Origin of the sequence: Bacillus sp. ISL-47, assembly GCF_018613175.1 — a bacterium.
GTDB lineage: Bacteria > Bacillota > Bacilli > Bacillales > Cytobacillaceae > Cytobacillus.
Window position 1 is genome coordinate 1 of sequence record NZ_JAGGQS010000042.1, and the last position, 48,811, is coordinate 48,811.

Genomic DNA, 48,811 nt, shown 5'->3' on the forward strand with positions numbered 1-48,811 from the left:
CATTTATCTAGGTTAGTCTATGCTGCAGCAGGCTTCTTTTTTAGTATAAAGCTCAGAGCGAGTATTCTCAGTGGTCTTCAAAATATAATGAAGTATCAGAAAATCAGAAAATATTTAATTTAACATGAAAACGATACCATTGCAAGGTATTTCTTGAAATGTGCTGCTGAGAGTGTTTAAATGGGGAATTGAGAGATATTAATGATGTCCGTTGTACACAATAAAGTTGTACCAGTTTGACATCTCACAGATGTTTTTTATATAAAAGTATGAGTTCAAAGAGGAAGACAAAAGAGCCGAGAAAATCAAGGAAGTGAAGCTTTGATCAGCTGAAAAGCAAACTGACGCAGATTTTCGACCGCTATTTTTCCCGGACTATTTGAACATCATCTAAAGGAGCGGTTGCTTTATGGCAAAAATTATAGCAATTAACGCCGGCAGTTCCTCGTTGAAATTTCAGCTTTTTGAAATGCCGAGCGAAGAAGTTATTACAAAAGGTTTAATTGAGCGTATTGGATTGGATAATGCGGTTTTCAATATTTCCGTTAATGGCGAAAAAGTTAAGGAAGTAACAGATATTCCTGATCATGAAGTAGCTGTTAAAATTCTGCTTGATAAATTAACGAGTCTTGGAATCATTCAATCACTGGATGAAATAGAAGGAATTGGCCACCGTGTCGTTCATGGCGGAGAAGCATTTAATGATTCTGCTGTCATTTCAGATGAAGTACTTGCGAAAATTGATGAGCTATCCGAGCTTGCACCTCTTCACAATCCAGCAAACATTACTGGAATTAAAGCATTCCAGCAGGTGCTTCCAAATGTGCCGGCTGTTGCTGTGTTTGATACTGCATTCCACCAGACAATGCCAGAAAGTTCATTTTTATACAGTCTGCCATATGAGTATTATGAAAAATATGGCATACGTAAATATGGCTTCCACGGCACATCACATAAATATGTATCAGAACGTGCGGCAGAAATGCTTGGCCGTCCGCTTGACCAGCTTCGCCTTATCTCCTGCCACCTGGGAAATGGCGCAAGTATTACGGCTATTGAGGGCGGAAAATCTATTGATACCTCAATGGGATTCACTCCGCTTGCAGGTGTAACAATGGGAACCCGCTCAGGTAATATTGACCCTGCCCTCATTCCATTCATTATGGAAAAAACGGGCAAGGATGCAGATGAAGTTCTGGATATACTTAATAAAAAGAGCGGTATGCTTGGAGTCTCAGGCTTTTCTAGTGATCTTCGAGATATTGAAATCCAAGCTGTGGAAGGGAATGAAAGAGCAGAATTGGCTCTTGAAGTATTCGCCAACAGAATCCACAAATATATCGGTTCTTATGCATCCCGTATGTATGGCGTAGATGCGATCATCTTCACAGCTGGAATCGGCGAAAATAGTGATGTTATCCGTGAGCGTGTCCTTCAGGGACTTGAGTTCATGGGCGTATACTGGGACCCGGCGCTGAACAAGGTACGCGGTGAGGAAGCATTCATCAACTATCCTCACTCACCAGTAAAAGTTATGATCATCCCAACAAATGAGGAAGTCATGATTGCCCGCGATGTTATGAGATTGGCAAAGTAAAAAACTAAGGCAAGAGCATTGCGCTCTTGTCTTTTTATATTTTATAGGAGAGAGGACTGTAGGAGAATTTACCATCTTACTTATGCTATACTGAGACCAATAAGACGTTTTGGGAGGTATACTGATGCCATTGAGCGAACGGGAAAATAGTGTATTGGCTGGGATTCGTGATTGGGAAAGCAAATTGTATAGCTATGAGCCCAACGATTTGGAGATGGTATATGACAAATCGCTGGAAAAATCATTTGCATTGCTGCCTGAAGAGGCACAGCAGCAATTTTTTTCTGCCCTTGATAGCTGGCTGTTCCATCTCCATGCACTCATTCAGGGATCACAGCTGCAGATGGATGCCAAAGAACGCATATTAACTGCAGGCAGGGTCTTTCATTCTGATATTGAGACAATTGAAGATCTTAAAGCTTTAACTATCGATCAGCTTCAATACATAGCGCAGCAGCAGATTGCCCGCCATCGGCTGTACTCTTTTGCACAGGGAGGAATTGCAGGTACAGGCAGCTCATTGATGATTGGTACAGATATTCCGGCAATGGCAGTTATTAATCTTCGGGCTGTACAGCTAATAGCCATGACCTACGGCTTTGAAGTTAATACACCATACGAAATGATGAGTTCTCTTAAAGTTTTCCATGCCGCCACCCTTCCGCCGCGCCTGCAGGGCAGTGCCTGGGAAGAACTAATGTATGAGCTTCAAAACCAGGAAGAGTTCTATTTCTATGAGGGGAAGGAAGATCTGACGAATATAACGTGGATTGAGCAGCCAATAAAGCAGCTCTTCAAAGCAATCGCTATTTACTTTTTTCGGAAAAAATCGGTTCAGGGGATTCCCTTCATCAGTATGGCAATTGGAGCAGGAGTCAATTATCAGCTGACACGAAATGTAACAGATTTCGCCTATAAGTATTATCAAATGAGGTATTTTCACGAAAAGAAGAAACGCAGCTAAGAACTATTAGATCTGCGAGGAGGCAAGCTGCCTCATTTATGACTATATAAAGGTGATGTTAAATGAGTACATTCGAGCATAAAAAAGAAGCGCCAAAAGAGGTAAGATGCAAAATTGTAACAGTCAGTGATACAAGGGACAAAGATACAGATAAGAGCGGCAAGCTGATGATTCAGTTGTTGGAAGAGGCAGGACATCTCATTGCTGATTATGTGATTGTGAAAGATGAATCAGGTCCGATACGCGAGGCAGTTTTAAAAGGGTGCGAAGACCCCAATATAGATGTTGTACTTACTAATGGAGGGACAGGAATCGCTTTGCGTGATGTTACAATCGAAACAGTAAGAGACTTGTTTGATAAAGAAATAGACGGGTTCGGCGAACTCTTCCGTATGTTAAGCTACACGGAGGATATCGGATCGGCTGCCATTCTTTCAAGAGCGGCTGCCGGCTCAGTTAATAATAGAGCAGTGTTCTCAACCCCTGGGTCTTCCGGTGCAGTTCGGCTTGCCATGAATAAGCTGATACTACCCGAACTTGGACACGTTGTCAGGGAATTGAAGAAAGACTTATCTTAAAAAAATCCTTTCCGGCTGGAAAGGATTTTTTTTGATTCGCTTTTCTATGAATGCATTTTTTCAGTAATATCCTGATTGGTTCTATACCAAAGCCATAAATCATTTATAACGGATGCAAGCTCGGAAATTTCGCTGTTAAGCGCACACGATCTTTCGAAGTTGCCTTCATCCGACAACTCAGCCTGTTTCCTGTTTATATCTGCTTCAAGCTCAGCAATCCGATCCGGAATCCTGCCCCTTATCTTTTCCCAATGGAACAAAATCACCTGCTGTGTTTTCTGTGAATATTCATCCCACTCGCGGTTAAAATTCGGAATAGGGATGCCAAGCCGGTTATCATGTGAAAAATGCTCCTCCATTATAAAGCCTCCAAACAATGATCTTGCTTTCATTTTACTATAAAGGCAGTCAAGCTTCCATGAGTTATTATGCTTAAAGCTAAAAAGCTCGCCATTCAAAGGGTGTTATAGAGGGATTTGAACGTTTTCTTGTCAATTTTTATACATTTTTAAGAATAAGTATTGATTTTTAAAACAAAGGTTGTTAAAGTAAGAGAATAATAAATGAATAAAAACATAATTTAATTGTATATTTATACGAGTATTCATGAGGAGGAAATATAAATGTCAAATAATAAAGTAGTTCTAGCTTACTCAGGCGGTTTAGATACATCAGTTGCTATTAAATGGCTTCAGGATCAAGGTTATTCAGTCGTTGCCTGCTGCCTGGATGTGGGCGAAGGCAAAGACCTGAACTTTATTCAAAAAAAAGCGTTGTCTGTTGGAGCGGTCCAGTCATATGTAATTGATGCGAAAGAAGAGTTTGCTAATGAATATGCACTTATTGCTCTTCAGTCACATGCACTTTATGAAAATAAATATCCATTGATTTCTGCGCTTTCACGTCCGTTAATTGCCAAAAAGCTAGTTGAAGTGGCAGAAAAAGAAGGCGCTGTTGCAGTTGCACATGGATGTACAGGAAAAGGGAACGACCAGGTTCGTTTTGAAGTAGCCATTCAGGCTTTAAACCCTGATCTTCAGGTATTGGCTCCGGTTCGTGAGTGGAGCTGGTCACGTGAAGAAGAAATTGAATATGCAAAACAAAATGATATTCCAATTCCAATCAACCTTGATTCTCCATATAGTATTGACCAAAATTTATGGGGAAGAAGCAATGAATGCGGAGTGCTTGAAGATCCATGGGCAGCTCCACCGGAAGATGCATACGATTTAACAGTTTCTTTGGAAAAAGCTCCAGATACACCTGATACGGTTGAAATCGGCTTTGAAAAAGGAGTTCCAGTCAGCTTAAATGGTAAAGCAATGCAGCTTTCCGAACTAATTGCTGAACTGAATGAACTAGGTGGCAAGCACGGCGTTGGACGTATTGACCATGTGGAAAACCGCCTTGTCGGCATTAAATCCCGTGAGGTTTACGAATGCCCGGGTGCAATGACATTACTTAAAGCTCATAAAGAGCTGGAAGACTTAACGTTAGTAAAAGAAGTGGCTCACTTTAAACCGGTTATAGAGAAAAAAATTGCAGAGCTTATTTATGAAGGCCTATGGTTTTCACAGCTGAATAATGCATTAGCCGCATTCCTTAAGGAAACACAGAGCTTTGTTACAGGTACAGTAAGGGTGAAATTGTTTAAAGGGCACGCGATTGTAGAAGGCAGAAAATCTCCTTATTCTCTATACGATGAAAAACTGGCTACTTATACATCTGAGGATGAGTTCGACCATAACGCAGCGGTTGGCTTTATCAAGCTATGGGGCTTGCCGACTAAAGTTCAAAGCATCGTACAAAACAAGAAGGTGACAGTGTGAAAAAATTATGGGGCGGCAGATTCACGAAATCTGCTGAAGAATGGGTAGATGAATTTGGAGCCTCGATTTCATTTGACCAGGAATTAGTAATGGAAGATATAGAGGGAAGCATGGCCCATGTTGCCATGCTTTCTAAAACCGGGATCATTACAGAGGACGAGGCCGACCAAATAAAAAATGGCCTTCAGCAGCTGAAGGAAAAAGCGTCAAATGAGGAGCTGTCTTACTCAGTAAAACTTGAAGACATCCATTTAAATCTTGAAAGCAGCCTAACTGAATTGACAGGGCCTGTCGGCGGAAAGCTCCATACAGCAAGAAGCCGGAATGACCAGGTAGCAACAGATATGCATCTTTACTTGCGTAAACAGGTTAAGCTGATTGTTGAATTGATTAATGAAATGCAGGAAGAGCTGATTGAGCAGGCTGAAAAGAATGTAGAAACCATTATGCCAGGTTATACACATCTTCAAAGAGCCCAGCCGATTTCCTTTGCACATCATTTAATGGCGTATTTCTGGATGCTGGAGCGTGATAAAGCACGCTTTGCGGAAAGCTTGAAGCGAATCAATCTATCTCCGCTTGGTGCTGGAGCGCTTGCCGGAACGACTTTTCCTATTGACCGTGAGTATTCTGCGAACCTTCTCGGCTTTGAAGGCATCTACGAAAACAGCCTTGATGCTGTAAGTGATCGAGATTTTATCCTTGAATTTTTATCCTCAAGCTCGATCCTTATGATGCACCTCTCTCGCCTAAGCGAAGAATTCATCCTTTGGTCAAGCCAGGAATTTCAATTCATTGAATTAGATGACAGCTTTGCGACAGGCAGCAGCATTATGCCTCAGAAGAAAAATCCTGACATGGCAGAGCTTATAAGAGGAAAAACCGGACGCGTATATGGAAACCTTATGGGATTGCTTACGGTTCTAAAGGGTCTGCCGCTTGCCTATAACAAGGATATGCAGGAAGACAAGGAAGGCATGTTCGACACGGTTAAAACCGTTACTGGATCACTAAAAATCTTTGCCGGAATGATCCGCACGATGAAGGTGAAAAATGATCAGATGGAAAAAGCGACCAAGACCGATTTTTCTAATGCCACTGAATTGGCTGATTACCTGTCAGATAAAGGAATTCCATTCAGGGAAGCTCATGAGATTGTAGGGAAGCTTGTCCTTACATGTGTGGAAAAAGGCTGTTTCCTTGGTGACCTGCCGCTCGATGAATTTAAGAAGGCCAATACGTTGTTTGATGAAGATATTTATGCAGTCCTGGATCCTTATACAGCTGTCAAAAGAAGAAATAGCGCTGGGGGAACAGGCTTTAAGCAAGTGAATATAGCCATTGAAAAGGCTAAGAAATTCGTTGCGAAAAAAGAATAGACTGTGAATATGAAATACTATATAAAAAGAGGCTGACTCAAAAGGTCGTTAAGTGACGACCTTTTTGAGTCAGCTTTTTATTTTGAGGACAGTTTCTTCTTTTTTTACCTTAGTGTATATGCTGATATTGATTCTAGCACCCTGTTGATTGGAGCGGAGGGGCTAATCCCGCGAAAATGCATCCGCATTTCCTTCGTGCGGTGTAAAATCAAGGATGCTGATTCAGAGTCCTGCGGGAGAAGCGAGTCAACGGGAGACCCCGCAGGTGCGAATGCACCGAGGAGGCTCCCGGACCGCCCGCGTTCGCTGAGTCCCTGGAGCGGAAATCAACAGGCCAATTTTATAGAGCTATTTTCTTTGAAAGAGGGTGCCCAAAAAGCTATACTCTTGAGACAACCTCCTTTCTTTAAAAAGGCTATTCATCTTCTTTATCTGTTCTAACAACGAGGACATCGCATCGGGCATAACGGGTGATATGTTCAGAAACACTGCCGATCAGGAATCGTTCAACTGCATTCATGCCGGTTGCACCGCAAATAATTAAGTCCACGTCATGCTTTCTGGCAATATCTTTTGGAATTTTCACTTTCGGAGAACCATAATCGATTTCGAAGCTAACATTCTCAATGCCAGCGTCCAGTGCAGTCCGTTTATATTTTTCCATTAATTCAGTTGCAAAACGGTCTGCTCTTTCAGCGATCGTACGATCATAAGCTTCTACAGTAGCAAAAGTACGTGTATCAATAATGTGTGCCAGCACCATAGAGGCATCATTCCGTTTTGCGATTTCAATTGCTTTTTTAAACGCCCATTCCGCTTCAGTTGAACCATCTACTGCGACTAATATATTCTTATACTTCATGCCCATTTTAATCTCCTCCTTTACCTATATTATACAGCTGCAAAATGTGAATATCTGTAACAAAAAATCGAACAATAGTAGAGCCGATCAACAATTTTTAAAAAGGAGCAGATGTCGATGGAAAAGCGGGAACCGAAAGCACAGTCACCATTTTTTTATGATGAGCAGGGTACAAATGAGGTAAGTGCACAAATTATGAATGCCTATAACAGCGGTGTTATTGATCAGTCGAATGCTCATTTTGACATGGAAGAAAACGAACGAAATGAAGGGAAATTACAATAAAGAAAATCAAAAAGCTGTCATTACGATGACAGCTTTTGTTGTCTTTTTAATTGGCGGTTTCCGTTTAACCTTACATATTTGTGAAAAATAATATATCCGATACCAGTTAAGAAAAACGAGATAAATCCGGGTGAGATAAGATCGGGAAGGGCAAGATAGATCAGTGCGCCGAAAATGATCGCTATAAGCCCTTCACGGTTTTGATCAGATTGGCTGATAAATAGCTTTGTTAGATGCGCTTCTGAAAGAGTGCCTTTTTTTACGAATAGAAAGTCTGCAATGATTACAGCTGAAATCGGAATAATAAAAATACCGAGTATGGATATATATGCCTGTGCTTTATTCACAACTGCAGGAAAACAGCTTAGAACAACGGCAGCAGTTCCAAATATTAATGTGCTTTTTACTCTGCCCAGGTTTTGAAAGATATTAAGTAGGCTAAATCCACCAGTATAAGCGTTGTTCATATTAATGGAAATCATGGATGTCATAGCACAAATAAAAATGAGAAACAATACCCAACTGGAGGCTGCAAGGCTGCTGGCAGAAACAAACGGATTCCATTCACCGAATAGAGATGCGGATAAAGCACCCAATATAGCAGTAATGGTGAAGCCGAATGTGTTGCCGGCAAACAATCCCCAAAAGGCTCCTTTTGCTGATGAAGCATAACGGGCCATATCGGATGATGCGCTCACCCCGGAGACATATTGAATAAAAGCAAGAGATGAATAAAGAAAGAATGATCCAAAGCTCCAATGAGAATGCGTTAAGGATCCAAAAGATTGGGTGCTGGAAAGTTCTTTTATAAAAAGTACAAAAAGGACAACCTGCCCAATGATTAAAAATGGCATAAAATACTTTATAGCCTTTTTGACAGTATTAAAGCCACTCAAAGCAAGCAAGCTCATCAATCCTGCTAGAAATACCGATACAAACACTAACGGCAGCTTTATTCCAAACACCTTTTCCAGCAAACTGATCAGGACTGCTGATCCCCCGATTGCCTGGACGGAGAACCAATACAGCGACGTTAACGACCGGATAGGGGAAGAGATATACCTTGCCGCAACAGTGCCAAGTATGGTTCTAATGGCAAACTGGGCAGGTATTCCATGCCTGGAGCCAGGCAGTGATAACAATGACACAAAGAGAAAAGCAGCGGCAGCCCCCATAACGGTTGATGCTACAGCCGCCAAAAAGGAGAGTCCGCCCGTCAAAACAGCGAGTGCGGGAACAAGGAAGTTTCCGGAATTAACGGAAAAAGCGGACTGCAAATAAAAATAATCAAACCACTTGGTTGTTTTTAATTCGGCAGGAACCGCCTCCAGACCGAATTTTTCTATGGATGGAAATGAGGTTGAATGCTTTTTATCGGAAGATGGCATAGAAAAATTCCTTTCTTAAAATACATTAATTTCATTCTACCTGAGGACAATCCTGAAAGGGCAAGAATTTTGCCCCACTCGTATATTTTCCGTCAGAAAAGCCGAATAAGTGGATAAAGAACTTTATTTTATAGGAGGTATGCAGCATGCGTATCGGAGTACCGAAAGAAGTAAAAAACAATGAGAACAGGGTAGCCATGACCCCGGCTGGTGTGGTAAACCTAATTCAATTTGGACACGAGGTTTACATTGAAACTGGTGCAGGTACAGGTTCTGGTTTTCTGGATGAAGACTACGTAAGTGCAGGGGCAAAAATTGTTCAAACTGCAGAAGAAGCGTGGTCGGTGGAGATGGTTATGAAGGTAAAAGAGCCGCTTTCAAGTGAATATGCCTATTTCCGTGAAGGGTTAATTCTGTTTACATATTTACATTTGGCTGCAGAACCTGAACTGACAAGGGCTTTGATCGAGAAGAAAGTGGCGGGCATTGCTTATGAAACGGTCCAGCTTCCAAATCGGACACTGCCCCTGCTGACTCCCATGAGTGAAGTGGCTGGCAGGATGGCCGCACAGGTAGGTGCGCAATTTTTAGAAAAGGTCTACGGAGGAAAAGGAATTCTATTATCGGGGGTACCGGGTGTCCAGCGAGGGAAAGTCACGATTATCGGTGGCGGTGTAGCGGGAACCAATGCGGCTAAAATGGCTATTGGCCTGGGGGCAAAGGTTACGATTATCGATCTAAACCCTGAACGCCTTCGCCAGCTGGATGATATCTTCGGAAAAGAAGTGACAACACTCATTTCAAACCCTTACAACATTGCTGAAGCGGTTATGGAGTCCGACCTGGTTATCGGGGCTGTTCTAATTCCGGGGGCAAAAGCGCCAAAGCTTGTAACAGAGGAAATGATCAAGACGATGAGTCCCGGCTCTGTTGTTGTGGATATTGCCATTGACCAGGGAGGGATTTTTGAAACAACTGACAAAATTACAACCCATGATAATCCAACATACGAAAAGCATGATGTAGTCCATTACGCTGTTGCAAACATGCCTGGTGCAGTTCCCCGCACCTCGACACTTGCATTGACCAATGTAACGGTCCCATATGCAGTTCAAATTGCCAATAAAGGCTATAAGAAGGCCTGCTTGGAGAATGAGGCCCTAATGAAAGGCATTAACACATTGAATGGTTATGTGACATACAAAGCAGTAGCCGAGGCGCATAATCTTGACTATTCAGATACCAGGACACAGCTGGTGCAGCAGTAAGGCATATTGGTTATAACATGAGAGGTATTCATTATTCTAAGATAGAATGTTGACAGGAAGCGAAGTGACCGATTTATCGAGAATCTGACCGATAAATGCAGCGAAGTGACTGATAAAATTAAAATTTGACCGATATCAAAGCCCATAAAAAATCCGGAGTCCTAAAACTCCGGATTTTTTATAGGTTTCTCTGGACGATTTACACAATAATCACAATCCGGATCACTGCATGCACTTTCTTTCCATTTATTGCAGGAAGGGCAGAAAGCTGCATCATATTGATCTGAATAAACCAGCGGACCTTTACATTTACGGCATCCCGCTGGATCGGTTATATTTCCTTCGTATTCTTTGCCATCCACAAAAAGAATCCCTTTTTTAAGATCGAATTTGATTTTCATATCCTACTTGATGATTTGAAGTTCTTTCGGGAACTTGGTCAGAATTTCGACTCCATCTGCTGTTACAGCAAGATCGTCTTCAATCCGGACGCCGGCAACGCCTGGAACATAGATACCCGGTTCAATTGTGAAAACCATGCCTTCCTCAAGCAAAAGTGTATTGGTTTCGGTTAAGGAAGGGTATTCATGAACGCTTACACCAAGTCCATGGCCCAATCGATGTGGAAAATAATCACCATAGCCGGCTTCTGAAATCAGATTCCTTGCCGTTAAGTCTATTTCAGCGCAAGGCACTCCCGGCTTACTTGCTTCTACAGCTGCAAGCTGTGCCTTTAAAACGGTATCATAAATCTCCTTTTGTTTATCGTTAATATCACCGTATGCAACAGTTCTTGTGATATCTGAACAATATCCATTCCAGACAACACCCAGGTCAAACAGCACTAAATCCCCTTTTTGGATTTTTGTCATTCCAGGTGTTCCATGCGGGGAAGCTCCATTCGCACCTGTAAGCACCATTGTGGAAAAGGACATTTCATTTACGCCCTTTTTCTTTAATGCGTATTCAACAGCTGCTAAAACCTCAAGCTCTGTTTTTCCTTCCTGGATTTCAGCACAGCCTGTTTCAATGGCAAAGTCAGCCAATGCACAGGCTTCGCGGATGATTTCCAGTTCCTTTTCGTCTTTGACCATTCGAAGCTTCCGGAGTTTTTCTTCTGCTGAAACAAATGCTGCTCCGCTGAACAGATTTGAAATTGCTTCATATCGTTCCACATTCATATGTTCTTTTTCGATGGCTGCTTTTTCCACTTTGCCTATTCTGCTATGTATGGATTTCTGAATGAATTCCCATGGGTTTTGGATATCGCTGTAACCAATGATTTCGTGGCTCCATCCGGCGTTTTTGGCATCCTCTTTTTCCATGGCCGGGCATACAAGGAAAGGCTCCTCATCTTGAAAAACGGCCAGGCCTAGCAAGCGTTCGTGCGGATCGCTTAAAAAGCCGCTCAAATAAAAGACATTATCAGGTGAAGTCACAAAGCTCATTTGTATATCATTATCCTTCATCCACTGTGATAGTTTTTGTAATCTGCTGTTCATAATGAACCTCCTTATGTACTGATACCTTGAGAGTAGCAACTAAATAAGAAAAAGTAAACTTTTTAAAGTCTATTATTTAGGGTATATATTTAAATTGAGGCAGGATTAACCCGTTTTTCGTTGAAGTAAATTGACATAACATGATTTCTGAGAGGAGCATTAACATGAAAGTTTCGTATCACGGACATTCAGTTGTTAAAATTGAATCACAGGGAAAAACAATTTTAATTGACCCATTTATAACAGGCAATGGGCTGACAGATTTAAAAGCAGAGGAGCAGAAACCAGATGTTATCATTGTTACGCATGGGCATGGGGACCATTTAGGTGACACGATTGAATTGGCAAAACGCAATGATTCTCTTGTTATTGCAAACTTTGAGCTTGCCACTTACTTAGGCTGGCAGGGAGTTAACACACATGGAATGTCTATCGGCGGAGGATATGATTTCGATTTTGGAAGAGTAAAGCTCACGCCAGCTTTCCATGGAACAGGTCTTGAGACTGAAAATAATGAGATTATTTATCTGGGAATGCCTGCAGGTGTCCTTATTATTTTAGAAGGAAAAACGATTTACCATGCAGGGGATACTGGGTTATTCTCCGACATGAAATTAATTGGAGACCGCCATCCGATTGACCTGGCATTCCTGCCGATCGGCGACAATTTTACAATGGGTCCTGACGATGCAGCATATGCTGCGCAGCTTTTGGGTGCCAAAAAGGTAGTACCTATTCACTTCAATACTTTTCCGCCAATAAAACAGGATCCGCATAAATTCACAAGTATGCTGGAGAATAGGGTAGGCCAGGTGCTAGAAGCAGGAGAAATAATCGAATTATGATAATAAAACCGCAGCTTCAGCTATGGAGGCTGCGGTTTTCTATGAGACTTAGCATTGAAATGAAGTTATATCAACGAAAAAATCAATATATCAACGAAACTCCCAGATATATCAACAAAAACAAAATTCACCGTAATCCACTCCTGGAAGCCAGCGTACATTTAAAACCAATCATTTTCCCGGCCTGTCCGCATACATTTTAAAGAGAATGTTATAAAGGAGGAAGCTTAAGATGAACAAAAACCGATATTTATTATGTTTGCTGCTGTGCGGATTGATGCTTTATTATGCTGCGCCAAGACTTGGTGTTTTTAATGGCGGAACAGAAGGGATTTTTTCCATTAGCTGGCTGGCATTGGCCCTATTTGTTATTGCAGGAAATTTGACTGCTTTGCTGTATGCTCCGAAAAAAACGAAAACTACCCAAAAACACACAAGGAAAATAATGGCAAAAAAAAGAGTCCGTTCATTCAGCAGATAGGCCAATATTGCTGAAGTCAATTGTATCAAGGCCTTTTTACCCTTATAATGAAATATAGGAATAATTTGTAGAGGGTGAAAGTCTTGGCTACTAAGCATGAGCAAATTTTACAATACATTGATGAACTGCCCGTAGGGGAAAAGATATCAGTCAGACAGATCGCCAAGGCACTTGCAGTCAGTGAAGGGACTGCATACAGAGCGATTAAGGACGCTGAAAATAAAGGGTATGTGAGCACAATTGAACGTGTGGGCACAATACGGATAGAACGCAAAAAGAAAGAGAATATCGAGAAGCTGACTTTTGCTGAAGTTGTTAATATCGTTGATGGCCAGGTGCTGGGCGGAAGAGCCGGTCTTCACAAAACGCTGAACAAGTTTGTTATTGGGGCTATGAAGCTTGAAGCGATGATGCGGTATACAGATGCTGGAAACCTATTGATTGTCGGAAACCGGACACAGGCCCATGAACTGGCATTGAAGGCAGGGGCTGCGGTTTTAATAACGGGAGGCTTCGATACTGAAGATCATGTTAAGAAGCTGGCTGATGAGCTCCAGCTGCCGGTCATCTCGAGCAGCTATGACACATTCACCGTCGCGACAATGATTAACCGGGCAATTTATGACCAGTTGATCAAAAAAGAAATTGTCCTTGTGGAGGATATCCTGACCCCTCTTCAAGAAGCGATTGTCTTGAAAACGACGGATTCTATTGCTGATTGGCTGAAATACAACCGCGAAACCAATCATAGCCGTTTTCCGGTGGTCGACCATAATCTGAAGGTTCAGGGAGTGGTGACATCCAAAGATATTATGGGCCATGATCCGGAGACGGCTATCGAAAAAGTAATGACCAAAAACCCAATGACTGTCGGCGGCAAAACAAGCGTAGCATCTTCTTCCCATATGATGGTGTGGGAAGGCATTGAACTGCTGCCAGTTGTAGATGAATCGAACAAGCTGGAAGGCATTGTAAGCAGACAGGATGTTCTAAAAGCACTGCAAATGATTCAGCGCCAGCCGCAAGTGGGTGAGACCCTTGATGATATTGTTACAAATCAGCTTGTCCTGACAAGAGGAAAAACAAAGGGCGAGGATGTTTATGGATGTGAAGTTACTCCGCAGATGACCAACCACCTTGGAACGATTTCTTATGGAGTATTTACGACAATCGTCTCTGAAGCAGCAAACAGAGTTTTAAGAAGCTATAAAAAAGGGGATCTGGTCGTAGAAAATATGACGATCTATTTCATTAAGCCTGTACAGATCGACAGCACGCTTGAGATCTATCCGAAAGTACTGGAAGTAGGGCGGAAATTTGGGAAAGTGGATGTGGAAGTATTTAATGAAGGTGTCCTCGTAGGCAAGGCCATGATGATGTGCCAGCTGATTGATCGGCACTAATTTAAAAATGGAGCCCATTTGAGATTTGGGTATAAGAAAAGCCGCTCCAATAGGAAACGGCTTTTTTAAATCTTAATTTTATGCTCTTTTCTCATGGCTCTTTTCGTATAGATTNNAATAAGCTTCCTCGAATAAGCCATCGCACGAAGAAAATGCGAATGCATTTTCGAGGATCAAATGCCTTCCGCTCCAATCAACTCAGCCTATTAAACTTTACGAAAACAGCTTAATTTTAACAATAGGCCTGCGAGCACACTTCTTAATTCTTCCTTGCTTCCTCAGCTTCCTTTGCTGCGTATGGCTGGTAAAATTTATAAGCTTTTATGCCGCCCCAAATACTTAATCCTCCAACAAGGATAAAAATAATACCGACAATAAGCGCTGTGGTTGTATCATATAAAAACAGCTGATTTAACCCAAAGAAAGCAACAAACGCACCAAGAGCCATTTTAGACTTCGCCGATATCCATTGTCTTTCAGACGGCTGCTTGCTTCTGAAGAATTTGATTTTGTAAAAAATATAGAAAGAAAAAGAGAGAATGATCAGAATAACAAAGATAGGCATATCGTAACCTCCAAGTTTCGACAATCTCTTTTCATTCTACCTGCATAATTGAAAAAATGCCATAAGTGTGCTGAGTTTTCTTTTTCTTTTCACCATGATGTGGTAAAAATAAAGTATTCCGAATAAAAGGAGCGCGCCATGAAACAAAAGATACTCGATGAAATTAAAAAACATGAAACGGTCATTATTCATAGGCATGTCCGTCCCGATCCGGATGCGTATGGGTCACAGGGAGGGCTTGCTGAAATCCTGAAGGCTTCGTTTCCTGAAAAAAATATTTTCACTGTAGGCAAGGAAGAAGAAACTCTGCACTTTATGAGAAGGCTCGATGAAATACCTGATGATACATATAATGGGGCACTTGTAATTGTCTGTGATACAGCAAATGCTGAGCGTATATGTGATGGCAGATACGACCAGGGCGACGTGCTAATTAAAATTGACCACCATCCGAATATGGATCCATATGGAGACAAAATGTGGGTCGATACAGATGCAAGCTCCACGAGTGAAATGATTTATGAATTTTATCTCTTTGGGAAAGACCAGGGCCTCAAGATGCCGGATGATGCTGCAAGACTATTATTTGCTGGGATAGTAGGGGATACTGGCCGTTTTCTCTATCCAAGCACAACTGAAAAGACATTTGCATATGCAGGAGAGCTGATACACTATAATTTTTCGCGGCCCGAGCTGTTCAATAAAATGTATGAGCTAAAAGCAAATATCGTTAAATTAAAGGGCTATGTACTGCAAAACTTTGAAATGAAAAAATATGGGGCGGCTATAATGGTTCTAAAAAAGGAACTGTTAGAAGAGTTTCAGGCAGTGCCATCTGAAGCTTCTCTTCTTGTAAGTGCTCTTGGTGATATTCAGGGAATAAAAGCGTGGGTTTTCTTTATTGAAGAAAGTGATCAAATCCGTGTCCGCTTCCGGTCGAAAGGTCCAATTATCAATGAGATTGCGAGAAAGTATAAAGGAGGGGGCCATCCGCTTGCTGCCGGAGCATCGATTTATTCATGGGATGAACTGGATTCGGTAGTAAGGGATTTGGAGGAAGCCTGCAGAGAGAACTAATCTGGATTGCCCGGCTTTTAGCCGGGCCTCAATCCAGCATAATAATCAATTCTATTGAAACAGTTGTATAAATCACCATTTCTTTTACTTCAACCCGATATCTTTTTTCATTCACTCTATGTGTTCTATTTTCTATTATTTTTTTAATCAGTTCACTGCTTTTATAAACTGTATCAATATCCTTGGCAATCATCATGCTAATGTCCTCTTTAATATCATCTTCCAGCTGAAAGACACTGAAAGAATCCAGCTTATATTTCTCGCCGTTTACAATTTTAATAGTAATGTCCTGGACAGTAAGGTTTTTTTGATTTTCCTTATTAAGCTTCTTAAATTCCTCCTGCCAGATTTCTTTATCTTTAACCAATTCATCTATGGTGTCCTTTTGCAGCTTGATTTCCTTGCTGTACCTTTCCTGCCACTCACCAAAAATATACAAAAATATAAACCAGCTAATAATGCCCCCTATGGCCATGCCCGCAAAAAAGCGCTGCCAGGAGGGAAGACGATAGTATGGCGGGATTCTCATGAAATATGCTCCTGAGTCAGCCAGTTAATAAGCATGGCACCGGTTTGGGCCCCGCCAAGAGCAGAAAGAATCAGCATGAATTGCTTAAAAATATCTTTCGTCTGACCATCCAATACACCCTTTTCAAAACTGTAAACTGTATCGAAGGTGCCGCCGATTGCAGCAATGATTGCCCAAATGCGAATCATATTGGAAATTTGGAATATTTCATTCAAAGGAGGCTTGCCTGTTAGAAAAGCAGCCAATCCGCCGATGATCGAACCGCCTACTAAAACACCAAGAGCAATGAAGTAACTCTCAATTAATGTAGAAAAAAAAGGCTGAGTATTCATATCATTCATCCTAACTGCAGGAGAAATCCTGCCTGATTTATCTTGATACTTCATCATATGGACAAACTTTTAAAAATATGTTTTTGGCTGCCCGGATATAAAAAGAGAACATATTTTCTTTTTGGAAACGGGCGTTCTATAATAAAAGCAGCAGAGAAATTAAGGGTGTGAGAAACGTGTCATTTATTCACCTTCATGTATATAGTGCTTATAGCCTGCTGTCCAGCACAGCAAGAATAGAGCAACTGGTTTCAAGTGCCAGGGAAAAGGGATTTTCCGCCTTGGCTTTAACTGACAAAAATGTCATGTACGGTGCCGTCGCCTTTTATAAAGAATGCTTGAAGCAATCCATTAAGCCGATCATGGGCTTAACTGTGGATGTAATGAGTGAGGCAGATGAAGGAGGGGCTTATCCAATTGTCCTTCTTGCCAAAAACCAGCAAGGATTTCAAAATCTATTAAAAATCACAAGTACAGTCCAGACAAAATCACTGCAAGGAATCCCGGTAAAGTGGCTAAAGCATTATGCTGGCGGTCTATTCGCCTTAACCCCGGGACTGGAGGGAGAGATTGAAAGCCATTTGGCGACTGGAGAATTCGATAAAGCCAAAAGGGCTGCAGAACTTTTTAGTGTGCTTTTTGAAAGAAATTCGTTTTTTCTTTCCCTGCAAGAGCATGGATTGCCTGAAGAGAAAGGAGTTCAGGACGGCCTGGCCCGCCTTTCTTCAGAAACGGGCATTGAGCTGGCGGCAGCCAATAGTGTTCACTATCTGAACAAGGAAGATGCTTTTTCCCATGAATGCCTGCTGGCTATAAAAAATGGGGAAAGGCTGCAGGATGAAGGCAGAGAGCGTCTGGCAAGTGATGAATATTACTTAAAAACTTCTCAGGAAATGGTAGAATTATTGTCCGGATACCCAGGTGCTTTGGAAAATACCATTAAGATTGCTGACCAATGCAACGTTATGCTCGAGCTGAACAAACAGAACCTTCCAAAGTATCCCGCTGATAGAGGCCTAAGCGTCGATGAGCTATTAGAGGAAATTTGCTGGCAAGGCTTTGCTGAAAGATATCCTGTTGCAGAGGCTGAACATAGCGAACGCCTAAAATACGAATTAAAAATAATTAAAGAAATGAAATTCAGCGATTATTTCTTAATTGTCTGGGATTTTATGAGATTTGCCAGGGACAATGGCATTTTAACAGGCCCAGGACGGGGATCTGCAGCTGGTTCAATGGTTGCTTATGTACTGTACATAACAGATGTGGATCCGATCGAGCATAAGCTGCTGTTTGAACGATTCCTTAATCCGGAAAGAATCTCCATGCCTGATATTGATATCGATTTTCCGGATCACAGAAGGGATGAAGTGATTCAGTATGTATCCAAAAAATATGGAGAGCTTCATGTTGCCCAGATCCTTACGTTCGGAACACTGGCGGCAAAAGCAGCATTACGGGATGTCGGCAGGGCATTTGGATTAAATCCAAAAGAGTTAGACATTCTATCGAGAAAAATTCCTTCCAAACTGGGGATCAATTTGAAAGAGGCTTACAAAGAGTCTGAACCGCTAAGAAGATTCACTCAAGAATCTGATTTAAACCGCAGGCTATTCGAAACCGCCCTTAAACTGGAAGGTCTGCCGAGACATACCTCTACGCATGCTGCTGGAGTTGTCATCAGTGAGCATCCTCTGGTAGAAGCAATTCCCATCCAAAAAGGCCATGAAAATGTCTATTTGACTCAATATTCTATGGAACATCTGGAGGATGTCGGCTTACTGAAAATGGACTTTCTTGGGCTCAGGAACCTGTCATTGATTGAAAATATTTTAAGCTCGATCCAGAGAAAAACAGGTAAGCGAATTGATATCAAAAGAATCCCGCTGAATGATTCAGCGGTGTATAGCCTCCTTGGAAAAGGTGATACAACGGGTATTTTCCAGCTTGAATCAGAAGGAATGAGAAGTGTCCTGACCAGACTGCAGCCAACCCGTTTTGAAGATATTGTAGCTGTCAATGCTCTTTATCGTCCTGGACCAATGGAAAATATCCCGCTTTTTATCGACAGAAAGCATGGGCGGCAAGAAGTATCTTACCCCCACCCGGATCTAAAAGATATTCTTGAAAATACTTATGGAGTTATTGTTTATCAGGAACAAATTATGCAAATTGCCGCAAAAATGGCAGGCTTCTCCCTGGGAGAGGCAGATTTGCTAAGGCGTGCAGTAAGCAAAAAGCAAAAAGCAGTACTTGATCGGGAGCGCAGCCATTTTGTGGGCGGGGCATTAAAGAAAGGGTACTGTGAACAAACTGCCAATAATATTTATGACTTGATTGTGCGTTTTGCGAACTACGGCTTTAATCGAAGCCATGCTGTTGCTTACAGTTTTATAGCTTACCAGCTTGCCTATTTGAAATCCCATTATCCGCTGCACTTTATGGCTTCCTTGCTGACATCAGTTATCGGGAACGAAGGTAAGATCGCTCAATATATCAGAGAGCTGAAACAAATGGGCTTATCCATCCTTTCTCCTTCTATTAATCAAAGCGGCTATTCCTTTTTAGTTGAAAAAGACTCGATTAGGTATAGTCTTGCAGCTATTAAAGGGGTAGGGGCAGCGGCATTAAAAGATATTTTTCAGGCCAGAAAAAATAAGCGGTTTGAGGATTTATTCGATTTTTGCATAAGAGTATCGACAAAAGCTGTTAATCGTAAAGTTTTGGAAGCCCTGGTCCATTCAGGCAGCTTTGACGAAATTGGAGAAGACAGAGCCGTCCTGCTTGCGAGCCTCGATGTGGCAGCGGAACACGCACAGCTGGTTAAACCGGAAGACGACCAGTTTGATTTCTTTGAAGACGATGAATTTTTCCCAAAGCCAAAATATACTCAAATGGATCCTATACGGCCAGAGGATAAGCTGAAATTCGAAAAAGAAGTACTTGGCCTGTATTTATCGGACCACCCCGTTTCAGTATACGAACCCCATTTTACTCTCCTTGGGGCCGTTCCGCTTTTGGAGCTTGAACCTGAAGACAAAAGAGCCAGAACAGTTGTATATGTGTCGGATGTGAAGAAAATCCGTACGAAAAAAGGGGAGCCAATGGCCTTTCTTTCTTTAAGCGACCAGTCGGGAGATATGGAGGCAGTCGTATTTCCAAAGGTTTTTAACCGTTATGCAGCTCTATGTGCTCAAGGAAACATTATTTTTGCGGAAGGGAAGATGGAAGAGCGGGGAGGAAAAAAGCAGCTGATCCTGCAGCAGCTAGAGGATGCAAAGGAAGCTATTGAAAGAATGGGAAACAAGGATCCTGTCTTGTATCTGCGGATTTCAAAGGAGAAGGAAACAGCAGAAAATCTCCGTTTCCTTAAGGAAATATTTAAGAAAAATGAAGGACCTGTACAGGTTGTTCTATATTACGAAAGCACCAAAAAAAGCATTCGCCTTGGAGAAGAGGACATGATTCAGCCATCGGATGAATTCATAATTCAGCTAACTAATTCACTGGGAGAGAATAACGTGATTTTAAAGTAGTTTCCCTTTACAACAATAACAATTATGGTATATTTGTAAGAAGAAAAAAAACTGGTCTGACCACTATGGTGAATTAGAATAAACTAACCTAAAGAAAATAGTGGACTGTTAACTTACAGCATTCATCCATTTATGTGCGGATTAGTTATCGTGCCGGATATCCGGCCATATAAAGAAGTTTGTTCATTATGTTTTGTTATATATAATAATTCCAGTCCGGCTGCCGGATAATTGAGGAGTGAATATTTTGACCTTACGTGAAGAAGCACTGCATATGCATAGAGTTAATAAGGGGAAACTGGAATCAAAATCAAAGGTCCAGGTACGCAATGCGAGAGATTTAAGCCTTGCCTACTCACCGGGTGTGGCTGAGCCCTGCAAGGAGATCTACGACAAGCCTGAGACTGTATATGAGTATACAATGAAAGGAAATATGGTTGCGGTGGTTTCAGATGGCACAGCTGTGCTTGGGCTGGGGAACATTGGGCCGGAAGCTGCTCTGCCAGTTATGGAAGGAAAGGCAGTTTTATTCAAGAGTTTCGCAGGAGTAGATGCTTTTCCAATCTGTCTGAACACTACGGACGTTGATAAAATTGTTGAAACGGTCAAGCTTCTTGAGCCGACTTTTGGAGGCGTGAATCTTGAAGATATTGCTGCTCCACATTGCTTTTATGTAGAGGAGCGTTTAAAGAAGGAAACAAACATCCCTGTTTTCCATGATGACCAGCATGGCACTGCGATTGTAACGGTTGCTGGCCTGGTGAATGCATTAAAGCTTTCCGGCAAAAAAATGAATGAAATCAAGGTTGTAGCGAACGGAGCGGGAGCTGCAGGCATTGCGATTATTAAGCTTCTTTACAGTTACGGTGTCCGCGATTTAATTATGTGCGATACAAAGGGCGCTATTTTTGAAGGCCGTCCTCAAGGCATGAATGAAATAAAAAATGAAGTTGCGAAATACACAAATCGAGATAATGTAAAAGGCAGTCTTGCTGATGTCATAAAAGGGGCAGATGTTTTCATTGGCGTATCGGTAGCAGGAGCATTAACTGCGGAAATGATCAGCACAATGAACCAGGACCCAATTATTTTTGCAATGGCAAATCCTACTCCTGAGATTATGCCTGATGAAGCAAAAGCAGCAGGAGCAATGGTTGTCGGGACCGGGAGATCGGATTTTCCGAACCAGGTGAATAATGTATTGGCATTTCCAGGGATTTTCCGTGGTGCTTTGGATGTCAGGGCTACTCATATCAATGAGAAAATGAAGGTAGCGGCTGTAGAAGCAATTGCAGGCTTGATTAAAGAGGACGAGCTTAATGCTGATTATGTCATTCCAGGGCCATTTGATCCGCGTGTGGCACCAGAAGTTGCGGCTGCGGTAGCTAAAGCTGCAATGGAAACGGGAGTTGCGCGTATTAAGGTTGATCCTAATGAAGTAAAAGAAAAAACAAGAAGCCTTGCGGTCATCGGAAAAGGTGAGTGATACCATACGTGAATTCACCACAAAATAATACGAAGGTCTATATCGAAATAGTAAAACAGCTCAGGTCCATGATCGAGCATGATGGACTTAAGCCTGGAGATAGATTGCCTTCCGAACGAGAGCTTTCAGAGCGCCTGGGTGTCGGGCGCTCTTCCGTTCGGGAAGCTTTAAGGGCTCTTGAACTTCTTGGTTTGATTGAAACAAGGAGAGGTGAAGGGACCTTTATCCGGGATTTTAGAGGTAACCAGCTTGTACAGCTGCTAAGCACATTTATTCTTCAGGACCAAAAAGCAATACGGGATGTAAAAGAGACAAAGTTTCTGATTGAACTGGATTGCTTATGGCTAATCATCCAGAAGGCTGAAAAAGATCAGCTTCTAAAGTTCAGAGATTGGGCTCTGAAGTCAGAGTATACAGATGATGAGTTTTTCCTGGAGGTTGTCACCCTTGCGGATAATCATCTTTTTTTACGGATATGGATGATATTGAAAGATTATTATAATTCCTTAGCTTTAAAGAAAATGATCGTGGCCAAAACAGAATACGCGGAGCTAATTGATACATTAATTTCTAAGAATGAGTCTGAAGTTATTCGTGTATATAAAAACCTAAGAAAATTGTCGAAAGGTTAACGACAAATTTTTGCAGATTTCACAGTTGCGATAATCTATATTATAAGAATCAGACAAGCAGTATATGGGAGGCCTAGGATATAGGCATTCATTTTTAAATTAGTGGTCTGACCACTAATGAAAATTATGGAAAATGATTCTTTAGTTTTTTACGCAATAAACAGGGAGGTTTCATCTTGCTTAAAGATATTTTTACAAAGACGAAGAAAAAGAAATATGCAACCATTCCATCGGAAACGGCAAAGCAGGATGTGCCGGAAGGAATCATGACCAAGTGTCCAAATTGCAAAAAAATCATGTATACTAAGGAGCTTGTTAAGAACCTAAAGGTTTGTTTCCATTGCCATTATCATCACTCCATGAACTCAAAAGAGCGTTTGGCAAGCTTTTTGGATCCTAATAGCTTTGAAGAAATTAATGCTAATATGATTTCGGAAAACCCTTTGAATTTTCCGGATTACATTGAGAAGCTTGAGAAAGATCGCGAAAAAACAAAAATAAATGAAGCGGTTGTCACGGGGACAGGCACTGTAAATGGCCTAACAATAGCAGTGGCAGTCATGGATTCTACATTCAGGATGGGAAGCATGGGTTCTGTAGTCGGAGAAAAAATCACCCGTGCCATCGAAAAAGCTGATGAATTAGCTGTACCTTTTATTATTTTTACTGCTTCAGGCGGTGCGAGGATGCAGGAAGGGGTCCTTAGCCTAATGCAAATGGCCAAAACAAGTGTAGCCCTAAAAAGGTTCAGTGATAATGGAGGACTGATTATTTCCATTATGACTCATCCGACAACAGGCGGTGTTTCAGCTAGCTTTGCCTCCCTGGGAGATTATAATTTGGCTGAGCCAGGGGCTTTGATTGGCTTTGCCGGCCGTCGAATCATTGAGCAAACAATCAGGGAAGAATTGCCTGAGGATTTCCAAACAGCCGAGTTCTTATTGAAACATGGCCAGTTGGATGCAGTTATATCAAGAACAGAATTGAAAGACAAGATATCAACTATTCTATCCATACATCAACCAGGAGGTGACTTCCAATGGCAGGAGAGTTAGAATTTGAACGTCCGGTAACGGAGCTGAAAAAAAAGATTGCAGAATTAAAAGAGTTTACGAAGACGGCCGATGTCGATCTATCTTCAGAAATAGAGAAACTGGAAGCACGCTTGGAAAAATTAGAAGCAGATATATATGAAAATATGAAACCTTGGGATCGCGTGCAAATTGCACGGCACCCTGCAAGGCCAACTACGCTGGACTATATTTCTTATCTTTTTGAAGACTTTTTCGAATGCCATGGTGATCGTGCCTTTGGAGATGATGAAGCGATTGTCGGCGGTATAGCGAAATTTAGGGGCCATCCGGTAACAGTGATCGGGCATCAGCGCGGAAAAGATACGAAAGAGAATATTCGCAGAAACTTTGGAATGCCTCATCCGGAGGGATACCGTAAAGCGCTAAGGCTTATGAAGCAGGCGGATAAGTTCCGCAGGCCGATTATTTGTTTTATTGATACGAAAGGCGCTTACCCGGGCAAAGCGGCCGAGGAACGTGGCCAAAGTGAAGCCATTGCCAAAAATCTATTTGAAATGGCCAGTTTAAAGGTCCCAGTCATTTGCATCGTCATTGGTGAAGGGGGAAGCGGAGGTGCGCTTGCACTGGGTGTGGGAAACCATATTCATATGCTTGAAAACTCCACTTATTCCGTAATCTCGCCTGAAGGAGCTGCTGCGATTCTTTGGAAAGATGCTTCCCAGGCAAAAAAAGCAGCAGAATCAATGAGAATCACCGCGCCGGATTTAAAAGAGCTTGGCGTTGTGGATGAGATTATTGACGAGGTAAAAGGCGGCGCCCACAAAGATGTTAAAACCCAGGCAGCTGAAATTGAATCTGTTCTTAATAACTCTCTAAGGGATTTAATGAGTTTGTCTGAAGAACAGCTGGTCGACCACCGATACAACAAGTTCAAATCTATTGGTGAATATTCGTTTTTAAAGGAATTTATTGGGGTAAAATAAAAACGTGCTTTCGGGCACGTTTTTATTTTTTGATGGACTTGATCCCTGTTGATGTGACGTAAATCACTGCTTCTCCCATATAAAACGCTTTCAGTTCACCGATAATTCTGTCTTTGTTTTAAATCGTCTGATTAAGTTGAGATGCGTCCTTCTTCATGGTATTTTAGAAATATTCACAAGCGTTTTGTTCATAATAAGATAAGCAGCCTTGCGGCTTTACATAATGAGCCTGTCATTACATACAAATTTCGTTTCGGTCATGATTTTAAAAAAATACTTAGGCCGGTGAAATCAGCGCAATAAACAACACGCTTTTTCAGCTTTATATAAAAACTAATCTGGGGTGGTTATTGTGAAGAAAATAGGAGTATTAACAAGCGGCGGCGATTCGCCGGGCATGAACGCTGCTGTTCGTGCGGTTGTCCGTAAAGCTATTTATCATAATATTGAAGTATATGGCGTTTATGGCGGATACTCAGGTTTGATGACCGGGAATATTAAAAAGCTTGACTTGGGTTCTGTTGGTGACATTATCCATCGCGGGGGAACCGTATTGCATTCTGCAAGAAGCGAAGAGTTTAAAACGAAGGAAGGCCAGCAGAAGGGCATTGAACAAATGAAAAAGCACGGCATCGATGGCCTGGTGGTCATTGGAGGGGATGGTTCATACCGCGGAGCAAGAGCTTTAACTGAACAAGGCTTCCCATGTGTTGGCGTCCCTGGCACCATTGATAATGACATTCCGGGAACTCAATACACAATTGGTTTTGACACCGCATTAAATACGGTTATTGATGCGATTGACAAAATCCGTGATACAGCTACTTCGCATGAAAGAACGTTTATCATTGAAGTAATGGGAAGAGATGCAGGAGATATTGCTCTTTGGGCAGGTTTAGCCGGCGGAGCCGAAACCATCCTTATTCCTGAAGAAGGCTATCATATGGATGAAATTGCTGAACGCCTCAAAAAAGGGCATGAACGAGGCAAAAAGCACAGTATCATTGTAGTTGCAGAAGGTGTATGCAGTGGAGTAGAGTTTGCCAAGCAGATTAAGGAAACAACAGACTTTGATACCCGAGTATCTGTACTAGGGCATATGCAGCGAGGTGGATCTCCAACAGCCTTTGACCGTGTACTCGCAAGCCGTCTTGGAGCGCGTGCAGTAGAGCTGCTGCTTGAAGGACATGGAGGACGTGCAGTTGGAATTGAAAATAATAAGCTTGTTGACCATAATATAATTGAAATCTTAGATAGAGAGCACACACTTGATTTAGATCTTTATAAATTGTCAAAAGAACTTTCCATTTAGTTTTTTGTTAAGGTAGTTATAAAGCCAAAGAAGCAGACATGCCCCTACAAGCTGCCTGCTTAACTGAGCTTCATTCATTTCAGGAGGTAAAATTATATGCGTAAAACGAAAATCGTTTGTACAATAGGCCCGGCAAGTGAAAGTGTAGAAAAGTTGACACAGCTTATACAGGCAGGCATGAATGTAGCCCGTTTGAACTTTTCCCATGGTGATTTTCAGGAACATGGCCAGCGGATTCAAAATATTCGTGAAGCATCAAAAAGCACTGGTAAGACGGTAGCGATCCTTTTGGATACAAAGGGTCCGGAGATCCGTACGAACAATATGCGCGAGGGTGCGGTTGAGTTAAAAGCAGGGGACGATATTATCATATCCATGAATGAGGTTGAGGGAACATCAGAGAAGTTCTCTGTTACATATGCCGGCCTTATTGAAGATGTGCACACTGGAAGTAAAATTTTGCTTGATGACGGACTAATCGGCCTGGAAGTTACGAAGATAGATAAAGCAAATAGTGAAATCCATACAAAAATATTAAACAGCGGAACACTGAAGAATAAAAAAGGTGTGAATGTTCCTGGAGTATCTGTGAATCTGCCTGGAATTACAGAAAAAGATGCGCAGGATATTCTATTTGGAATAGAACAGGGAGTAGACTTTATTGCTGCATCATTTGTCCGCAGGGCATCAGATGTATTGGAAATCAGACAGCTTCTTGAAGAGCATAATGCTGCCCATATTAACATCATTCCTAAGATTGAAAACCAGGAAGGCGTTGATAATATCGATGAAATCCTTGAGATTTCAGACGGACTGATGGTGGCGCGAGGCGATCTTGGTGTTGAAATCCCAGCAGAAGAAGTTCCTCTTGTACAAAAGAAATTAATTAAGAAGTGTAATGCACAGGGAAAACCTGTCATCACTGCTACACAAATGCTTGATTCCATGCAGCGGAATCCACGCCCTACACGTGCGGAAGCCAGTGACGTAGCAAATGCCATTTTTGATGGAACGGATGCCATCATGCTATCAGGCGAGACAGCTGCGGGGTCATACCCTGTTGAAGCGGTGCAAACGATGCACAACATTGCATCAAGAGCTGAGTCTGCGCTGGATCACAAAGAAATTTTATCCAACCGCAGCAAGGATAATGAGCATAATATTACAGATGCGATTGGACAATCGGTTGCGCATACGGCATTAAACTTGGATGTAAATGCAATCATTACACCAACTGAGAGTGGCCATACTGCTAGAATGATATCGAAATACCGTCCAAAAGCTCCAATTGTAGCTGTAACATCCAATGACCATGTGTCACGCCGCCTTGCTCTAACATGGGGTGTATATCCTCAAATCGGCCAAAGAGCGACTACAACAGATGATATGCTTGATATTGCAGTTGAAGAAAGCTTAAACAGCGGAATTGTTGCTTCTGGAGACCTGGTGGTCATCACTGCAGGAGTTCCTGTTGGTGAAGCAGGTACGACTAACCTGATGAAAATTCATGTTGTCGGCGATGTCCTGGCAAAAGCACAAGGCATTGGGCGCAAATCTGCTTTCGGTAAAGTTGTAATTGCCAGAAATGCAGAAGAAGCACTAGCGAAGGTTACGGAAGGGTCTATCCTTGTAACCATTGGCTCAGACCGTGAAATGGTTCCGGCAATTGAAAAGTGCAGCGCTCTTATTACTGAAGAAGGCGGCCTCACAAGTCATGCGGCAGTGGTTGGGCTTAATATTGGTATTCCAGTTATTGTAGGAGTAGAAAGAGCGACAACCCTGTTAAAAGATGGACAGGAAGTGACAGTTGACTCTCAGCGCGGTGTTATCTATAACGGGCACGCGAGCGTACTATAAAGTTTTACGTTAAAAAGGAAGGGCAGCCCCTTCCTTTTTTTGAATGTTTCTTCTGAATAGCGAATACAATGAAAAAGAGGATGGACAAATTGTTATAAGTGCGTTCATTTATTTGATATAATTAACTTAAGTCTTAAACTAAAAGAGGTGGCTATATGCGCTACATTCTCTTGTTGCTGATTATCGTACCAGCGGCTGAAATAGGAATTTTGTTATTATCAGGAAATACAATCGGTCTATGGCCTACCCTGGCGATCATCATATTCACAGGCATTCTCGGAGCTTATCTGGCTAAAAAGCAAGGCCTGGAAACAATCAGAAAATTGCAGGACCAGCTCCAATATGGACAAATGCCCGGAGATACCATCCTTGATGGAGTATGCATTCTTGTAGGGGGCACTTTGCTTCTTACCCCCGGCTTCATAACAGATGCAGCTGGTTTTACTCTTCTGGCTCCTCCGACAAGAAGGCTGTATAAGAAAATTCTGCTTATCGGAATACGAAAGTGGATGAACAAGGGCACGATTACAATCATTAGATGAAAAATTTGTATATATACAGAAAGCCGCTCCTTTTATCAGGAGCGGCTTTTCTATGTAACTTTTTCATCCCCTTTTATAAACATCCATATATCCCTGAAGACACCTGCTTTATGCAGAGTAGTGATTAATACAAGTGTAACCGGACCTACAATTAATCCAAGGAAGCCGATTAATTTAAAGCCGACAAACAAGGCAATAAGGGTGGCTAATGGGTCGAGGCCAATGCTCGATGAGAGAATCTTCGGCTCCATAATCTGGCGCTGCACTAAGACGATTACATAAAGGATTCCTAATCCAATTGCTTTGCTCATTTCTCCTCCGATGGCCTCATAGATGATCCAGGGGACAAAAATCAACCCTGTACCAAGATAAGGAATGATGTCCACCAGGCCTGTAACGAGTGCTATTGTGATCGCATAATCAACTCGGAGAATCAGGAGTCCCGCCAATATAATAACAGTTGTGATGGATACTAAAGTTGCCTGCGCTTTTATAAAACCAAAAAGGGCTTTTTGCAGGTCTGTGAAAACGGTTCTTCCGCTTGTTTTGGCCCTGCTGGGAATCATTCGGCTAAATAATCCTGATAGCCTGTGCCAATCCTTGCTTATAAAAAAAGTGGCAAGCAGCGAAAAGATTAAAACAGTTGCCGCATTTGGGAACCAGGACAGGATATTTGGGATCTTTTCAAAAAATGCCTGGATAAAGTCTCCGAGAGTAGAGCCAATTTGCTTTCCTACATTTTCAATATTCGTTAAAATAGTATCTTGCTGGCCGGTACCGAGATTATTAAATAGACTAGTAAGCTGGTTGTAGAGGGGAATGATTTGTCCGGCAAAAAACTGTTCAATGAAGCCGATTAATGTTTCAAGATGTGTAGGCACGACTCTTGCCAAATAATCCGCTCCCGAAACAATTTCGGCTATAAGCAGTGTGATTAATCCTGCAAAAATGGCAAAGATAAGAATCAATGCAATTAGTACAGCAATGGCCCTCGGCATTTTCCATTTTGCTTCTAATAAATTAACAAACGGGTTAATAAGAAAAGCAATGGCCAATCCAATCAAAAAAGGATAGGTAACTTTGGATAAATAGAAAAAAGCATATAAACTTAAAATCACAAATCCAATGACAAAGAAAAATCTTACTGTTCGATATATGTATGCCGGATTCAAAAAACTGCCTCCTTTTCAATTAGGATTAGCCTTAAATAGTTCCATTTTTATGCAAATTATTAATTAATATCATCATACACCATTTTTCTTTTTGCTTAAAATGAAAAAATATTTACCTCTTCTTAAGCAGAAAGATACTATTAAGCCTATTATAATAAGTATTCTAATTTTTATGAAATAGGCAAAAAAACATAGAAATTATTAAAAATGAAGAAATTATGTTACGATAATATAGAGAGCTGGCAGGTGAATAAGTTAATGTTTTCACAATCACTCATATTTTTACTTCTTTTACTGGCTATAGGTGTTGTGGCCAAAAATCAATCATTGATGGTTGCGGTTTTCGTATTGATTGTCCTAAAAGCTGCTGGCCTTGATTCAAAGTCATTCACTTTTTTGCAATCCAAAGGAATCAATTGGGGTGTGACCATCATCACAATTGCTGTCCTGGCGCCAATTGCTAGTGGAGAGATCGGGTTCCGTGATTTGACCGGCGCCTTTAAATCACCTTTTGCATGGATTGCCCTGATTTCAGGTATGGCTGTGGCGCTCCTGGCGAAAGGCGGTATTAGCTTGCTCGCAGAGGATCCCCATATTACAACCGCTCTTGTGCTTGGTACCATTCTTGCTGTATCGCTGTTTAAAGGGGTTGCCGTTGGTCCTCTGATTGGTGCAGGGATTGCTTACATGGCGATGAAAATCTTTGAATTTTTTAAATAACTTTTTTCGAAAAATAATATTTTTTAACAATTTGAGTGCTTTCCGTTCACAAAAGTCAGATAATTGTTTATAATAGGACTTGTAAGCGCAACCTAATTCGCGGTACCTTTTATATTCAGTTAAGCTCTATTAAAATATTATTAATATACTTTAAATTTTTCGAGTACAGAAAAAATGTAAGCATTTTCTTTTTTTTTGCAGCATAACCGAGCAACCGCTCGATGGAAAATATGCCAAAAGAAAGTTTACTTCTTCCGTATATCGGGGAGTGGCCTCTCACTAAATGGAAGTTTCACCTTTCATGATTTTGGTCTGTGGATCGGCTAACCCAAGCCGACTTGCAAAGGCTGTTAAGCAGCCTGTATAAAAGCATGTTCAAATGGACGGCGAAATCCGGACAGCTTGAACCTGCTCAAGGAAGCTTTTCTGAAAAGTTGAAAAACAGGTTCGGCTTACTTACGACATGTACAGACAAAAATGGGTATGGGGAAATTTTATTATGTAAAGGAGAGATTCGGTATGACAGTAACACGCGGTCTTGAAGGGGTAGTTGCTACTACTTCGTCTATTAGTTCCATCATAGACGACACTTTAACTTATGCAGGCTACAATATTGATGATCTGGCTGAAAATGCAAGTTTTGAAGAGGTAATTTACCTTTTATGGCACAGGAAACTTCCAACTCAATCACAATTGGAGGAATTGAAAAATCAGCTTGCTGAAAACTATTCTCTTCCTGAGGAAGTATTGAACCATTTTAAAACATATCCGATTGACAAAGTGCATCCAATGGCTGCCCTTCGTTCGGCTGTGTCTCTTTTAGGACTTTATGATAATGAAGCAGACCAGATGGATGAAGAAGCTAACTATAAAAAAGCAATTCGTCTCCAAGCTAAAATGCCTGCTATTGTAACGGCATTTGCACGGGTGAGAAAAGGGCTTGAGCCGGTTGCTCCAAGAACAGATCTTGGGTTTGCGGCAAACTTCCTGTACATGCTTACTGGCAATGAGCCTGAAGATATTGCTGTAGAAGCATTTAATAAAGCGTTAGTCCTTCATGCCGACCATGAACTAAACGCTTCAACATTTACTGCACGTGTTTGTGTGGCAACATTATCAGATATCTATTCTGGTGTAACTGCTGCTATCGGCGCTTTAAAAGGCCCACTGCACGGCGGTGCTAATGAAGCAGTAATGAAAATGCTTACTGAAATCGGCACATTAGAAAATGTGGAACCATATATTCGTGAAAAGCTTAACAACAAAGAAAAAATCATGGGCTTTGGACACCGCGTTTATCGCCAGGGCGACCCGCGTGCCAAGCATTTAAGAGAAATGTCCAAGAAGCTTACCGAGCTTACTGGAGAACCTCACTGGTATAAGATGTCAACTCAGATCGAAGGAATCGTTACAGGAGAGAAGAACCTTCCTCCAAATGTTGACTTCTACTCTGCGTCTGTTTACCACAGCCTGGGCATCGACCATGATCTGTTCACGCCGATTTTTGCAGTTAGCCGTGTTTCCGGATGGCTTGCACATATTCTTGAACAGTACGAAAACAATCGACTAATCCGTCCTCGTGCTGATTACACAGGCCCAGGGATGCAAAAATATGTGCCTGTTGACCAAAGAGGCTAATAATCTGCTGTCTGCAGCGCAAATCAACACCTGAATTTAACAGAGGAAATAAAAAAATACTCAGCATTTTACTTTTTATCAAAAAATTGCTGTAATAGAGAGAGCAGGGAAAAGGTTAGAGGCATATGCCTTCTAACCTTTGATTCTGATATACTGATGCAGCATCGCCGCATCAAGATACATATAAAGGCTGATGCTCGCACTTTTCAAAATGGAGGGTATAAACAATGCAAGGTGAAAAAATTACAGTTACTAATGGTGTACTAAATGTACCAAACAACCCAATCGTTCCATTTATCGAGGGCGACGGAACAGGCCCGGATATTTGGACTGCTGCTTCCAGAGTTTTAGATGCCGCTGTTGAAAAGGCATATAAAGGGGAGCGCAAACTTGTTTGGAAAGAAGTTTTAGCGGGAGAAAAAGCTTTTAACCAGACTGGCGAGTGGCTTCCATCTGAAACACTTGATGTAATTAATGAATATTTAATCGCTATTAAAGGGCCTTTAACAACTCCTATCGGCGGTGGAATCCGTTCTCTAAACGTTGCGCTTCGCCAAGAGCTTGACCTATTTGTATGCTTGCGTCCAGTTCGCTGGTTTGAAGGTGTTCCTTCTCCGGTTAAACGTCCGCAGGATACTGACATGGTTATTTTCCGTGAAAATACAGAGGATATTTATGCAGGTATCGAGTATGCAAAGGGTTCAGATGAAGTTAAAAAGTTAGTTTCATTCCTTCAGGATGAAATGGGCGTTAACAAAATCCGCTTCCCGGAAACTTCCGGAATCGGCATCAAGCCTGTTTCAGAGGAAGGTACAAGCCGTTTAGTTCGTGCTGCTATTGAGTATGCAATTAAAGAAGGCCGCAAATCATTAACACTTGTACATAAAGGCAATATCATGAAGTTTACTGAAGGAGCCTTTAAAAACTGGGGATATGAGCTTGCTGAAAGAGAATACGGCGATAAAGTATTTACATGGGCTCAATATGACCGCATTAAAGATGAGCAAGGTGTTGAAGCAGCTAACAGTGCTCAAGCAGACGCTGAAGCAGCAGGCAAAATCATCGTAAAAGATGCAATCGCTGATATCTTCCTTCAGCAAATCCTAACTCGTCCTAAAGAATTCGATGTGGTTGCTACAATGAACCTCAATGGAGACTATATCTCTGATGCACTTGCAGCACAGGTTGGAGGTATCGGAATTGCTCCTGGCGCTAACATCAACTATGAAACGGGACATGCGATCTTTGAAGCAACACATGGTACAGCTCCAAAATATGCTGGCCAAGATAAGGTCAACCCTTCTTCTGTCATTCTTTCCGGTGTGCTAATGCTTGAACACTTAGGCTGGAATGAAGCTGCCAACATGATTGTTAAGTCCATGGAAAAATCCATTGCTTCTAAAGTTGTAACATATGACTTTGCACGCCTAATGGATGGAGCAACTGAAGTGAAGTGCTCTGAATTCGGTGACGAATTAATCAAGAACATGGAATAATATCAAAAGTTCAACAAACCTAAAAGCCCGCATATCCGGACATATTTGTCCAACGGGCAGTGTTTTTTCTCCTAAGAAGGCTGTTCTTTCAGAACGGCCTCTTATATAATTCAGGCTAAATCCTGATACTTTAAATACCAAAAGGGGGAACTATTCATGTCATTGAAACGCAAAAAGATTTCTGTAATTGGCGGGGGATTTACTGGTGCAACAACTGCATTCCTGCTTGCCCAGAAAGAACTTGGAGATGTTGTTTTAGTTGATATTCCACAAATGGAAAACCCTACAAAAGGGAAAGCGCTTGATATGCTTGAAGCAAGCCCTGTACAAGGCTTTGATGCTAACATTACAGGTACTTCAAGCTATGAAGACACAAAGGACTCTGACATCGTTGTGATCACTGCAGGTATTGCCCGAAAGCCAGGCATGAGCCGTGATGACCTTGTTCAAACAAACCAAAAAATCATGAAAAGTGTAGCCCAGGAGATTGCTAAATATTCTCCAAACAGCTTTATCGTCGTGCTAACTAACCCAGTTGATGCTATGACTTATACAGTATTTAAAGAATCGGGATTCCCTAAAAACCGTGTAATTGGCCAATCCGGAGTCCTTGATACAGCCCGTTTCCGTACATTTGTTGCACAGGAACTAAACCTGTCAGTTAAGGATATTACCGGATTTGTACTTGGAGGACATGGAGATGATATGGTTCCTCTAGTGCGTTATTCCTATGCAGGGGGCATTCCTTTAGAAACTTTAATTCCAAAGGATCGTCTTGATGCTATTGTGGAACGTACACGCAAAGGCGGCGGAGAAATCGTTAACCTATTAGGAAATGGCAGTGCATATTATGCGCCAGCTGCTTCCCTGGTTGAGATGTGTGAAGCTATCCTTAAAGATCAGCGCCGTGTTCTTCCTTCTATCGCTTACCTTGAAGGTGAGTATGGTTACCAAGGAATCTACCTTGGTGTACCAACTATCCTTGGAGCAAATGGAATTGAAAAGGTTATTGAGCTTGAATTAACAAATGATGAAAAAGCTGAATTAGATAAGTCAGCTGAAGCAGTTCGCAATGTAATGGCAGTATTGGCATAAGCAAAAAAATTCGGGGAGACTTCCCCGAATTTTTTTACTAGAGGCTCTTTTTGGGCATGGTATAAAATGATATGATAAGATAAATAGACTGAATAATAGAAATTATTTTACAGTCTATTTTTTATTCGGCAACCTTGTAAACGTTTACATTACTCGGAGGTGCAGAGAGATGCTGCTTGGAAAAAAAAGAAAATTGGGAAGAAAAATTGAAGAAATATCTGTAGGTGAAAAATTGACGCTTACAGAAAAGATAGAAGATAAAGATTTACTATTATATTTGGGCCTGACTAACGATGCAAACCCGCTTTATATTCAGCATGACTATGCTTCGCAGACGCCTTATAAAAAACCGATCGTTCCAAGCGTGATGCTAAATGGAGTCATAAATTCAGCTGTTTCAAAATATTTGCCCGGTCCGGGAAGCCATGTGTTAAAACAGGATATTGAATATATAAAGCCGGTCTATCATTATGGGACAGTTCAATTCTTATTTGAGGTAACAGAAGTCAACACGAGCAGCCATACTGTTCAAATTAAAGTCCAGGGCACAAATGAAGAAGATGAAACAGTTATAAATGGCCTGCTCCTTGTGTGCCCTCCGTACAAGCTGCAGCCTATGGATGGAAATGCTCTTGAGAACTTTTGATAGAAAGTTTAATTTGGCACTGTGCTGATTAGAGTCAAGCCGGTATTCCTCTAAAATTAATTCTTAATTCCTGCGTGCCGGGCGGGAAACAAAGTAACCGCACAGGCGTAGGACACCGAGGAGCTCGGGAGCCCGTGGAAAGCGATTGCCTCACGGAAAATAACACCCAGGTATATCATAGCCAATGCAAAAAGATGTGCAGAACCTGCACATCTTTTTTATGTTTCATTCCGCTTTTAGCTTTCAGTTGCTTATTCCCCTTTTATGTATATTATAATAGAGATATGGCAAATAGGGGTTTACTAGGCAGGAGGGGTTCCTGCTTCTTATAATAAGGCTGGCAGATTCAGACTTGAACCTGATTCAGTTAAAGCTTTTAAAGGGGTAATACATTCAATCGGAGGATTTTATGGACAAAAAGATTCTTGTTGTAGATGACGAACAATCAATCGTAACTTTGCTGCAGTATAATTTGCAGCAGGCGGGGTATGAGGTTATCACTGCAATGGATGGCCAGGAGGGAAAGGATCTGGCAGTTTTAGAGAAGCCGGATCTTATTGTATTGGATCTTATGCTGCCGAAGCTTGATGGCATTGAAGTTTGTAAGCAGCTTAGACAGCAAAAGGTTTCCACACCCATTTTGATGTTAACAGCCAAAGATGATGAATTTGATAAAGTGCTTGGCCTTGAACTGGGTGCAGATGATTATATGACAAAGCCGTTCAGCCCCCGTGAAGTTGTTGCGAGAATTAAAGCCATTTTGCGGAGAACTCAATTCATGCCTGAGCCACCTGAGGAAAATCCAGAAGATACTGATTCATTCCAGATTGGGGGATTAAAAATATTTCCTGATCACTATGAAGCATATTTTGAAGAAGAGCTTCTTGAACTAACTCCGAAAGAGTTTGAATTGCTTCTCTATCTTGCTAAAAATAAAGGGCGTGTTCTTACAAGAGACCAGCTATTAAGCGCAGTCTGGAATTACGACTTTGCCGGAGACACAAGAATTGTTGATGTACATATAAGCCATTTAAGAGAGAAAATCGAAAAAAATACTAAGAAACCAGTTTATATTAAGACGATCCGAGGTTTAGGCTACAAGCTGGAGGAGCCAAAAGGAGAATGACCAGGTTCCGGACACGGCTGCTTTTTGCATTGCTCACTTTAATATTTGCCGTCTTAATTGGAGTAGGACTTCTTTTGGGCCAGCTTTTTAAAAGCTATTATTTGAAGGCTTTTGATGAACGGTTAAAAAAAGAAACCGAAATGATTTCCAGCTATATAGTCGATAATGGAGGGATTCAATCCCTAACCATTGATAAAGTCAATGAATTTAGTGACATTCTTGATGTACGTGTAACGGTTTCTGATAGACAGGGAAGGATTTTGTTTGATAGCAGCAATAAAAATGCAACAACACAAAGCAGGCATCAGGAGATTATTTTTGAGATTTTAAAGAAAGAAGAGAATGATCAAACAGGCTGGGAAGTTGCCGGTGGATATAACTTGCATTATTATTGGCAGCCATTATTGGCAAATGGGGAACAGGCAGGATACATATTTCTAAGCACAAAAATGACAGAAACGCAGAAGGCCTATCAGCAAATTTGGTGGATTTTGACCATCAGCCTCGGGCTATCACTTTTTGTCATCATTATGCTGGGGACTCGGATAACAGCACGCTATACCAAGCCGATTGAGTCAGCGACTAAGGTCGCAATTGAACTTGCAAAAGGGAATTATCGGGCAAGGACCTATGAAGATCAAGCAGACGAAACGGGTATGCTCAGCACTTCTATTAATGTTTTGGCCAGAAACCTTCAGGAAATGGTTAAATCACAAGAAATGCAGCAGGACCGGCTTGGGGCTCTGATTGAAAATATGGGGAGCGGCTTAATTCTGATTGACAGCCGGGGTTATATAAATTTAATTAATCGTCCATACAAAGAGGTTTTTAATGTAAACTCCTCTGAATATTTATATAAACTCTATTATGAAGTGATTGAACATAAAGGCATTACAGATATGATTGAAGAGATATTCATGACCGAGCAAAAAGTGAAAAGGCAGCTGGTCATACCAGTAAATATAGAAAGGCGCTATTTTGAAGTTTACGGTGTGCCTATCATCGGGACGAATGATGAATGGAAGGGAATATTGCTGGTTTTTCATGATATTACAGAGCTAAAAAGGCTTGAGCAGATCAGGAAGGATTTTGTAGCGAATGTTTCCCATGAGCTGAAAACACCTATCACTTCAATCAAAGGATTTTCAGAAACACTATTGGATGGGGCTATGGAGGATAAACAAGCTCTCAATGATTTCCTGAATATTATATTGAAGGAAAGCGACCGGCTGCAGTCCCTCATTCAAGATTTACTGGACTTATCCAAAATTGAGCAGCAGGGATTCAGCTTGAAGTTTCAGCCGATGAACTTGACTGTTGCACTTGATGAAGTATTAGCCATAACGAAGGGAAAAGCTGCAGAAAAGGATATTGTTTTTGAGTATAAGAGGGAAGAGAAGCCAATCTACATTGAGGGAGATGTGCATCGGCTAAAGCAGGTATTCATTAACATAATATCTAATGCGATCTCCTATACTCCAAATCAAGGGAGCATTTATATTTGTTTACAAGAGACAGAAACTGCTGTGCTAACTGAAATAGCGGATACAGGCATAGGAATTGAAGCAAAAGAAATCTCGCGCATCTTCGAACGTTTTTACCGGGTCGATAAAGCAAGGAGCAGGAATTCCGGTGGAACAGGGCTTGGCCTTGCGATTGTAAAACATCTTGTTGAAGCACATAAGGGCTCCATTACAGTGAAAAGTGAAGTGGGTAAGGGAACATCCTTTACCATTGAACTACCTAAAAAATTTAATAGATAAATGAAAATAATTGGATGAAGTAGAAATGTTAACTTTACATAATTTTTACAACCGATTTATGTTCCCTTTACATTGTGTTGCTAAAATTTTAATTGTTAAACCCCTTCATCCAAGGAGCCATAGAGAAAGGCGAAAGCTGACCCCGCTTTCGTCTTTCTCGTTTTTTTTACTCTAGAATAGAGTATTGTATTTCTTTATCAGAAACGAATGTTTATGACCTGTCTATTTCTTCGAATAAACACATCCCCTCTCCTTTTTTGTCATATTTCTGAAACCTTTTCGTAATTAAAGCGTATGAAGAGTTATAGAAATAAGAAGAGGGAAAGGGGAGAGAAAATGGTCAGTCTTAAAAGAATTTATACCATTGCGGGCCTCGTTCTGGCAATTGTGATTTTAAGTATCGTGGCTTTTACCACATGGTACACGGTCGATGAATCAGATCAGGCGGTTATTTTAACGTTTGGTAAAGTCGAAGAAGGTATTACGGAGCCAGGACTTCATTTTAAATTGCCATGGCCTATCCAAAGTGTAGAGAAGCTTTCGAAAGAGACTTTTTCCCTGCAATTTGGCTATGAAGAAAAGGATGGGGAAATAAAGGATTTTCCAGAAGAAACGAAAATGATTACAGGGGACGAAAATATTGTTCTTGCAGATCTGGTTGTTCAATGGAAAATAACAGATCCTGAGAAATATCTTTACAATGCTGAAGACCCGAAAGAAATACTTTATGATTCTACTTCAGCATCGTTGAGAAGTATTATAGGAAGCTCTAAAATTGATGATGCTTTAACCTCCGGAAAAGCGGAAATAGAGGCTGAAGTAAGGGAACTGCTGACTTCCTTAGTCAATAAGTATGATATTGGGATTTCCGTGCTGGCCGTTAAGCTTCAGGATGTTGAACTGCCGAATGAAGATGTGAGAAAGGCATTCACCGATGTAACAGACGCCAGGGAAACAGCCAACACTAAACTTAATGAAGCCGAAAAGTATAAGAACCAGAGAATGAACGAAGCAGAGGGAGAGAAGGATGCCCTCATTTCCAAAGCAGAAGGTGAAAAGGCAGCCCGTCTGGAAAGAGCGCGGGGAGATGTAGCAGTTTTTAATAAATTATATGGAGAATATAAAAATAATCCGGATATTACAAAAGAGCGCCTTGTCCTCGAAACACTCGAACAAGTACTTCCTGGTGCGGAGATATATATTATGAATGATGACGGCAATACGTTGAAATACTTCCCGATTCGGCCCCTTGAAAAAGAACAGGCCAAACCGAAAGAGGACGGAGGTGCGGATAATGAGTGATCAGAATGTGGTTAATATAAATGAGCGCGGCGGGAACTTTAAATGGAGAGATTATACAAAGATTGGAATTCTCCTGGTCATCATCATTGCCGCATTGGCCATTCTTTTTAGCAATCTTTTTATCGTGAAGGAAGGCGAGTATAAGGTCATCCGCCAATTTGGAGAGGTTGTCAGAATTGAAAGTGAACCTGGCCTATCTTATAAAATACCGTTTATTCAAAGTGTTACATCGCTTCCAAAATACCAGATGACTTATGATGTATCTGAAGCTGAAATCAACACAAGGGATAAAAAAGTAATGATTATCGATAATTATGCTGTATGGAGAATTGAAGATCCCAAGAAAATGATTGCTAATGCGAGAACATTAGAGGGTGCAGAAGCCAGAATGGAAGAATTCATCTACTCTGTTACCCGCTCTGAACTGGGCCAGTTAAATTATGATGAAATTATAAACGACGAAAAATCCTCTAGAGGATCCTTAAATGACCAAATTTCTGCTAAGGTGAACGAATTGCTTGCGAAGGACAATTATGGAATCACTGTGACGGATGTCAGGATTAAGCGGACAGATTTACCGGCTGAAAATGAGCAATCTGTTTATACGAGGATGATTTCGGAACGCCAATCCACGGCTCAGGAATACCTCTCGAAGGGTGATGCAAAAAAGAATATCATTATTGCGCAAACAGACAGAAATGTAAGAGAGATTCTTGCAAAAGCACAGGCAGATGCCGAAGAGATCCGTGCTGAAGGGGAAGCAGGAGCTGCGAAGGTATATAATGAAGCTTTCTCAAAAGATCCTAGCTTCTACTCGTTATTCCGTACCCTTGAGTCTTATAAAAAGACGATCAATGGAGAGACCGTTATTGTTCTTCCGTCTGATTCACCATATGCCCGTTTGCTAATGGGCTATACAGAATAAGAATAGATAAAATTAGGGTTTCTTAATACAGGGCCGTTATTTTTCTTTCTCTATCTGCTCATGATAGAATAAAGGAAAATAACGGTTTTTATTATGTTTTAAGCTGATACCTTAGGCTTTACAAGGGTATTTTAGCTTATAGCATTTCGTTTTTTAAGAGGAGGAGATCTTATTTGGATAAAAAGAAGCTAGTTCTGATAGATGGCAACAGCATCGCTTATCGTGCATTTTTCGCATTGCCGCTTTTAAACAATGATAAAGGAATACATACGAATGCAGTTTACGGATTTACAATGATGCTGCAGAGAATTCTGGAAGATGAAAAGCCTACTCATTTGCTGGTTGCATTTGACGCTGGCAAAACAACCTTCCGCCATAAAACATTCAGTGAATATAAAGGAGGAAGGCAAAAAACGCCGCCGGAGCTTTCAGAGCAATTTCCTTATATTCGAGAGCTGCTTGATGCTTACGGAATTTCCAGGTATGAGCTGGAAAACTATGAAGCAGATGATATTATCGGCACATTGTCGCTTCAAGCTGAAAAAGACGGTTATGAAGTAAAAGTCATTTCCGGAGACAAGGATTTGACACAGCTTAGTTCAGATGCTGTAACTGTCAGCATAACCAGAAAAGGCATAACGGATATCGAGGAATATACACCAGCTCATATTGAAGAAAAGTATGGAATTACTGCTGAACGCATTATTGATATGAAAGGCCTTATGGGGGATAGTTCAGATAATATTCCTGGAGTGCCGGGAGTTGGTGAAAAGACGGCGCTTAAATTGCTGAAGGAATTTGGAACCCTTGAAGAGTTATTGGATTCAATCGACAAGGTCAGCGGAAAAAAGCTGAAGGAAAAGCTGGAAGAGTTCAAGGAGCAAGCCTTGATGAGCAAAGAGCTTGCAACGATCACAAGAGAGGCACCAGTAGAAGTAAAAATTGATGATGTAGAGTACGAAGGGTATGAAAAGGAGAAAGTTATTGGCATTTTTAAAGAGCTCGGCTTTAACTCTTTACTTGAAAAGCTTGGCGGCGATTTAGAAGCAGTGGAAGAGAATCTCGAAGAAATCGAATTTACGATTGCAGAAGAAATTAACGAAGAGATTTTTTCAGAAGAAAATGCATTTTATGTTGAAGTCCTTGAAGATAATTATCATTATGCGGATATCATTGGTTTTTCTATTGCCAATGAAAAGGGTAATTTTTTTATTGCTAAAGATAAAGCTCTTGAGTCGGAAGTATTTCAAAAGTGGGCTGAGGATGACACAAAAAAGAAAACGGTGTATGACGCAAAACGGTCTGAAGTTTCCCTTCGCCATCACGGCATCCATCTAAAAGGCGCAGATTTTGACCTATATATTGCCTCATATTTGATTAATCCTTCCCAAACAATTGAAGACATTGCATCAGTTGCTAAAAATCATGGGTATCCTGCCGTTCAATCTGATGAAGCGTTTTATGGAAAGGGAGCCAAGAGAAGAATACCGGAAGAAAAGGAACTTGCGGGGCATTTGGCCAGGAAGGCTGCAGCATTGATGGCGTTAAAGGAAAAACTGGATAGCGAACTGAAAGAAAACCAGCAGGCAGAGCTATTTTATGATCTGGAAATGCCATTATCCTTGATTTTAGCTGACATGGAATCATTTGGGATTAAGGTTGATCTTGAGCGGCTGAAAACTATGGGACAAGATCTGCTTTCGAAATTGGATGAAATCGAAAAACGAATACACGAGCTTGCAGGGGAGGCCTTTAACATTAATTCTCCAAAGCAGCTGGGCGTGATTCTTTTTGAAAAATTGGGACTGCCTGTTATTAAGAAAACAAAAACAGGATACTCAACTTCCGCTGATGTCCTTGAAAAGCTGGAAAGTGAACATGAAATTATCCGGGATATCCTGCATTACCGCCAGCTTGGCAAGCTGCAATCCACATATATCGAGGGATTGCTGAAGGTTGTGAATAAGGAAACAGGCAAGGTCCATACAAGGTTTAATCAGGCTCTTACGCAAACAGGCAGATTAAGCTCTACAGATCCGAACCTGCAAAACATCCCGATACGCCTGGAAGAAGGAAGGAAAATTAGGCAGGCCTTCGTTCCTTCAGAAAAGGGCTGGGTCATTTTTGCAGCAGACTATTCGCAAATTGAGCTGCGAGTACTAGCGCATATTGCAAACGATGAAAAGCTTATTGAAGCGTTTAATGAAGATATGGACATTCACACAAAGACAGCGATGGAGGTATTCCATGTCAGTGGTGATGAAGTTACGTCCAATATGCGCCGCCACGCAAAGGCCGTTAACTTTGGGATCGTATATGGAATAAGCGATTATGGCCTTTCACAAAGCCTCGGCATCACCCGGAAGGAAGCCGGGAAATTTATTGACCGCTACCTGGAAAGTTATCCAGGGGTAAAGCAATATATGGACGATATCATACACGAAGCCAAGCAAAAGGGATATGTATCAACCCTCCTCCACAGAAGAAGGTACTTGCCTGAAATCACCAGCCGCAACTTTAACCTGCGAAGCTTTGCAGAGCGGACGGCAATGAACACACCAATTCAGGGTAGCGCTGCAGATATTATTAAAAAAGCAATGATTGACATGGCAGACCGTCTGCTTGAAGAAGGTATTAGTGCGCGCTTATTGCTGCAGGTCCACGATGAATTGATCTTTGAAGCACCGGAAGAAGAAATAGAAACCCTTAAAAAGATCGTGCCTGAAGTAATGGAAAATGCTGTCGAGCTGAAGGTTCCATTGAAGGTTGATTACTCTTATGGCCCGACATGGTTTGATGCAAAATAATTTTTATTAAGTTTTAGGACTGCCATAGAGGTTTCCATCTAAAATTTTTTGTTTTAACAGAACATACTTATAATGCGCACTGCGCTTTACGAAATGGAGGGATTTATATGCCTGAACTTCCTGAGGTTGAAACGGTCAGAAGGACACTCCAGGAATTGGTGGTTAATAGAACAATTGCCCATGTATCTGTTTTCTGGCCAAAAATGGTTAAGCATCCGGACGAAGTCTCCCAATTTCAGGATGCTTTAGCCGGTCAAACCTTCCGGGAAATAGGCAGGAGAGGCAAGTTTTTGATTCTGTATACAGAGCATTACGCGCTTGTATCCCATTTAAGAATGGAAGGAAGATACGGGCTTTTTTCGAAGGACGAGCCCGTTGAAAAACATACGCACGTCATATTTCATTTTACAGATGGAACTGAGCTTCGCTATAAAGACGTCCGCAAGTTCGGGACGATGCACTTATATGCAAAAGGGGATGAATTGAGCACCCTCCCACTGTCACATCTGGGACCGGAGCCATTTGCCGAAGATTTCACAGCAGATGAGCTCGCTGCAAGGCTGGCAAAGACGACTAGAAATATCAAAACTGTGCTTCTTGATCAGAAAACAATCGTCGGTCTTGGGAATATTTATGTCGATGAAGCTTTATTCCGTTCCCGTATACATCCCGAAAGGCTGGCAAACAGCTTATCGAGAGTTGAATTGGAGACTCTCCACAAGGAGATTGCCGACACTCTTAATGAAGCGGTAGAAAAGGGCGGGAGCACGATTCGCTCCTATGTAAACTCGCAAGGGCAGATCGGCATGTTTCAGCTGGAGCTTTATGTATATGGCCGAAAAGGGGAAGAGTGTAAAGTCTGCGGAAATACTTTAGAAAGGATTGTGACAGGAGGCCGGGGAACGGTCTTTTGCCCAGCCTGCCAAAAAAAAGAATAGAACTCTAGCCTGATATTAACAAATGAGCAGAATGGGCGGACTGTCTGCTTCGCGGTATTGCTCCGGTGCCTGCCCCTGGAGGTCACAACCTAACCCTCCCATAAAGGTAAAGACCACCTTTCTTTGAGGCTCGTCTTTTGCTTGTCAGGGAGTGAGCAATATGGAAAGCGTCAAAAATTAGCAGGAACAAGCGGGCTTGCTTGTTCCTGAGGCGCTTACGCATTTCTAATAACATTGGATGGGCTTCTTCCATATACTATCGTAGCGATTGACAGGAAGGAGCTCTATTCAATGGTGCATGCAATCTCACTTTTAATACTTGCTTTTGCTGTCAGTCTTGACAGTTTTAGTGTCGGTTTAACATATGGGTTGAGAAAAATGAATATACCATTTAAATCGATCAGCATAATCGCTTGCTGTTCAGCAATTACGTTAATGGCTGCGATGACAATTGGCCATCTTATAGAGGCCTTTTTATCGCCGGCTTTTGCTGAAAGTATGGGAGGAATCATTCTTATCATTTTAGGTGCCTGGGTCCTTTATCAATTTTTCAGGCCTGAAAAGGTTAAGGATGTTATGCCTCACGAAAAAACAATTGTAAATTTTGAAATTAAATCACTGGGCCTTGTCATAAATATCCTGAAAAAGCCAATGTCAGCCGATTTTGATAAATCAGGTGCCATTACCGGTGTTGAAGCCTTCATGCTGGGGATTGCTTTATCCCTGGATGCGTTTGGAGCCGGAATTGGTGCAGCCATGCTTGGGTATTCGCCATATTACCTGGCTTTGACAGTTGCCTTAATGAGCTCTTTGTTTGTGTTTATGGGAATGCAGGTGGGATCTCTTTTTTCAAAGTGTGGATGGGTTCATAAATTCTCATTCATCCCCGGTATTATTTTAATCGTAATTGGCATCTGGAAAATTTAAAAACCTCTTGAAAGGAACAAGCTATGTCATTAACTGTAGGACTAACAGGTGGTATTGCAAGCGGTAAAAGCACCGTTTCTGCCATCTTAATCGAAAAAGGCATCACTGTAATTGACGCAGATGTGGAAGCCAGATTAGCTGTTGAAAAAGGAGAGGAAGCATACAAGGAAATTATCCGTCACTTCGGGAATCTTATTCTGCTTGAGAATGGCTCAATAGATCGTGGAAAGCTTGGCTCCATCATTTTTCATGATGAGAGGGAGCGGATGAAATTAAATAGCATTGTCCATCCCGCTGTCCGCAAAAGAATGATGGCAAAGAAAGAAGAAGCAATCAGGAGAAATGAAAAATTGGTGATCCTTGATATTCCCCTGTTATTTGAGAGTAAGTTAACATATATGGCTGATAAGACTTTATTGGTATATGTGAATGAGGAAACCCAGCTCCAGAGGCTCATGGCCAGAAATCAGCTTTCAAGGGATGAAGCCATCGCGAGGATCCGCTCACAAATGCCTTTAAAAGATAAAAAGGTCCTGGCGGATGCTGTGATCGACAATAACGGAAGCATTGAAGAAACTGAGAAACAATTATGGGATATTTTAAAAAGCTGGAACATTATTTAAGGGCCTGAAAAGGCTCTTTTTCGTTATACAGTAAGCTTAATAGTATGACAAAATAAAAATATATGGCTAATTTTTTTAGGCTAAAATATGATAATATAAGGCATGAATTAGGCTTTTACTAGATAAAAACATTTCAGAATTGTTAAACATTAAAAAATCCGCATTTTAATCATCACAAATGACTATTAATATGTTATACTAATTACATCTTAGGGTAATAAAAGTATAACATTAATGCGGAAGGGGCCGTAACATGAAGGCGAGAATAGCGATTAACGGTTTTGGAAGAATTGGACGTATGGTTTTTAGAAAAGCCATCCTGGAAGATAATCTTGAAGTTGTTGCCATAAATGCAAGTTATCCTGCAGAAACCTTGGCGCACTTAATTAAATATGATACAAACCATGGGCAATTCGAAGGAAGTGTTGTCCCTGAAAACAATGCCATTGTTGTAAACGGCAAAAGAGTTCAGCTTGTCAGCAACCGTAATCCCGAGGAGCTTCCTTGGAGAGAAATGAACATCGATATCGTAATTGAGGCAACTGGGAAATTCAATTCACGCGATAAAGCAAGTCTTCACCTTGAAGCTGGAGCTAAAAAGGTTATTCTTACTGCGCCTGGAAAGAATGAAGATGTTACGATTGTTATGGGCGTAAATGAAAGCGCATTAGATATAAATGAGCATGATGTCATTTCAAATGCTTCATGTACCACGAACTGCCTGGCACCTGTTGCAAAGGTTCTAGATGAGCAATTTGGCATTGAAAATGGACTTATGACAACAGTTCATGCATATACAAATGACCAAAAGAATATTGATAACCCGCACAAGGATCTTCGCCGCGCACGTGCTTGCGGCCAGTCCATCATTCCAACGTCAACAGGAGCTGCCAAGGCTTTGTCACTTGTATTGCCTCATTTAAAAGGCAAATTGCATGGTATGGCATTGCGTGTTCCAACACCAAACGTATCCTTAGTGGATTTGGTGGTAGACCTTAAGCGTGATGTTACAATGGAAGAAGTTAATTCAGCTTTTGAGACTGCTTCACAAGGATCGCTGAACGGTATTCTTGATATTACAGATGAGCCATTGGTTTCAATTGATTTTAATACAAATGAACATTCAGCCATTATCGATGGATTATCCACAATGGTAATTGGCACAAATAAAGTGAAAGTATTGGCATGGTATGATAATGAATGGGGCTATTCATGCCGGGTTGTCGACTTAACTAAATATGTAGCCCAAGAGCTTTTCCAAGCTTCTGCTGTAAAAGTTGGTTAAACAATAGCAATCTCTTTTTTTAAAATAATTACCCATACCCTTTATGCCTGCCCACCTCGGCAGGCTATTTTTGTTTTGGAAAACTTCTGTCAAAAACGATTATTTACATTCGAAGCCGACGGACGAACCTATATTATAAATTTGCGAAAAAAATGTAGAACAATGTGTTGCAAAAAGAAAACAAACGAAGTATACTAATCCTCGTGAACTTCTCCGAGTTTTGGTACGGTAGCTACTTAAAGGGTTAGGACCTCTCTGGACTAACTTTCCCCCGTGGTAGTTATAGGCCAGTCTAAATCTGGAAATTCATTAATTAATAGCTTCATAAAAGTTTAAAGGGGGAAATTTGAATATGGAAACTATGGGTCGTCACGTTATCTCAGAACTTTGGGGATGCGATTTTGAAAAGTTAAATGATATGGATTTTATTGAGCAGACATTCGTAAATGCAGCATTAAAATCAGGTGCTGAAATTCGCGAGGTTGCATTCCACAAGTTTGCGCCGCAGGGTGTAAGCGGAGTTGTCATAATCTCTGAATCACACTTAACTATTCACAGCTTCCCGGAGCATGGCTATGCCAGCATTGATGTATATACGTGTGGAGATCTTGACCCTAACATCGCTGCAGACTTTATTGCAGAATCGTTAGGAGCTCAAACGCGTGAGAATATCGAGATTCCTCGCGGTATGGGTCCAGTTCAAGTTAAACAAGCTCAAGTACTTTAATAACTGAATGATAATCGGCAAATCCAGAGGTGTATACATTACACCTCTTTTTATTTTGTAAAAAACGATCTTGATTACCCTGGCTTAGCCATTAGGGTTTCCTTGCAAAAAATAGTACAATAGGAATACATACAAAAATTTACGGAGGAAAGAGGATGTCTATTTTTCGGCAGCTTGCCAATCGCTATAAAAAACAGTGTGAAACACATGAAAATCATTCCGACCCTGAGCTGGCAACGAGATATTATAGAACGAACACCGCCCAAATAATGCAATCAATTGAGGAACTGTTCAAAGCGGATCACAATGTGCATATTGTCAGCACTTCAAAAGAACATGGCGAGATTGCAGCAGAGATAAAGAAAGACAAAACCTTTTTTGCCATTGTAACTGTTGTTACTGTTAAGCCATTTGAAACTGCAGTAGACATTAATCTATCGACAGAGCAATCCTCTTTGTCTGGCGTTCACCCTATTCTTAAGAGAGAGGTGCTTTCAATTTACAAAAAGATAAATAAAAAACATGATTTTCTTGGGACTGCAAGAAACGCAGACAAATAGTTGCACTTGTACTGTCTCCCCCTTTTTTATAAGATAAGAGTAACAAAGAAAATCGGAATAGAACCCAAGGAGCTTAAGCCCTCTTAATATATAAATGGATTCGGAGCTGATTGTATGAGATGCCCTTCATGCCAAAATAATAATACCCGCGTTCTCGATTCACGCCCTGTCGATGATAGCAGGTCTATCCGCCGCAGAAGGGAATGTGAAAAATGCGGATACCGGTTCACTACTTTTGAAAAAGTTGAAGAAATTCCTCTTATCGTTGTTAAAAAAGAAGGAACCAGAGAAGAGTTCAGCCGTGAAAAAATATTGCGCGGCCTTATTAAAGCATGCGAAAAACGGCCAGTTGCACTTAAGGATCTTGAGGAAATTACCTTTGAAGTGGAGAAGGAGCTTAGAAGCAACGGAGTTTCTGAAATAAAGAGCGATGAAATTGGTGAAATGGTCATGGACAGGCTTGCGAAAGTGGATGATGTGGCATACGTACGTTTCGCCTCTGTCTACAGGCAATTCAAAGATATTAACGTTTTTATTGATGAACTAAAGGAATTAATAAAAAAAGAACAATCATAATCGAATCAGGCATAGTTTGACTGCATCCCTGATTCTGGCTGAATAGGACGACGGGCTGAAGGATATTCTTTGGCTCTTTTTTTGCGGCATATGTGCTGGAAGGGATTTTTCTGGGACTTTATATTAAGGATGAAAACCCATCAGGTTAAGGGGATATGGTAGTTAATCGAGCGGAATAACGCCGAAAACCCATCAGGTTAAGGGGATATGGTAGTTAAT

At 41.3% G+C, this 48,811-nt stretch carries 44 protein-coding genes; 36 read left to right on the top strand and 8 right to left on the bottom strand.

The features are described 5' to 3' along the window. Nucleotides 1-409: 409 nt before the first annotated feature. From J7I93_RS14175 to J7I93_RS14185, 3 genes are all read left to right on the top strand, one after another. Nucleotides 410-1,597 (top strand): acetate kinase, encoded by a 1,188-nt coding sequence (locus tag J7I93_RS14175; RefSeq protein WP_214726519.1) that lies wholly within the window; start codon nt 410-412, stop codon nt 1,595-1,597. Between the two features lie 124 nt (nt 1,598-1,721). Then, a complete protein-coding gene (locus J7I93_RS14180; RefSeq protein WP_214726520.1) occupies nt 1,722-2,561 on the top strand; it encodes an EcsC family protein in 840 nt (279 codons plus the stop codon). A 62-nt stretch (nt 2,562-2,623) separates the two neighbouring features. Further along, nucleotides 2,624-3,139 carry a MogA/MoaB family molybdenum cofactor biosynthesis protein gene (locus J7I93_RS14185; RefSeq protein WP_214726521.1) on the top strand — a complete coding sequence of 172 codons (516 nt, stop codon included), beginning with the start codon at nt 2,624-2,626 and terminating at the stop codon, nt 3,137-3,139. 44 nt (nt 3,140-3,183) lie between these two features. Here the strand turns inward: J7I93_RS14185 and J7I93_RS14190 are convergent, their stop codons facing one another. After that, on the bottom strand, nt 3,184-3,498 hold the full coding sequence (locus tag J7I93_RS14190; protein ID WP_214726522.1) for a hypothetical protein: 315 nt from the start codon (nt 3,496-3,498) through the stop codon (nt 3,184-3,186). A gap of 264 nt (nt 3,499-3,762) precedes the next feature. Here J7I93_RS14190 and J7I93_RS14195 point away from each other — a divergent pair, with 264 nt between their 5' ends. Together J7I93_RS14195 and argH are read left to right on the top strand one after the other, a co-directional pair. Continuing rightward, nucleotides 3,763-4,968, top strand: coding sequence for an argininosuccinate synthase (locus J7I93_RS14195; RefSeq protein ID WP_214726523.1), 1,206 nt, complete (start codon nt 3,763-3,765; stop codon nt 4,966-4,968). After that, on the top strand, nt 4,965-6,347 hold the full coding sequence (gene argH / locus J7I93_RS14200) for an argininosuccinate lyase (protein ID WP_214726524.1): 1,383 nt from the start codon (nt 4,965-4,967) through the stop codon (nt 6,345-6,347). Before J7I93_RS14195 ends, argH begins: the two co-directional genes overlap by 4 nt. A gap of 415 nt (nt 6,348-6,762) precedes the next feature. Here the strand turns inward: argH and J7I93_RS14205 are convergent, their stop codons facing one another. After that, nucleotides 6,763-7,215, bottom strand: coding sequence for a universal stress protein (locus J7I93_RS14205; RefSeq protein ID WP_214726525.1), 453 nt, complete (start codon nt 7,213-7,215; stop codon nt 6,763-6,765). Between the two features lie 111 nt (nt 7,216-7,326). Here J7I93_RS14205 and J7I93_RS14210 point away from each other — a divergent pair, with 111 nt between their 5' ends. Further along, nucleotides 7,327-7,494: a hypothetical protein gene (locus tag J7I93_RS14210; protein ID WP_214726526.1), complete on the top strand. Its 168-nt coding sequence runs from the start codon at nt 7,327-7,329 to the stop codon at nt 7,492-7,494. Between the two features lie 20 nt (nt 7,495-7,514). On the opposite strand, the gene J7I93_RS14215 is transcribed toward J7I93_RS14210, so the two are convergent. After that, on the bottom strand, nt 7,515-8,882 hold the full coding sequence (locus J7I93_RS14215) for a purine-cytosine permease family protein (RefSeq protein ID WP_214726527.1): 1,368 nt from the start codon (nt 8,880-8,882) through the stop codon (nt 7,515-7,517). A 146-nt stretch (nt 8,883-9,028) separates the two neighbouring features. On the opposite strand from J7I93_RS14215, the gene ald reads away from it, so the two are divergent. Then, nucleotides 9,029-10,150 carry an alanine dehydrogenase gene (ald, locus tag J7I93_RS14220; protein WP_214726528.1) on the top strand — a complete coding sequence of 374 codons (1,122 nt, stop codon included), beginning with the start codon at nt 9,029-9,031 and terminating at the stop codon, nt 10,148-10,150. Nucleotides 10,151-10,554: 404 nt separating this feature from the next. On the opposite strand, the gene J7I93_RS14225 is transcribed toward ald, so the two are convergent. Further along, entirely contained in the window at nt 10,555-11,652 is a 1,098-nt protein-coding gene (locus tag J7I93_RS14225) for a M24 family metallopeptidase (protein ID WP_214726529.1), read from the bottom strand. A gap of 164 nt (nt 11,653-11,816) precedes the next feature. Here J7I93_RS14225 and J7I93_RS14230 point away from each other — a divergent pair, with 164 nt between their 5' ends. The 3 genes from J7I93_RS14230 (at nt 11,817) to J7I93_RS14240 (ending at nt 14,381) form a co-directional block, all read left to right on the top strand. After that, nucleotides 11,817-12,497, top strand: coding sequence for a metal-dependent hydrolase (locus J7I93_RS14230; protein WP_214726530.1), 681 nt, complete (start codon nt 11,817-11,819; stop codon nt 12,495-12,497). Between the two features lie 232 nt (nt 12,498-12,729). Continuing rightward, the gene (locus J7I93_RS14235) at nt 12,730-12,978 is read left to right on the top strand and encodes a hypothetical protein (RefSeq protein WP_214726531.1); all 249 of its coding nucleotides are present in this window, start codon (nt 12,730-12,732) and stop codon (nt 12,976-12,978) included. A gap of 83 nt (nt 12,979-13,061) precedes the next feature. Next, on the top strand, nt 13,062-14,381 hold the full coding sequence (locus J7I93_RS14240) for a CBS domain-containing protein (RefSeq protein WP_214726532.1): 1,320 nt from the start codon (nt 13,062-13,064) through the stop codon (nt 14,379-14,381). Between the two features lie 259 nt (nt 14,382-14,640). On the opposite strand, the gene J7I93_RS14245 is transcribed toward J7I93_RS14240, so the two are convergent. Then, on the bottom strand, nt 14,641-14,946 hold the full coding sequence (locus J7I93_RS14245) for a YtpI family protein (RefSeq protein WP_214726533.1): 306 nt from the start codon (nt 14,944-14,946) through the stop codon (nt 14,641-14,643). 138 nt (nt 14,947-15,084) lie between these two features. Between J7I93_RS14245 and J7I93_RS14250 the strand changes: the two genes are divergently transcribed. Then, nucleotides 15,085-16,023 (top strand): DHH family phosphoesterase, encoded by a 939-nt coding sequence (locus J7I93_RS14250; RefSeq protein ID WP_214726534.1) that lies wholly within the window; start codon nt 15,085-15,087, stop codon nt 16,021-16,023. Between the two features lie 28 nt (nt 16,024-16,051). Here J7I93_RS14250 and ytrI read toward each other — a convergent pair whose 3' ends face one another. After that, a complete protein-coding gene (ytrI, locus tag J7I93_RS14255; RefSeq protein WP_214726535.1) occupies nt 16,052-16,552 on the bottom strand; it encodes a sporulation membrane protein YtrI in 501 nt (166 codons plus the stop codon). Further along, nucleotides 16,549-16,941 carry a sporulation membrane protein YtrH gene (gene ytrH / locus J7I93_RS14260; RefSeq protein WP_483297136.1) on the bottom strand — a complete coding sequence of 131 codons (393 nt, stop codon included), beginning with the start codon at nt 16,939-16,941 and terminating at the stop codon, nt 16,549-16,551. The genes ytrI and ytrH overlap by 4 nt, the downstream gene beginning before the upstream one ends. A gap of 119 nt (nt 16,942-17,060) precedes the next feature. Here ytrH and dnaE point away from each other — a divergent pair, with 119 nt between their 5' ends. The 8 genes from dnaE (at nt 17,061) to J7I93_RS14300 (ending at nt 28,266) form a co-directional block, all read left to right on the top strand. Next, the gene (dnaE, locus tag J7I93_RS14265) at nt 17,061-20,420 is read left to right on the top strand and encodes a DNA polymerase III subunit alpha (protein WP_214726536.1); all 3,360 of its coding nucleotides are present in this window, start codon (nt 17,061-17,063) and stop codon (nt 20,418-20,420) included. 247 nt (nt 20,421-20,667) lie between these two features. After that, entirely contained in the window at nt 20,668-21,906 is a 1,239-nt protein-coding gene (gene ystJ, locus J7I93_RS14270; RefSeq protein WP_214726537.1) for an NADP-dependent malic enzyme, read from the top strand. 68 nt (nt 21,907-21,974) lie between these two features. After that, nucleotides 21,975-22,538, top strand: a complete 564-nt coding sequence (locus J7I93_RS14275) for a FadR/GntR family transcriptional regulator (RefSeq protein ID WP_251025844.1) — start codon at nt 21,975-21,977, stop codon at nt 22,536-22,538. Between the two features lie 176 nt (nt 22,539-22,714). Further along, nucleotides 22,715-23,593: an acetyl-CoA carboxylase, carboxyltransferase subunit beta gene (accD, locus tag J7I93_RS14280; RefSeq protein WP_214726539.1), complete on the top strand. Its 879-nt coding sequence runs from the start codon at nt 22,715-22,717 to the stop codon at nt 23,591-23,593. Then, a complete protein-coding gene (gene accA / locus J7I93_RS14285; RefSeq protein ID WP_214726540.1) occupies nt 23,578-24,555 on the top strand; it encodes an acetyl-CoA carboxylase carboxyl transferase subunit alpha in 978 nt (325 codons plus the stop codon). The genes accD and accA overlap by 16 nt, the downstream gene beginning before the upstream one ends. Nucleotides 24,556-24,907: 352 nt before the next feature. Next, a complete protein-coding gene (gene pfkA, locus J7I93_RS14290) occupies nt 24,908-25,867 on the top strand; it encodes a 6-phosphofructokinase (RefSeq protein ID WP_214726541.1) in 960 nt (319 codons plus the stop codon). Nucleotides 25,868-25,963: 96 nt separating this feature from the next. Then, a complete protein-coding gene (gene pyk, locus J7I93_RS14295) occupies nt 25,964-27,724 on the top strand; it encodes a pyruvate kinase (RefSeq protein WP_214726542.1) in 1,761 nt (586 codons plus the stop codon). 155 nt (nt 27,725-27,879) lie between these two features. After that, the gene (locus J7I93_RS14300; protein WP_214726543.1) at nt 27,880-28,266 is read left to right on the top strand and encodes an FxsA family protein; all 387 of its coding nucleotides are present in this window, start codon (nt 27,880-27,882) and stop codon (nt 28,264-28,266) included. Between the two features lie 50 nt (nt 28,267-28,316). Here J7I93_RS14300 and ytvI read toward each other — a convergent pair whose 3' ends face one another. Further along, nucleotides 28,317-29,438 carry a sporulation integral membrane protein YtvI gene (gene ytvI / locus J7I93_RS14305; protein WP_214726544.1) on the bottom strand — a complete coding sequence of 374 codons (1,122 nt, stop codon included), beginning with the start codon at nt 29,436-29,438 and terminating at the stop codon, nt 28,317-28,319. A 258-nt stretch (nt 29,439-29,696) separates the two neighbouring features. Here ytvI and J7I93_RS14310 point away from each other — a divergent pair, with 258 nt between their 5' ends. The 17 genes from J7I93_RS14310 to nrdR all read left to right on the top strand — a co-directional run bounded on the left by J7I93_RS14310 (nt 29,697) and on the right by nrdR (nt 48,592). Continuing rightward, entirely contained in the window at nt 29,697-30,158 is a 462-nt protein-coding gene (locus J7I93_RS14310) for a DUF441 domain-containing protein (RefSeq protein WP_214726545.1), read from the top strand. 519 nt (nt 30,159-30,677) lie between these two features. Continuing rightward, nucleotides 30,678-31,796 (top strand): citrate synthase, encoded by a 1,119-nt coding sequence (gene citZ / locus J7I93_RS14315; protein ID WP_214726546.1) that lies wholly within the window; start codon nt 30,678-30,680, stop codon nt 31,794-31,796. A gap of 227 nt (nt 31,797-32,023) precedes the next feature. Continuing rightward, nucleotides 32,024-33,292, top strand: a complete 1,269-nt coding sequence (icd, locus tag J7I93_RS14320; protein WP_214726547.1) for an NADP-dependent isocitrate dehydrogenase — start codon at nt 32,024-32,026, stop codon at nt 33,290-33,292. Between the two features lie 156 nt (nt 33,293-33,448). Continuing rightward, nucleotides 33,449-34,387 (top strand): malate dehydrogenase, encoded by a 939-nt coding sequence (gene mdh, locus J7I93_RS14325; RefSeq protein ID WP_214726548.1) that lies wholly within the window; start codon nt 33,449-33,451, stop codon nt 34,385-34,387. A 169-nt stretch (nt 34,388-34,556) separates the two neighbouring features. Next, nucleotides 34,557-35,033, top strand: coding sequence for a MaoC/PaaZ C-terminal domain-containing protein (locus J7I93_RS14330; protein ID WP_214726549.1), 477 nt, complete (start codon nt 34,557-34,559; stop codon nt 35,031-35,033). Nucleotides 35,034-35,442: 409 nt separating this feature from the next. Next, entirely contained in the window at nt 35,443-36,159 is a 717-nt protein-coding gene (locus J7I93_RS14335; protein WP_214726550.1) for a response regulator transcription factor, read from the top strand. Beyond that, a complete protein-coding gene (gene pnpS / locus J7I93_RS14340; RefSeq protein WP_214726551.1) occupies nt 36,156-37,922 on the top strand; it encodes a two-component system histidine kinase PnpS in 1,767 nt (588 codons plus the stop codon). Before J7I93_RS14335 ends, pnpS begins: the two co-directional genes overlap by 4 nt. 336 nt (nt 37,923-38,258) lie before the next feature. After that, entirely contained in the window at nt 38,259-39,224 is a 966-nt protein-coding gene (hflK, locus tag J7I93_RS14345) for an FtsH protease activity modulator HflK (protein ID WP_214726552.1), read from the top strand. After that, entirely contained in the window at nt 39,217-40,149 is a 933-nt protein-coding gene (gene hflC, locus J7I93_RS14350; RefSeq protein WP_214726553.1) for a protease modulator HflC, read from the top strand. The genes hflK and hflC overlap by 8 nt, the downstream gene beginning before the upstream one ends. A 173-nt stretch (nt 40,150-40,322) precedes the next feature. Beyond that, the gene (gene polA / locus J7I93_RS14355) at nt 40,323-42,956 is read left to right on the top strand and encodes a DNA polymerase I (protein ID WP_214726554.1); all 2,634 of its coding nucleotides are present in this window, start codon (nt 40,323-40,325) and stop codon (nt 42,954-42,956) included. Nucleotides 42,957-43,063: 107 nt separating this feature from the next. Beyond that, entirely contained in the window at nt 43,064-43,894 is an 831-nt protein-coding gene (gene mutM, locus J7I93_RS14360; RefSeq protein WP_214726555.1) for a DNA-formamidopyrimidine glycosylase, read from the top strand. A 291-nt stretch (nt 43,895-44,185) separates the two neighbouring features. Beyond that, the gene (gene ytaF / locus J7I93_RS14365; protein WP_214726556.1) at nt 44,186-44,821 is read left to right on the top strand and encodes a sporulation membrane protein YtaF; all 636 of its coding nucleotides are present in this window, start codon (nt 44,186-44,188) and stop codon (nt 44,819-44,821) included. A 23-nt stretch (nt 44,822-44,844) separates the two neighbouring features. Beyond that, nucleotides 44,845-45,444: a dephospho-CoA kinase gene (coaE, locus tag J7I93_RS14370; RefSeq protein ID WP_214726557.1), complete on the top strand. Its 600-nt coding sequence runs from the start codon at nt 44,845-44,847 to the stop codon at nt 45,442-45,444. Nucleotides 45,445-45,697: 253 nt separating this feature from the next. Further along, nucleotides 45,698-46,729 carry a glyceraldehyde-3-phosphate dehydrogenase gene (locus tag J7I93_RS14375; protein ID WP_214726558.1) on the top strand — a complete coding sequence of 344 codons (1,032 nt, stop codon included), beginning with the start codon at nt 45,698-45,700 and terminating at the stop codon, nt 46,727-46,729. 352 nt (nt 46,730-47,081) lie between these two features. Continuing rightward, entirely contained in the window at nt 47,082-47,456 is a 375-nt protein-coding gene (speD, locus tag J7I93_RS14380; protein WP_009333223.1) for an adenosylmethionine decarboxylase, read from the top strand. 155 nt (nt 47,457-47,611) lie between these two features. Then, the gene (locus J7I93_RS14385) at nt 47,612-48,016 is read left to right on the top strand and encodes a hypothetical protein (RefSeq protein WP_214726559.1); all 405 of its coding nucleotides are present in this window, start codon (nt 47,612-47,614) and stop codon (nt 48,014-48,016) included. A gap of 114 nt (nt 48,017-48,130) precedes the next feature. Then, nucleotides 48,131-48,592, top strand: coding sequence for a transcriptional regulator NrdR (gene nrdR / locus J7I93_RS14390; protein ID WP_110066250.1), 462 nt, complete (start codon nt 48,131-48,133; stop codon nt 48,590-48,592). Nucleotides 48,593-48,811: the final 219 nt, after the last annotated feature.

Coding starts and splice junctions, on each gene's coding strand:
- J7I93_RS14375 (WP_214726558.1), top strand. CDS start 45,698: ATGAAGGCGAGAATAGCGATTAACGGTTTTGGAAGAATTGGACGTATG.
- coaE (WP_214726557.1), top strand. CDS start 44,845: ATGTCATTAACTGTAGGACTAACAGGTGGTATTGCAAGCGGTAAAAGC.
- J7I93_RS14245 (WP_214726533.1), bottom strand. CDS start 14,946: ATGCCTATCTTTGTTATTCTGATCATTCTCTCTTTTTCTTTCTATATT.
- ytrH (WP_483297136.1), bottom strand. CDS start 16,941: ATGATGAAGTATCAAGATAAATCAGGCAGGATTTCTCCTGCAGTTAGG.
- J7I93_RS14235 (WP_214726531.1), top strand. CDS start 12,730: ATGAACAAAAACCGATATTTATTATGTTTGCTGCTGTGCGGATTGATG.
- mutM (WP_214726555.1), top strand. CDS start 43,064: ATGCCTGAACTTCCTGAGGTTGAAACGGTCAGAAGGACACTCCAGGAA.
- pyk (WP_214726542.1), top strand. CDS start 25,964: ATGCGTAAAACGAAAATCGTTTGTACAATAGGCCCGGCAAGTGAAAGT.
- J7I93_RS14225 (WP_214726529.1), bottom strand. CDS start 11,652: ATGAACAGCAGATTACAAAAACTATCACAGTGGATGAAGGATAATGAT.
- citZ (WP_214726546.1), top strand. CDS start 30,678: ATGACAGTAACACGCGGTCTTGAAGGGGTAGTTGCTACTACTTCGTCT.
- J7I93_RS14335 (WP_214726550.1), top strand. CDS start 35,443: ATGGACAAAAAGATTCTTGTTGTAGATGACGAACAATCAATCGTAACT.
- J7I93_RS14210 (WP_214726526.1), top strand. CDS start 7,327: ATGGAAAAGCGGGAACCGAAAGCACAGTCACCATTTTTTTATGATGAG.
- J7I93_RS14185 (WP_214726521.1), top strand. CDS start 2,624: ATGAGTACATTCGAGCATAAAAAAGAAGCGCCAAAAGAGGTAAGATGC.
- ytaF (WP_214726556.1), top strand. CDS start 44,186: ATGGTGCATGCAATCTCACTTTTAATACTTGCTTTTGCTGTCAGTCTT.
- hflC (WP_214726553.1), top strand. CDS start 39,217: ATGAGTGATCAGAATGTGGTTAATATAAATGAGCGCGGCGGGAACTTT.
- J7I93_RS14230 (WP_214726530.1), top strand. CDS start 11,817: ATGAAAGTTTCGTATCACGGACATTCAGTTGTTAAAATTGAATCACAG.
- J7I93_RS14275 (WP_251025844.1), top strand. CDS start 21,975: ATGATCGAGCATGATGGACTTAAGCCTGGAGATAGATTGCCTTCCGAA.
- mdh (WP_214726548.1), top strand. CDS start 33,449: ATGTCATTGAAACGCAAAAAGATTTCTGTAATTGGCGGGGGATTTACT.
- accA (WP_214726540.1), top strand. CDS start 23,578: ATGGCAGGAGAGTTAGAATTTGAACGTCCGGTAACGGAGCTGAAAAAA.
- J7I93_RS14300 (WP_214726543.1), top strand. CDS start 27,880: ATGCGCTACATTCTCTTGTTGCTGATTATCGTACCAGCGGCTGAAATA.
- J7I93_RS14195 (WP_214726523.1), top strand. CDS start 3,763: ATGTCAAATAATAAAGTAGTTCTAGCTTACTCAGGCGGTTTAGATACA.
- J7I93_RS14215 (WP_214726527.1), bottom strand. CDS start 8,882: ATGCCATCTTCCGATAAAAAGCATTCAACCTCATTTCCATCCATAGAA.
- icd (WP_214726547.1), top strand. CDS start 32,024: ATGCAAGGTGAAAAAATTACAGTTACTAATGGTGTACTAAATGTACCA.
- J7I93_RS14190 (WP_214726522.1), bottom strand. CDS start 3,498: ATGGAGGAGCATTTTTCACATGATAACCGGCTTGGCATCCCTATTCCG.
- J7I93_RS14330 (WP_214726549.1), top strand. CDS start 34,557: ATGCTGCTTGGAAAAAAAAGAAAATTGGGAAGAAAAATTGAAGAAATA.
- J7I93_RS14385 (WP_214726559.1), top strand. CDS start 47,612: ATGTCTATTTTTCGGCAGCTTGCCAATCGCTATAAAAAACAGTGTGAA.
- J7I93_RS14175 (WP_214726519.1), top strand. CDS start 410: ATGGCAAAAATTATAGCAATTAACGCCGGCAGTTCCTCGTTGAAATTT.
- J7I93_RS14180 (WP_214726520.1), top strand. CDS start 1,722: ATGCCATTGAGCGAACGGGAAAATAGTGTATTGGCTGGGATTCGTGAT.
- pnpS (WP_214726551.1), top strand. CDS start 36,156: ATGACCAGGTTCCGGACACGGCTGCTTTTTGCATTGCTCACTTTAATA.
- J7I93_RS14250 (WP_214726534.1), top strand. CDS start 15,085: ATGAAACAAAAGATACTCGATGAAATTAAAAAACATGAAACGGTCATT.
- J7I93_RS14205 (WP_214726525.1), bottom strand. CDS start 7,215: ATGGGCATGAAGTATAAGAATATATTAGTCGCAGTAGATGGTTCAACT.
- speD (WP_009333223.1), top strand. CDS start 47,082: ATGGAAACTATGGGTCGTCACGTTATCTCAGAACTTTGGGGATGCGAT.
- ytrI (WP_214726535.1), bottom strand. CDS start 16,552: ATGAGAATCCCGCCATACTATCGTCTTCCCTCCTGGCAGCGCTTTTTT.
- ald (WP_214726528.1), top strand. CDS start 9,029: ATGCGTATCGGAGTACCGAAAGAAGTAAAAAACAATGAGAACAGGGTA.
- nrdR (WP_110066250.1), top strand. CDS start 48,131: ATGAGATGCCCTTCATGCCAAAATAATAATACCCGCGTTCTCGATTCA.
- hflK (WP_214726552.1), top strand. CDS start 38,259: ATGGTCAGTCTTAAAAGAATTTATACCATTGCGGGCCTCGTTCTGGCA.
- J7I93_RS14310 (WP_214726545.1), top strand. CDS start 29,697: ATGTTTTCACAATCACTCATATTTTTACTTCTTTTACTGGCTATAGGT.